At 63.7% G+C, this 56,878-nt stretch carries 53 protein-coding genes and 1 tRNA gene (1 of these 54 cut by a window edge); 26 read left to right on the top strand and 28 right to left on the bottom strand.

From position 1 onward, the window contains the following. Positions 1-526, bottom strand: partial view of a hypothetical protein gene (locus RQP55_RS00270; RefSeq protein ID WP_315608179.1) — the 5' portion only. 185 nt of this gene lie to the left of the window's left edge; only the first 526 of its 711 coding nucleotides appear in the window; its start codon is at positions 524-526; its stop codon lies beyond the left edge, outside the window. Positions 527-540: 14 nt separating this feature from the next. Between RQP55_RS00270 and RQP55_RS00265 the strand changes: the two genes are divergently transcribed. Together RQP55_RS00265 and RQP55_RS00260 are read left to right on the top strand one after the other, a co-directional pair. Then, positions 541-1,986, top strand: a complete 1,446-nt coding sequence (locus RQP55_RS00265; protein ID WP_315608178.1) for an FAD-binding oxidoreductase — start codon at positions 541-543, stop codon at positions 1,984-1,986. Positions 1,987-2,043: 57 nt separating this feature from the next. Continuing rightward, the gene (locus RQP55_RS00260) at positions 2,044-2,835 is read left to right on the top strand and encodes a SapC family protein (protein WP_315608177.1); all 792 of its coding nucleotides are present in this window, start codon (positions 2,044-2,046) and stop codon (positions 2,833-2,835) included. 176 nt (positions 2,836-3,011) lie between these two features. Here RQP55_RS00260 and RQP55_RS00255 read toward each other — a convergent pair whose 3' ends face one another. After that, positions 3,012-3,965 (bottom strand): N-formylglutamate amidohydrolase, encoded by a 954-nt coding sequence (locus RQP55_RS00255; RefSeq protein WP_315608176.1) that lies wholly within the window; start codon positions 3,963-3,965, stop codon positions 3,012-3,014. 127 nt (positions 3,966-4,092) lie between these two features. Here RQP55_RS00255 and cpdR point away from each other — a divergent pair, with 127 nt between their 5' ends. After that, positions 4,093-4,467, top strand: a complete 375-nt coding sequence (gene cpdR, locus RQP55_RS00250; RefSeq protein ID WP_315608175.1) for a cell cycle two-component system response regulator CpdR — start codon at positions 4,093-4,095, stop codon at positions 4,465-4,467. A gap of 102 nt (positions 4,468-4,569) precedes the next feature. Continuing rightward, positions 4,570-4,644: transfer RNA gene (locus RQP55_RS00245), tRNA-Val, on the top strand. A gap of 59 nt (positions 4,645-4,703) precedes the next feature. Here RQP55_RS00245 and RQP55_RS00240 read toward each other — a convergent pair. Next, positions 4,704-5,471 (bottom strand): crotonase/enoyl-CoA hydratase family protein, encoded by a 768-nt coding sequence (locus RQP55_RS00240; protein ID WP_315608174.1) that lies wholly within the window; start codon positions 5,469-5,471, stop codon positions 4,704-4,706. Between the two features lie 143 nt (positions 5,472-5,614). On the opposite strand from RQP55_RS00240, the gene RQP55_RS00235 reads away from it, so the two are divergent. From RQP55_RS00235 to RQP55_RS00225, 3 genes are all read left to right on the top strand, one after another. Continuing rightward, the gene (locus tag RQP55_RS00235; RefSeq protein WP_315608173.1) at positions 5,615-6,838 is read left to right on the top strand and encodes an NADP-dependent isocitrate dehydrogenase; all 1,224 of its coding nucleotides are present in this window, start codon (positions 5,615-5,617) and stop codon (positions 6,836-6,838) included. Positions 6,839-6,931: 93 nt separating this feature from the next. Continuing rightward, positions 6,932-8,710 carry a cation:proton antiporter gene (locus RQP55_RS00230; RefSeq protein ID WP_315608172.1) on the top strand — a complete coding sequence of 593 codons (1,779 nt, stop codon included), beginning with the start codon at positions 6,932-6,934 and terminating at the stop codon, positions 8,708-8,710. Positions 8,711-8,803: 93 nt separating this feature from the next. Then, on the top strand, positions 8,804-9,622 hold the full coding sequence (locus RQP55_RS00225) for a carbonic anhydrase (protein ID WP_315608171.1): 819 nt from the start codon (positions 8,804-8,806) through the stop codon (positions 9,620-9,622). On the opposite strand, the gene alaS is transcribed toward RQP55_RS00225, so the two are convergent. From alaS to dapA, 8 genes are all read right to left on the bottom strand, one after another. Next, positions 9,619-12,264, bottom strand: a complete 2,646-nt coding sequence (gene alaS / locus RQP55_RS00220) for an alanine--tRNA ligase (RefSeq protein ID WP_315608170.1) — start codon at positions 12,262-12,264, stop codon at positions 9,619-9,621. The genes RQP55_RS00225 and alaS overlap by 4 nt on opposite strands. 70 nt (positions 12,265-12,334) lie before the next feature. Next, a complete protein-coding gene (locus RQP55_RS00215; protein WP_315608169.1) occupies positions 12,335-13,153 on the bottom strand; it encodes a class I SAM-dependent methyltransferase in 819 nt (272 codons plus the stop codon). A 38-nt stretch (positions 13,154-13,191) separates the two neighbouring features. Further along, on the bottom strand, positions 13,192-14,001 hold the full coding sequence (locus RQP55_RS00210) for an arginase family protein (RefSeq protein WP_315608168.1): 810 nt from the start codon (positions 13,999-14,001) through the stop codon (positions 13,192-13,194). 198 nt (positions 14,002-14,199) lie between these two features. Continuing rightward, entirely contained in the window at positions 14,200-15,267 is a 1,068-nt protein-coding gene (recA, locus tag RQP55_RS00205; RefSeq protein ID WP_315608167.1) for a recombinase RecA, read from the bottom strand. Between the two features lie 149 nt (positions 15,268-15,416). Next, positions 15,417-17,837, bottom strand: a complete 2,421-nt coding sequence (locus RQP55_RS00200) for a response regulator (protein WP_315608166.1) — start codon at positions 17,835-17,837, stop codon at positions 15,417-15,419. Then, positions 17,834-18,415, bottom strand: coding sequence for a DUF2062 domain-containing protein (locus tag RQP55_RS00195; protein ID WP_410000247.1), 582 nt, complete (start codon positions 18,413-18,415; stop codon positions 17,834-17,836). The genes RQP55_RS00200 and RQP55_RS00195 overlap by 4 nt, the downstream gene beginning before the upstream one ends. Then, positions 18,412-18,894 carry an SsrA-binding protein SmpB gene (gene smpB / locus RQP55_RS00190; protein WP_315608165.1) on the bottom strand — a complete coding sequence of 161 codons (483 nt, stop codon included), beginning with the start codon at positions 18,892-18,894 and terminating at the stop codon, positions 18,412-18,414. The genes RQP55_RS00195 and smpB overlap by 4 nt, the downstream gene beginning before the upstream one ends. An 82-nt stretch (positions 18,895-18,976) precedes the next feature. Next, on the bottom strand, positions 18,977-19,858 hold the full coding sequence (gene dapA, locus RQP55_RS00185) for a 4-hydroxy-tetrahydrodipicolinate synthase (RefSeq protein WP_315608612.1): 882 nt from the start codon (positions 19,856-19,858) through the stop codon (positions 18,977-18,979). A gap of 94 nt (positions 19,859-19,952) precedes the next feature. Between dapA and RQP55_RS00180 the strand changes: the two genes are divergently transcribed. The 13 genes from RQP55_RS00180 to RQP55_RS00120 all read left to right on the top strand — a co-directional run bounded on the left by RQP55_RS00180 (position 19,953) and on the right by RQP55_RS00120 (position 29,625). After that, positions 19,953-21,917 (top strand): lytic transglycosylase domain-containing protein, encoded by a 1,965-nt coding sequence (locus RQP55_RS00180; protein ID WP_315608164.1) that lies wholly within the window; start codon positions 19,953-19,955, stop codon positions 21,915-21,917. Positions 21,918-21,921: 4 nt separating this feature from the next. Beyond that, positions 21,922-22,416, top strand: coding sequence for a GreA/GreB family elongation factor (locus RQP55_RS00175; protein WP_315608611.1), 495 nt, complete (start codon positions 21,922-21,924; stop codon positions 22,414-22,416). Positions 22,417-22,523: 107 nt separating this feature from the next. Then, the gene (locus RQP55_RS00170) at positions 22,524-22,703 is read left to right on the top strand and encodes a hypothetical protein (protein ID WP_315608163.1); all 180 of its coding nucleotides are present in this window, start codon (positions 22,524-22,526) and stop codon (positions 22,701-22,703) included. Beyond that, positions 22,700-22,924: a hypothetical protein gene (locus tag RQP55_RS00165; RefSeq protein ID WP_315608162.1), complete on the top strand. Its 225-nt coding sequence runs from the start codon at positions 22,700-22,702 to the stop codon at positions 22,922-22,924. Before RQP55_RS00170 ends, RQP55_RS00165 begins: the two co-directional genes overlap by 4 nt. A gap of 44 nt (positions 22,925-22,968) precedes the next feature. Next, positions 22,969-23,148 carry a DUF4169 family protein gene (locus RQP55_RS00160; RefSeq protein ID WP_315608161.1) on the top strand — a complete coding sequence of 60 codons (180 nt, stop codon included), beginning with the start codon at positions 22,969-22,971 and terminating at the stop codon, positions 23,146-23,148. Beyond that, positions 23,148-23,354 (top strand): hypothetical protein, encoded by a 207-nt coding sequence (locus RQP55_RS00155; protein ID WP_315608160.1) that lies wholly within the window; start codon positions 23,148-23,150, stop codon positions 23,352-23,354. Before RQP55_RS00160 ends, RQP55_RS00155 begins: the two co-directional genes overlap by 1 nt. Positions 23,355-23,497: 143 nt before the next feature. Then, positions 23,498-23,854, top strand: a complete 357-nt coding sequence (locus RQP55_RS00150; RefSeq protein ID WP_315608159.1) for a hypothetical protein — start codon at positions 23,498-23,500, stop codon at positions 23,852-23,854. 83 nt (positions 23,855-23,937) lie between these two features. After that, positions 23,938-25,182 (top strand): 23S rRNA (adenine(2503)-C(2))-methyltransferase RlmN, encoded by a 1,245-nt coding sequence (gene rlmN / locus RQP55_RS00145; RefSeq protein WP_315608158.1) that lies wholly within the window; start codon positions 23,938-23,940, stop codon positions 25,180-25,182. 111 nt (positions 25,183-25,293) lie between these two features. Beyond that, a complete protein-coding gene (locus RQP55_RS00140; protein ID WP_315608157.1) occupies positions 25,294-25,647 on the top strand; it encodes a glycine zipper 2TM domain-containing protein in 354 nt (117 codons plus the stop codon). A gap of 50 nt (positions 25,648-25,697) precedes the next feature. After that, positions 25,698-26,450 carry an SDR family oxidoreductase gene (locus RQP55_RS00135; RefSeq protein ID WP_315608156.1) on the top strand — a complete coding sequence of 251 codons (753 nt, stop codon included), beginning with the start codon at positions 25,698-25,700 and terminating at the stop codon, positions 26,448-26,450. After that, positions 26,450-27,031 carry a TMEM165/GDT1 family protein gene (locus RQP55_RS00130; protein WP_315608155.1) on the top strand — a complete coding sequence of 194 codons (582 nt, stop codon included), beginning with the start codon at positions 26,450-26,452 and terminating at the stop codon, positions 27,029-27,031. The genes RQP55_RS00135 and RQP55_RS00130 overlap by 1 nt, the downstream gene beginning before the upstream one ends. Before the next feature lie 40 nt (positions 27,032-27,071). Next, positions 27,072-28,346: a cyclopropane-fatty-acyl-phospholipid synthase family protein gene (locus RQP55_RS00125; protein ID WP_315608154.1), complete on the top strand. Its 1,275-nt coding sequence runs from the start codon at positions 27,072-27,074 to the stop codon at positions 28,344-28,346. 64 nt (positions 28,347-28,410) lie between these two features. Beyond that, positions 28,411-29,625 carry an argininosuccinate synthase gene (locus tag RQP55_RS00120; RefSeq protein ID WP_315608153.1) on the top strand — a complete coding sequence of 405 codons (1,215 nt, stop codon included), beginning with the start codon at positions 28,411-28,413 and terminating at the stop codon, positions 29,623-29,625. 782 nt (positions 29,626-30,407) lie between these two features. Here the strand turns inward: RQP55_RS00120 and RQP55_RS00115 are convergent. The 7 genes from RQP55_RS00115 to RQP55_RS00085 all read right to left on the bottom strand — a co-directional run bounded on the left by RQP55_RS00115 (position 30,408) and on the right by RQP55_RS00085 (position 38,690). After that, on the bottom strand, positions 30,408-31,661 hold the full coding sequence (locus RQP55_RS00115; RefSeq protein WP_315608152.1) for a class I SAM-dependent RNA methyltransferase: 1,254 nt from the start codon (positions 31,659-31,661) through the stop codon (positions 30,408-30,410). Between the two features lie 89 nt (positions 31,662-31,750). Further along, on the bottom strand, positions 31,751-33,151 hold the full coding sequence (locus tag RQP55_RS00110; RefSeq protein WP_315608151.1) for an NAD(P)H-hydrate epimerase: 1,401 nt from the start codon (positions 33,149-33,151) through the stop codon (positions 31,751-31,753). Next, on the bottom strand, positions 33,135-33,500 hold the full coding sequence (locus RQP55_RS00105; RefSeq protein WP_315608150.1) for a hypothetical protein: 366 nt from the start codon (positions 33,498-33,500) through the stop codon (positions 33,135-33,137). The genes RQP55_RS00110 and RQP55_RS00105 overlap by 17 nt, the downstream gene beginning before the upstream one ends. Next, positions 33,497-35,344: a dihydroxy-acid dehydratase gene (gene ilvD, locus RQP55_RS00100; RefSeq protein ID WP_315608149.1), complete on the bottom strand. Its 1,848-nt coding sequence runs from the start codon at positions 35,342-35,344 to the stop codon at positions 33,497-33,499. Before ilvD ends, RQP55_RS00105 begins: the two co-directional genes overlap by 4 nt. 60 nt (positions 35,345-35,404) lie before the next feature. Beyond that, complete coding sequence (locus tag RQP55_RS00095) at positions 35,405-36,133, bottom strand: N-formylglutamate amidohydrolase (RefSeq protein ID WP_315608148.1); 729 nt, start codon at positions 36,131-36,133, stop codon at positions 35,405-35,407. A gap of 100 nt (positions 36,134-36,233) precedes the next feature. Further along, on the bottom strand, positions 36,234-37,031 hold the full coding sequence (locus RQP55_RS00090) for a 4-(cytidine 5'-diphospho)-2-C-methyl-D-erythritol kinase (RefSeq protein WP_315608147.1): 798 nt from the start codon (positions 37,029-37,031) through the stop codon (positions 36,234-36,236). 12 nt (positions 37,032-37,043) lie between these two features. Continuing rightward, a complete protein-coding gene (locus RQP55_RS00085) occupies positions 37,044-38,690 on the bottom strand; it encodes an electron transfer flavoprotein-ubiquinone oxidoreductase (protein ID WP_315608146.1) in 1,647 nt (548 codons plus the stop codon). Between the two features lie 71 nt (positions 38,691-38,761). Here RQP55_RS00085 and RQP55_RS00080 point away from each other — a divergent pair, with 71 nt between their 5' ends. The 4 genes from RQP55_RS00080 to RQP55_RS00065 all read left to right on the top strand — a co-directional run bounded on the left by RQP55_RS00080 (position 38,762) and on the right by RQP55_RS00065 (position 43,052). Further along, a complete protein-coding gene (locus RQP55_RS00080) occupies positions 38,762-39,529 on the top strand; it encodes a hypothetical protein (protein ID WP_315608145.1) in 768 nt (255 codons plus the stop codon). Positions 39,530-39,561: 32 nt separating this feature from the next. Further along, entirely contained in the window at positions 39,562-41,322 is a 1,761-nt protein-coding gene (locus RQP55_RS00075) for a lytic transglycosylase domain-containing protein (RefSeq protein WP_315608610.1), read from the top strand. Beyond that, positions 41,312-41,839 carry a molybdenum cofactor biosynthesis protein B gene (gene moaB / locus RQP55_RS00070; RefSeq protein WP_315608144.1) on the top strand — a complete coding sequence of 176 codons (528 nt, stop codon included), beginning with the start codon at positions 41,312-41,314 and terminating at the stop codon, positions 41,837-41,839. The genes RQP55_RS00075 and moaB overlap by 11 nt, the downstream gene beginning before the upstream one ends. 133 nt (positions 41,840-41,972) lie before the next feature. Continuing rightward, positions 41,973-43,052 carry a PA0069 family radical SAM protein gene (locus tag RQP55_RS00065; RefSeq protein WP_315608143.1) on the top strand — a complete coding sequence of 360 codons (1,080 nt, stop codon included), beginning with the start codon at positions 41,973-41,975 and terminating at the stop codon, positions 43,050-43,052. Here RQP55_RS00065 and RQP55_RS00060 read toward each other — a convergent pair. The 8 genes from RQP55_RS00060 to folE all read right to left on the bottom strand — a co-directional run bounded on the left by RQP55_RS00060 (position 43,049) and on the right by folE (position 52,584). Further along, entirely contained in the window at positions 43,049-43,444 is a 396-nt protein-coding gene (locus RQP55_RS00060) for a DUF1330 domain-containing protein (protein ID WP_315608142.1), read from the bottom strand. The two genes, RQP55_RS00065 and RQP55_RS00060, sit on opposite strands and share 4 nt — an antisense overlap. Before the next feature lie 13 nt (positions 43,445-43,457). Beyond that, positions 43,458-45,047: a long-chain fatty acid--CoA ligase gene (locus tag RQP55_RS00055; RefSeq protein ID WP_315608141.1), complete on the bottom strand. Its 1,590-nt coding sequence runs from the start codon at positions 45,045-45,047 to the stop codon at positions 43,458-43,460. Between the two features lie 31 nt (positions 45,048-45,078). After that, entirely contained in the window at positions 45,079-48,648 is a 3,570-nt protein-coding gene (dnaE, locus tag RQP55_RS00050; RefSeq protein ID WP_315608140.1) for a DNA polymerase III subunit alpha, read from the bottom strand. 88 nt (positions 48,649-48,736) lie between these two features. Further along, a complete protein-coding gene (locus tag RQP55_RS00045) occupies positions 48,737-49,216 on the bottom strand; it encodes a glutathione peroxidase (RefSeq protein WP_315608139.1) in 480 nt (159 codons plus the stop codon). A 72-nt stretch (positions 49,217-49,288) separates the two neighbouring features. Next, a complete protein-coding gene (locus RQP55_RS00040; protein ID WP_315608138.1) occupies positions 49,289-49,963 on the bottom strand; it encodes an ABC transporter ATP-binding protein in 675 nt (224 codons plus the stop codon). Next, positions 49,956-51,197, bottom strand: coding sequence for a lipoprotein-releasing ABC transporter permease subunit (locus RQP55_RS00035; protein WP_315608137.1), 1,242 nt, complete (start codon positions 51,195-51,197; stop codon positions 49,956-49,958). Before RQP55_RS00035 ends, RQP55_RS00040 begins: the two co-directional genes overlap by 8 nt. 68 nt (positions 51,198-51,265) lie before the next feature. Beyond that, complete coding sequence (locus RQP55_RS00030) at positions 51,266-51,976, bottom strand: SDR family NAD(P)-dependent oxidoreductase (RefSeq protein WP_315608136.1); 711 nt, start codon at positions 51,974-51,976, stop codon at positions 51,266-51,268. After that, positions 51,973-52,584 (bottom strand): GTP cyclohydrolase I FolE, encoded by a 612-nt coding sequence (gene folE / locus RQP55_RS00025; protein ID WP_315608135.1) that lies wholly within the window; start codon positions 52,582-52,584, stop codon positions 51,973-51,975. The genes RQP55_RS00030 and folE overlap by 4 nt, the downstream gene beginning before the upstream one ends. 170 nt (positions 52,585-52,754) lie before the next feature. Here folE and purF point away from each other — a divergent pair, with 170 nt between their 5' ends. Together purF and RQP55_RS00015 are read left to right on the top strand one after the other, a co-directional pair. After that, the gene (gene purF, locus RQP55_RS00020) at positions 52,755-54,227 is read left to right on the top strand and encodes an amidophosphoribosyltransferase (RefSeq protein ID WP_315608134.1); all 1,473 of its coding nucleotides are present in this window, start codon (positions 52,755-52,757) and stop codon (positions 54,225-54,227) included. After that, entirely contained in the window at positions 54,224-54,937 is a 714-nt protein-coding gene (locus RQP55_RS00015) for an SDR family NAD(P)-dependent oxidoreductase (RefSeq protein ID WP_315608133.1), read from the top strand. Before purF ends, RQP55_RS00015 begins: the two co-directional genes overlap by 4 nt. Positions 54,938-54,988: 51 nt before the next feature. On the opposite strand, the gene RQP55_RS00010 is transcribed toward RQP55_RS00015, so the two are convergent. Together RQP55_RS00010 and RQP55_RS00005 are read right to left on the bottom strand one after the other, a co-directional pair. Beyond that, the gene (locus tag RQP55_RS00010) at positions 54,989-55,306 is read right to left on the bottom strand and encodes a PilZ domain-containing protein (RefSeq protein WP_315608132.1); all 318 of its coding nucleotides are present in this window, start codon (positions 55,304-55,306) and stop codon (positions 54,989-54,991) included. Between the two features lie 167 nt (positions 55,307-55,473). Continuing rightward, on the bottom strand, positions 55,474-56,805 hold the full coding sequence (locus tag RQP55_RS00005) for a TonB-dependent receptor domain-containing protein (RefSeq protein WP_315608131.1): 1,332 nt from the start codon (positions 56,803-56,805) through the stop codon (positions 55,474-55,476). Positions 56,806-56,878 lie beyond the last annotated feature (73 nt).

The following is a 56,878-nucleotide window of genomic DNA, read 5'->3' as shown; positions in this document are numbered from 1 at the left end:
GCAGGAACAGCATCAGCTTGTTGCCGCCGCCCGATTGTACGCCCAGCAGCGCGTTGAGCGGCACGCACTTGCCCATCTTGCGCTCGATCACCCGCGGTGCGCGGGCGTCGCGCTCTTGGCTCGATACCGAAGCCGCCAGCGGCAGCGGCGCTGGCCGCGGACTGATCCGGATCGTCACGCGCTGTTCGATCCGGACCTGTTCGGCATTGGGCAGGCGGAACTGGTCGCGGAAGATCGGCAGGATCTGCTCTCCACCCTCGCTCAGCCGCGGCAAGGGATGCGCGGGAATTGAGACCAGCGGCGCCTTGTCCTGATCCAGCGGATCGCCGTGCGCCAGGCTCGGCTTCTCCTCGGCCGCAACGGCGGCGGCCATGCCAACCATACCCGCGGTCAGCGCCAGCGCCAGATGCGCGAGGAAAAGGGTGGAACGCTGCATTGCCCCGGTGAAATAGCCCCTGTGCTTGAACACGCGCTTAACCTGCTTGGCCCGCCCGCCGCAAGGGGCTGGAAAGCCCCTCTGCCCCATGCAATAGCGCAAGCATGGCACCTGAGCATGAGACGTTCCTGGCAGAAGCGGCCGCCCTGCTGGGCCCCCGCGGCCTGACCCGCGATGCCGATCTGGTCACCCCCTGGCTGACCGACTGGCGCGGCCGCTATACCGGGGCGGCGCTGGCGCTGGCCTCGCCCGCCAGCACGGTGGAGGTAGCGGACCTGGTCAAACTCTGCGCCCGCCATGGCGTGCCGATCGTGCCGCAGGGCGGAAATTCCAGCATGTCGGGCGGTGCCACACCCGATCAAAGCGGCCGGGCTATCCTGCTGTCACTGCGGCGGATGGCGGCTATTGACCCGGTCGATGCCAGCGCCCGCCAGGTCACCTGCGAGGCCGGAGTCGTCCTCCAGAACCTGCATACGGCCGCTGAAACCGCGGGCCTGCGCTTCCCACTTACCTTGGGCGGCAAGGGATCGGCCACGATCGGCGGGCTGATCTCCACCAATGCCGGCGGCACCCAAGTGCTGCGCCACGGGGTAATGCGCGCGCTGGTGCTGGGAATTGAGGCGGTCCTGCCCGATGGCTCGATCTATTCTGCCCTCACCCCGCTCAAGAAGGACAACCGCGGGTTTGACCTGAAGCAGCTGTTTATCGGGGCCGAAGGAACACTGGGGATCGTAACCAAGGCCACCCTTAAACTGGTGCCCGCTATCACCGATCGGGCGGTGGCCTGGGTCGGGCTCCCTTCGATCCATGCCGCGCGCGCGCTGCTGCTCCATTGCGAAACTTTCGCAGGAAACCTGCTGGAAGGCTTCGAGGTTATGCCCCGCGCCTGCCTTGACGCCGTGCTGGACTACCTGCCCGAAGCCCGCAATCCGCTAAGCGGGCCGCACGCCTGGCACGCCTTGATCGAGCTGGCCGCCGATGCCGAAAGCGCGGCCAACCTGCAGGACCGGGCCGAAGCCCTGCTGACCGGGGCATTCGAACGTGGGCTTGCCGAGGATGCAGTCCTTGCCGCCAATGAGACCCAGGCCGAGGCGTTCTGGACCCTGCGCGATTCTGTCTCGCCCGCCGAGCGCGCCAAAGGGCCGGCAATGCAGCATGACATTTCAGTCCCTGTGGCGGCCATGGCCGATTTCGTCGCCACGGCCGTTCCCGCAATTGAAGCCGAGTTTCCAGGCACCGAGGCGCTTGGTTTTGGCCACCTGGGCGATGGCAACATCCACTTTCACGTCCTCGCTCCCAAAGGCGTAATCCGGGGGGAATGGGAAGAAGGCCAGGGCAAGGCGATCAGCGCGCGGGTCCACGATCTGGTTACAGCGGCAAATGGCTCGATCAGCGCGGAGCATGGCATCGGCCAGATGAAGCGCGATGAGTTGGCCCGGTTGGGAGATCCCGTCGCGCTGGCCCTGCTGCGCCAGGTCAAGACAGCGCTTGATCCAAAGGGGTTGATGAACCCGGGCAAGCTGCTTGCGCTGCGCCCACACACCCCTTAAAGGCGCGGCTTTCCGCCCGGATACATTCCGTCCCGGGTCGCCAATCGGAGAGAATGCATGGCCAGCGCGCCGAACGCCACCAACCTGCCGCTGTTCTACAAGGACCTGATGCCGCTCAACAGCCGCGATCACGTCAATTACAAGAGCCGCGGTACCGACCAGGCAACCTGGCTGGTGGGCACGCACGCCGTGCCGCTTACCGCAGAGGAATTCATCCACGCCGGTCGCTTTTATCCGATCGTTTTCGCCTCGGCCGAACAGCCGGTGCCGCTGGCGCTGATGGGCCTGAACGAAGGTGTGAACCTGTTCGTTGATGACGAAGGCAAGTTGACCAACGTCGACGTTTACATCCCGGCCTATGCCCGCCGCTATCCCTTCATGCTGGCCAAGCTTCAGCCCGATTCGGATGAACTGTCGCTTTGCTTTGACCCCACCAGCAACCTGGTGGGCGAATTCGAAGAAGGTAACCCGCTCTTCGATGGCGAAGAACCGAGCGAAGTCACCAAGGGCATGCTCGAATTCTGCAAGAACTTTGAAGAAGCCGGCATGCGCACCCAGCAGTTCGTTGACGAACTGAACAAGCATGACCTGCTGATGGACGGCGAAGTATCGATCCAGCAGCAAGGCTTCGATCAGCCTTTCATTTACCGCGGTTTCCGCATGGTTGATCAGGAAAAGCTGCGGGACCTGCGCGGTGACGTGCTGCGCACGATGAACCAGAACGGCATGCTTGCCCTGATTTTCGCCCATCTGTTCTCGCTTGACCTGATCAGCGGCCTCTTTGCCCGCCAGGTTCAGGCCGGCAAGGGTCCAATCAGCGCAGCGGACCTCGAACCCAACGCAGCCTGAAAACAGGTCTGACGGCCTATGCTTCCGGGGCTTGCATAAGCCCCGGCCTAGGCATATCTTCTTAATCGTCTTGTCGGGCTGCCCTCATGGCCTGGCAGGGCGTGGTGCACTCTGTGCACCTCCTCCCTGAACCTAGGCCACCTCGCCATTGTTGCGAGGTGGCTTTTTTCTTTTCGCTACTCGGCTGCTTGGGCCCAAGGGGCTGGTTCCGCCTGCCCAAGTTCTGCAACTTCGCTGGCTAGCCGCCGCACCAGCCCGGTCAAGATGTCAACCATGGCGGCAAACCCGCCCCCCGGTTCCGCCAGCCGCGCATCAAGATAGCGCGACCGGTCTATTTCCAGTTGTACGGCATGGATACCGCCAGTCGGGGCAGCATGGCGTTCCAGAACATACCCTCCGGCATAGGGACGATTGTGCGCGGCCGTCCGCCGCTGCTGCGCGAAATAGCCGAAGCAACTGGCCACCAGCGCCCCGTGGCAGGTGGTTCCAAAGCGGTCCCCCAGCACGAATTCCGGTGGCGGCAGACCATCGCGCAGCCCCAGCGGCGGCATTGAATGCAGGTCAATCAAGAGCGCCGCTCCCCACCGCGATCGCAGTTGCACCAGCGAGTCGGACAAGCATTGGTGATAGGGTGTGTGAATCTGGTCGATCCGATCGACCAAGTCCTTTCGGTCAAGTCGGTGCTTCCACAGCTCTCCAAGACCAGGCAAGCGGCGCGGGATCAGCCCCAGGCCACTGCGGGCCCGCAGACCGGGTGTGTAACTGCCAAGGCCACTGGGTTTGCCCTGGGCGAACATGTCCCAATCAATATCTTCGGTCGCCCGGTTCAGGTCGATCATGGCGCGCGGGGCGTGAGCCACCAGCAAGGCCGCTCCGGTGGCGCTGGCCACGGCCTCTCCCAGCAGATCGACATAGCGATCCTCCAGCCGCAATGCGGCATAGTCCGGGTTGCGCATCCGCTCGATCAGGCTGCCGGGATAGGCACGCCCGGCATGGGGGACAGCGATCAGCACCGGCACCCGCGAGGCATCGCTTTGACGAAGCGTAAAGGCCGCCTGCCCCGGGCTGCCGGGGATTGCGCCTCCAGGAATTTCCGGCGAATCACGTTGGGCGAATGGCTCGGACAGCATGACATCACGCTGGCCGCCGATAGGGTTTCTGTCAAAGCCTGCGAGACCGGTTGCAGGAAGAATCTTAACGGGTTTGCCGGTAAGGCAGACGGGGTCGTAAACTGCCTTACAACTTTCGGGACCAAGCATGATCCGCATTCTCCTTGCCGAAGACGAAGAAGCCATGCGCACTTACCTGGCGCGCGCGCTGGAGAATGCCGGGTATGACGTTGTTTCGGTCGATCGCGGCACCGCGGCTTTGCCACTGCTGGAAACCCAGCATTTCGACCTGCTGCTGTCCGATATTGTGATGCCCGAAATGGACGGGATCGAACTGGCCCAGCGTTGCGGGGAAATCAGCCCGGCAACCAAGGTTATGTTCATCACCGGGTTTGCCGCCGTTACGCTGAAGGCCAACCGCGATGCGCCGCAGGCCAAGGTGCTGTCAAAGCCGTTTCACCTGCGCGATCTGGTGCTGGAAGTAGAGCGGATTTTCGGCAATCCGTCGCAAGCACTCATCTGATCTGAATTTTGCGCCATCAAGCTGCTTGCATACCGCGTGCAGCCTCGCTAATGGCGCATCCCTGCCCGGGGCGACGGCCCCGGGTGGAACCTGAATGGTGCCGGGCGTATAGCTCAGTGGTAGAGCACTATGTTGACATCGTAGGGGTCGCAAGTTCAATCCTTGCTACGCCCACCATTCATTGAAAAGGCCCCGGTTTCCCGGGGCCTTTTTCGTTTCTGGCCAGTTGGTGGGGCTTACTTGCCCTGCCAGTTCGGCTTGCGCTTTTCAGCGAAGGCGGCAGCGCCTTCACGGGCGTCTTCGCTCGCGAAGACCGGCATAACGATCGCACCCTGCTTCTGCCACATCTCTGCATCGGTCCATTCGTGCGACTGGCGAATCACCGCCTTCGACGCGATCAGTGCCAGCGGGCCGTTTTCGGCCACACGGGCAGCCAGTTCAAGCGCGGCGGGCAGCGAGGGGCCTTCAACCACGCGGTTGACGAAGCCCAGTTCATAGGCACGGGCAGCGTCAATGAAATCGCCGGTCAGGGCCAGTTCCATCGCGATCCGCGGTGGGATCTGCCGCGGCAGCTTGATCAGGCCACCGGCTGCAGCCGCCAGGCCACGCTTGGCTTCGGGAATGCCAAACTTCGAACCGGCGCTGGCCACAATCAGATCGCACGACAGGGCCAATTCCATCCCGCCTGCCAGGGCAAATCCGTCAATCGCGGCGATCACCGGCTTGTTCGGGGTCCATTCGGTCAAACCACCAAATCCGCGGCCTTCGATGCTGGGACGCTCCCCGCGCAGGAAGCCCTTAAGGTCCATGCCCGAGCAGAAGGTTCCACCGGCGCCGGTCAGCACGGCACAGCGCAAGTCGTTCTCAGCTTCCAGTCGGTCCATCGCGGCGCTGATGCCTTCGGCCTGGGCCTTGTTCATCGCGTTCTTGGCTTCGGGGCGGTTCATCGTGACGATCAGCACGCCATCGCGGACTTCGGTAAGGACTTCGGGGGCTTCGCTCATAAGTCTTATCCTCTCGGCAGGTGTTTAACCGGACGATTAAAGCGCCAATGCTGCAAGGTCCAGCCCTTACTTGCGTGACGCGACGCCTCTGCTAAGGGAGCGCCTGAAATTCCGCTAACTCCCCAGTGAAAGACTTACGCGCGATGGCCAAGATCAAGGTAACCAACCCCGTCGTCGAAATGGACGGCGATGAGATGACCCGCATCATCTGGCAGTGGATCCGTGAACGGCTGATCCTGCCCTACCTCGACATCGACCTGAAGTATTATGACCTCTCGGTCGAAAAGCGTGACGAAACCAACGACCAGATCACCGTCGACGCCGCCAATGCCACCAAGCAATATGGCGTTGCCGTGAAGTGCGCGACGATCACCCCGGACGAAGCCCGCGTCGAGGAGTTCAAGCTCAAGAAGATGTGGAAGTCGCCCAACGGCACGATCCGCAACATCCTGGGCGGCGTCGTCTTCCGCGAACCGATCGTGATCCAGAACGTGCCGCGCCTGATCCCGGGCTGGACCGATCCGATCGTGGTTGGCCGCCACGCTTTTGGTGACCAGTACCGCGCCACCGACACCCTGATCCCGGGTCCGGGCACGCTGCGTCTGGTCTTCGACGGCGAAAACGGCGAATCGATCGACCTTGAAGTGTTCAAGTTCCCCAGCGCGGGCGTCGCCATGGCGATGTACAACCTGGACGATTCGATCCGCGACTTTGCCCGCGCCTCGCTCAACTATGGTCTCAACCTGGGCTGGCCGGTTTACCTTTCGACCAAGAACACGATCCTCAAGGCCTATGACGGCCGCTTCAAGGACCTGTTCCAGGAAGTCTACGAGAACGAAGGCTTCAAGGAAAAGTTCGCCGCTGCCGGGATCGTCTACGAACACCGCCTGATCGACGACATGGTCGCCTCGGCGCTCAAGTGGTCGGGCAAGTTCGTCTGGGCCTGCAAGAACTATGACGGCGACGTCCAGTCGGACCAGGTAGCCCAGGGCTTTGGTTCGCTCGGCCTGATGACCTCGGTGCTGATGACCCCCGATGGCAAGACCATCGAGGCCGAAGCCGCCCACGGCACCGTCACCCGTCACTATCGCCAGCACCAGCAGGGCAAGGCAACCAGCACCAACCCGATCGCCAGCATCTTCGCCTGGACCGGCGGCCTGCGTTATCGCGGCAAGTTCGACAACACCCCGGAAGTGGTGAAGTTTGCCGAAACGCTGGAACGCGTCTGCATCGAAACCGTCGAAAGCGGCAAGATGACCAAGGACCTTGCGATCCTGATCGGCCCGGAACAGCCCTGGCTGACCACCGAAGGTTTCTTCGAGGCGATCGTCGAGAACCTCGAAACGGAAATGAAGGCCTGGGCCTGATCCCAGCTGCCTGACCGGTAAAAGAGATCAAGCCCCCTGCCCGCAAGGTCAGGGGGCTTTCTTTTGCGCGGCTCCTGCCGCTAAGGTCCGTCCATGGCCGGACCAACCGAAATCACCTCTCCCGCAGTTGGCGATGCCCTGGTGATCCTGGGCGCAGCTGGGGCGATCATCCCGGTCTTCGCCCGCTTTCGCATTACCCCGATCATTGGCTTCATCCTGGTGGGCCTGCTGATCGGGCCGTTTGGGCTTGGCCGGCTGGTGCCCTTCGCGCCCTGGCTGGAGCACATCACCATTGCCGACCCCGCCACGCTTGCCCCGGCGGCCGAGATGGGGATCATCCTGCTGCTGTTCTCAATCGGGCTGGAGCTGTCATTTGCCCGGCTCTGGTCGATGCGCCGGCACGTGTTCGGGCTGGGCGCGCTGGAACTGCTGATCAGCGCGCTGCTGGTTGGCGCCGTGCTGATGGTGCTGGGAAATTCGCTGCCAACCGCGCTGGCGCTGGGCCTTGCGCTTGCCTTGTCCTCGACCGCGCTGGTGCTGCGCATCACCGATCCGCACACGCCCGTGGGCCGCGCCGCGCTGGCCATGCTGCTGTTCGAGGATATTGCCCTGATCCCGATCATCTTCCTGCTGGGGGCGATGGGGCGCGGCGGCGCGGCCCAGGGCGGGGCAGAAATGTTCGACACGCTGTGGCAGGGCGCGCTGGTGATCGTGGCCTTGCTGGCAATCGGCCGCTTTACCCTGCCGCACCTGTTCGCTCAGGCGGCCCGGACGAAAAGCCCCGAACTGTTTCTGGCCGCCAGCCTGCTAGTCGTTATCGGCGCGGCGCTGGCAACGGCGGCTGTCGGCCTCTCGCCCATCTTCGGCGCGCTGGTTGCCGGCCTGTTGATCGCCGAAACCGAATACCACACCGAGGTTGAGCGGATCACCGAACCATTCAAGGGCCTTGCGCTGGGGGTTTTCCTGATCACCGTGGGGATGAGCCTCGACCTGGCCATGGTGTTCGAGCAGTGGAGCCAGATCCTGATCGGGGTTGTGGCCGTATTGATGGCCAAGGCCCTGGTCACGGCCGTGCTGCTGCGATCGATGGGTGCCCGCTCTGGCACGGCGACCGAAACCGGAATCCTGATGGCCAGCCCGTCCGAGACTACCCTGATCGTGCTGGGCACGGCCAGCGCGGTGCAGCTGATCAATGCCGATGCCGCGCAGTTCTGGCAGACGGTAACCGCAATCGGGCTGACCATAACGCCGGGCCTGGCCTGGCTGGGCAAGCGCCTGGGCCGCCGGGTGGAAGGCCAGCGGCCGGTGGTTGACCTGCCCGAGGACGATGTCCCGCGCGCCATCGTGGTTGGCATGGGCCGCGTCGGACGGCTGGTGGCCGATATGCTGCGGGTTCACGACAAGCCCTTTGTCGGGATCGATGGCGATGCCGATACCGTTACCCGCGCGCAGGTTGATGGGTACCCGGTGGTGTTCGGTGATGCCGCGTGGGAGAGCACCCTGCACCGGCTGGGCGTGGAACGGGCCAGCGCCATCATCCTGACCATGGATGAGCCAGTCGCGGTGCAGCGGCTGGTCCGCAAGCTGCGCGTGGCCTATCCCGACCTGACCATCATCGCCCGTGCCCGCGATGTCAGCCATGCCGCCCTGCTTTACCGCGCCGGGGCGAGCCATGCCGTGCCCGAGACGCTCGAAAGCTCGCTGCAGCTATCAGAAGCCGTGCTGGTTGATCTGGGCGTGCCGATGGGGCCGGTGATCGCCTCGATCCACGAAAAGCGCGACGAGTTCCGCGCCCAGATCATGGAAGAGGGCGAACTGGACGAGAAGCCGCGCCTGAAGAGCGCCGGCCTGCGCGAACGCCCGTCAGCCTGAACGCTGCGTCCGTAGCTGTCCCTAGCCCGCGATTGGCGCAGGCTTAGGTAGCGCTGTCTATGCTGGCGGGGTTCCTGACAGGAGTTTGCCCGCTTGACCCGCCGTAATGCCCCCACCGGCGCCGCATTGGCGCTTTTGATTGCCGCTCCGGCGCTGGCCGGATCAGGCCATGCTCCCGCGTCTCACGCCGTCTCCGCACGTGTCCCTGCTTCCGCTCCACATAGCGGCGGCGCGCAGCATTGGGGCTATGCTGGCGAGACCGGGCCCGAACAGTGGGGTGAGCTGGCTGACGAATTCAAGACCTGCAAGGTCGGCCGCATGCAAAGCCCGATCGACCTGGGCGGTGCGGATATCGAAGGCCGGATCGAAGTGCGCGCCACCTATCGCCCGGGCCAGCTCAGCATCCTCAACAACGGCCATACCGTTCAGGTAAACTTCCCCGAAGGCTCAATCCTTTCCAGCGGAATTTCGCACTACAAGCTGGTTCAGGTACATTTCCATACGCCCTCCGAAGAGACGGTCTATGGCGTACCCTATCCCATGGTCGCGCACTTTGTGCACGCCGACCATTCAGGCAATCTGGCGGTGCTGGGCGTGCTGTTCGAAGAAGGCGCGCATAACCCGGAGCTCGACAAAGTGGTCAAGGCCGCCCCGCGCCAGCAGGCCGCCGCTCATGTGGTTGGCGGGGTTACGCTTGATCCGGCCAAGCTGCTGCCACCAAGTCTGGCCGTCTGGCGCTATGATGGTTCGCTGACGACCCCGCCGTGCAGCGAAGGCGTGCGATGGCATGTCGCGATCCAGCCAGTTCAGGCCAGCGCCGCCCAGATCGCCGCAATCCATGCCATCGTAGGCGACAATGCCCGCCCCACCCAGCCGCGCCACGGGCGCCTGCTGGTGGCGGGAACGAACTAGCCCGCCAGCACGGCCTTGGCCGCAGCAATCGCAGCGGCAGCCTTGTCCCCGTCCGGGCCACCGCCCTGGGCCATGTCCGGACGGCCACCGCCGCCCTTGCCGCCCAGTGCTTCGACACCCGCACGAACCAGGTCGACCGCGCTGACCTTGCCGGCCAGGTCTTCGGTCACGGCGGCCGCGATGCTGGCCTTGCCTTCGTTCACGGCAACGATCACCGCCACGCCTGAACCGAGCCGCGCCTTGGCCTGATCCAACAGGCCGCGCAGCTCCTTGGGATCGAGCCCATCGAGCACCTGGCCGGAGAACTTGACCCCGCCCACTTCCTCATCAGCGCTTTCCGCTTTGGCTCCGCCGCCGCCCAGCGCCAGCGCCTTCTTGGCTTCGGCCAGTTCGCGTTCAAGCTTGCGGCGTTCATCGAGCAGCGCGGTAACGCGGGCCTCAACGTCTTCCGGCGTGGTGCGCAGAACCGATGCGGCATTCTTCAGCGCGTCCTCACGGCTGGCGAGATAGCGGAACGCCCCCTCGCCCGTCATGGCTTCGATCCGGCGCACGCCCGAGCTGACCGCGCTTTCGCTGACGATCCGGAACAGGCCGATATCGCCGGTGGCGCGCACGTGGGTGCCGCCGCACAATTCGACCGAATAGGTCTTGTCGGTGGTGCGGCCCATCGAGAGGACGCGCACTTCCTCGCCATATTTCTCACCGAACAGCGCCATGGCCCCGGCGGCAATGGCATCATCCGGGCTCATCAGGCGGGTAACCACAGCCTCGTTGGCGCGGATTTCAGCGTTCACTTCGGCCTCGATCGCGGCAATGTCCTCAGCCGTCAGCGCGGTGGGATGCGAGAAGTCGAAACGCAGGCGGTCGGCAGCAACCAGCGAACCCTTCTGGGTGACATGGGCCCCAAGTCGGTTGCGCAGCGCGGCATGGGCCAAGTGCGTGGCCGAGTGGTTGGCGCGGATCGCATCGCGGCGCGCGACGTCGATATCGAGCTTGACCACGTCACCCACCTTGACCGTGCCGGCCTGGACCGTGCCGTTATGGGCATGGAGGCGGCCAAGCGGCTTCGCGGTATCGCTGATTGCGATGGCCAGGCCATCGGCCCCGGCAATCGTGCCGCTGTCGCCCGTCTGGCCGCCGCTTTCGCCGTAGAACGGGGTCTGGTTGACGATCACGGTCACGGCATCGCCAGCCTTGGCGCTGTCCACTTCCTTGCCGTCCTTGACCAGGGCGACGACCTGCGCCTCACCCGTGGTGGCAGTGTAGCCGGTGAACTCGGTCGCGCCGACGCGTTCGGCGATATCGAACCAGACCTCGGCATCAGCCGCCTGACCAGAGCCCTTCCAGGCGGCGCGGGCCGCAGCCTTCTGCTGGGCCATGGCGGTATCGAAACCGGCCCGGTCCACCCCGATCCCGCGGGCGCGCAGCGCGTCCTCGGTCAGGTCATAGGGGAAGCCATAGGTGTCATAGAGCTTGAATGCGGTCTCGCCCGGCAGCTCGCCACCCTGGCCCAGGCTGGCGGTGGCTTCGTCAAGCAGCTTGAGCCCGTTGGCCAGGGTGCGGCGGAATTGCACTTCCTCGCGCTGCAGGGTTTCCTCGATCAGCGGCTGGGCGCGGCCGAGCTCAGGATAGGCAGCGCCCATTTCCTGCACCAGCGAAGCGACCAGGCGGTGCATCAGGGGCTCCTTCGCGCCCAGCAGGTGGGCATGGCGCATGGCGCGGCGCATGATCCGGCGCAGCACATAGCCGCGGCCTTCGTTGCTGGGCAGGACGCCATCAGCCAGCAGGAAGCTGGTTGAGCGCAGGTGATCCGCGATCACACGGTGGCTGGCCTGCTGCTCGCCCTCAGCCTTCACGCCGGTCAGGCCTTCAGAGGCAGCGATCAGCGCCTTGAAGGTGTCGGTATCGTAGTTGTCGGTCACGCCCTGCATAACCGCAGCGATCCGTTCCAGCCCCATGCCGGTGTCGATGCTGGGCTTGGGCAGTTCGCTGACGATCTCATCCGCAGCCTGCTCATATTGCATGAACACCAGGTTCCAGACTTCGACGAAGCGGTCGCCGTCTTCGTCCGGGCTGCCCGGAGGGCCGCCGAAGATGTGGTCACCGTGATCGTAGAAGATTTCGCTGCACGGCCCGCACGGACCGTCCGAACCCATGGCCCAGAAATTGTCCTTGGTGGGGATGCGGATGATCCGCTCTTCCGGCAGGCCGGCGATCTTCTTCCACAGCGCGAACGCCTCGTCATCGGTGTGATAGACGGTGGCGGTCAGCCGGTTGGGGTTGATGCCCCATTCCTTGGTCAGCAGGGTCCAGGCGTGGATGATCGCCTGTTCCTTGAAATAGTCCCCGAAGCTGAAGTTCCCCAGCATTTCGAAGAAGGTGTGGTGGCGCGCGGTATAGCCGACATTATCGAGGTCGTTGTGCTTGCCCCCGGCGCGCACGCACTTCTGGCTGGAGGTGGCGCGCGGGGTCGCGCGGGTTTCCAGCCCGGTGAAGACGTTCTTGAACGGCACCATCCCGGCGTTGGTGAACATCAGGGTAGGATCGTTGTACGGAACCAGCGGAGCCGACTGCACCACCTCGTGCCCATTCGAGCCGAAGTATTCGAGGAAGGAGCGGCGGATGTCGTTCGTCGAGGTCATAGCGCCTCGCCCCTAGGACAGGCGCAGTTTTGCGGCAAGCGGGAAGGCACGATCACGGCAATCGATGGCGCTAATTCTTGCGTGCGCTGACGATCCAGGCTGCCGCGGCCATGGCGACCAGGTTGCCGCTGCGATGCCGCTCCAGCCATTCGCGGATTCGCGATTCGGCATCAGCCAGGGCCGCGCCTTCAAGACTGCGCAGATGCGGGGCAGCCGGACCGATCCGACGGAACAGGCTCAGGGCATCTTCCACCGGGTCTTCCCCGGTGCCGCAGACATAGGCAAAATCGACCGCTTCGAAGGCAATGCCCTGCCATCCGGCACTGCTCAGGATGCTTTCGACATGGGTGGTTTCGGCAAAGGCAAAAGGCCCGGGCGCGCGGGGATTGACCGAGGGCGGCAAGCCAAGCAATTCAGCTAGGCCGGCGGCCCAGGCATTCTCCCCGGCCGTGCGGAAGCAGCTGAACACCAAGCGCCCGCCTTCGGCCGCTGCAGCGCGAATATTCGCAAACGCGGCAACCGGATCGGCAAAGAACATGACCCCGTGGCGCGAGACGACCAGGTCCGCGGCAAATCCGGGATCGCGCCAGGCTGCGGCATCGGCCTCGATAAAGCTGGCATTGGCCAGATCCGCGGCCCGCCCCTTGGCCACTTCAACCAGATCTTGGGAGATATCGACACCCAACACTGCCGCGCCGGGATTTTGCCGGGCCAGAGCCAGTGACAGCTCCCCCGCCCCGCAACCGATATCAAGCACCGCCTTGCCAACCAGCGGCACAGTGCGATCCAAAAGGACCTGCGTCAGCCCCGCGAACGAGCGGTCAGTCAGCGCATAGTTCTGCGCCCAGCTGCGCCCGACCTGCGCGCGCCAATCCATCTCGGTGGTCATGATGAAAGGCTATGCCGGAGCGAACCTTTGCACAACAGCTATCGCAGGTTGCGCGATGCCGTGGCCGCAATCTCGCGCACCAGCTTGGCAGCAAGGATGGCCGTGCGATCATTCGCATCAAAGCGCGGGTTTAGCTCAACCACATCGGCCCCGACGATCTGCCCGGTTTGCGCGTGCAGCACGGACAGGACCTCGCGGACGCGCAGGCCGCCAGGCTCTGGGTGCGAGACACCAGGTGCTTCGGAGGGATCGAGCCCATCGAGATCGAGCGAGATGTACAGGGGGCCATCCAGCACCGGGACCATGCCCGGGGTGAAATCGGCGATGGGCACGATCTCCACCCCGAACCGGGCCGCCTGTTCGCGGCAATGGCGGTTAAGCGTGCGAATCCCGACCTGGACCAGCCGGCGGCACAACCCAGCTTCAAGAATGCGGGCAAAGGGCGAGGCATGGCTGCGCGGGTTGCCTTCAAAGTCATCGTACAGGTCCGGGTGCGCATCGAAATGGAGGATGTTCACCGGCCCGTGTTTCGCGGCGATCGCCTGGACAATCGGGAACGACACGGCATGATCACCGCCCAGCAAGATCGGCATTGCACCGGCTGAGAGACTTTCAGTCACGCCATTGCGAATGATCGCGTCATCATCAGGCGTTTCGGTGAGCGGCAAGTCGCCGCGGTCCTCCAGCAGGAAGTCATGGCCGATTTCCTGCCCATCCTCTGCCGCCAGGTTGCCGCGATCGCTCCACAGCGCTGCGCGGATCGCCGCCGGCGCTGCCGCCGGGCCGCGGGCGAAGGAGGAATTGCAGTCCGTTGGCAAGCCGATGAGATGGAAGGTCGGTGTGATCATGGTGCCTGTGCTCGTGAATCCTGGGGCGGTTTAACCCCGTGGCGGCACGCATGACGTCATGGCGCGCGCAAATGCAACCGTCGCGATGCCCCCAAACGAAAAGACCGGCGCGGAGCCTGGTAAGGCATACCGCGCCGGTCCTGTTTCGTGGAGGGCATCCTGGGTTTTGGGGGACGAGGATGCCCTCCCCTGGGGAGATTACACGTCGTCGTCCCCGTCGGGACCCGTCATCATCTCCCCGGCAAGACCTTCGGTTTGGCCGCGGATCGCAGCCTCCAGCCGGTCGCAGAGCTCGGGATTGTCCTTGAGGTATTGCTTGGCATTCTCGCGCCCCTGGCCGATCCGGATCGAATCGTAGGAGAACCAGGCGCCCGACTTTTCGACGATGCCGGCCTTCACGCCAAGGTCGAGAATTTCGCCAATCTTCGAAATGCCTTCGCCATACATGATGTCGAATTCGACCTGCTTGAACGGCGGAGCAACCTTGTTCTTGACCACCTTTACGCGGGTCGAGTTGCCGACGATATCGTCGCGATCCTTGATCTGGCCGGTGCGGCGAATGTCGAGCCGGACCGAGGCATAGAACTTCAGCGCGTTACCGCCGGTGGTGGTTTCCGGATTGCCGTACATCACGCCGATCTTCATGCGCAGCTGGTTGATGAAGATCACCATGCAGCGCGAGCGGCTGATCGAACCGGTCAGCTTGCGCAAGGACTGGCTCATCAGGCGAGCCTGGAGGCCGACGTGGCTATCGCCCATCTCGCCTTCGATTTCCGCCCGCGGTACCAGCGCAGCGACCGAGTCCACCACCAGTACGTCGATCGCGTTGGAGCGGACCAGCGTGTCGGTGATTTCGAGCGCCTGCTCACCCGTATCGGGCTGCGAGACGATCAGTTCGTCGATGTTGACGCCCAGCTTCTTGGCATAGACCGGATCGAGCGCATGCTCGGCGTCGATGAAAGCAGCCGTGCCGCCGCTCTTCTGCGCTTCGGCGATGACGTGCAGCGCCAGCGTGGTCTTGCCCGAGCTTTCCGGACCATAAACTTCAATCACGCGGCCGCGCGGCAGACCGCCGATGCCAAGCGCGATATCGAGGCCGAGCGAACCGGTGGAGATCGCTTCAACCTCCATCGTTTCCTTCGAGCCGAGCTTCATCGCGCTGCCCTTGCCAAACGCGCGATCAATCTGGGCCAGCGCCGCTTCCAGCGCCTTTTGACGGTCCATGGTGTCCTTGCCTTCCTGTATCAGCTTGAGTTGTGCACCCATTGTTCGTCCCCTTGCCTAACCAGCCGACCGAGGAGGTCAACTGCGACTCGATGTACCCGATCTGTTCCATGAGAACAAGAGGGGAACTGGAACAAATTTAGAACGCTCTAAATATATAGAAATTTTACGCTTTTTGGTAAATTGTTTTCCTAAAGCTGCGCTGCGGCCAGCACCGCCCCAACCTTGTCCGTCACTTGCTGCACGGTAAAGGGCTTGGGCAGGAAATGAACATCGGCGATGTTGATTTCCTTGCGCAGCTGCTCCTCGGCATAGCCAGACATGAACAGCACGGGCAGCGCCGGGTGGCGGGCGCGAATCTCGCGAATCATGGCCGGCCCGTCCATCCCGGGCATGACCACATCGGACAGGACCAGATCGAATTCGGCACCCTGCTCGACATAGGCGAGGCCTTCGTCGCCATCGGCTGCCGCGGTGACTGTGTAGCCCGCGCGGGTCAGTGCGCGTTCGGCCACTGCACGAACCATGTCCTCATCTTCAACCAGCAGCACTCGTCCGCCACCGGCCCATTGCGCGGTTGGCTCGGCACGAACGGTTTTGATAGCAAGCTCATCGGACGAGGCATGGTGTACCGGAAGGTAGACCGTGAACCTGGTGCCCTTGCCCACTTCGCTGTCGGCAAAGATAAAGCCGCCCGATTGCTTGACGATACCATAAACGGTGGAGAGGCCGAGACCCGTTCCTTTGCCCTGCTCCTTGGTCGTGAAGAACGGTTCAAAGATCTTGCCAAGGTAATCGGGCGAAATCCCGGTCCCGGTGTCTTCCACTACCAGCGCGGTATAATCGACCTGCGGCATGATCGCGTTCCGCATGGCTCGGACATCAGCCGCGCTAACGCCGCGAGTGGCAAGACTGATCCGCCCCCCGCCAATCTCACCCTTCGAGAGAATCGCGTCGCGGGCATTGACCACAAGATTGACGATTACCTGCTCAAGCTGGCTAGGATCGGCCCGCACGGCACCCAGATCGCGATCATGGGTGACTGTTAGCTTCACCTTCTCGCCAATCAGCCGTTTCAGCAGGGTCGAAACGTCCTGCACCACATCGGGAAGCTGCAGCACTTCCGGGCGCAAGGTCTGTTGACGGCTAAACGCGAGGAGTTGGCGAGTCAGGCTGGCTGCTCGGTTGGAGTTGGCGCGGATCTGCTGGATATCGTCATAATCGCTGTCGCCGGGGGTATGGCGCAGCAACATCAGGTCACAAGTACCAAGGATCGCAGTCAGCACGTTGTTGAAATCGTGCGCCACGCCGCCAGCAAGCTGCCCTACGGCCTGCATCTTCGTGGCCTGAGCGACCTGCCGCTTAAGCCGGGCCTCTTCCGTGCTGTCGGAAATGCTGAGCAGGACCGCGGCCTCGCCCAGGCCACGCACACCGGCGAAACTAAGCGTCACCGGATCTTCCGGTTGCGTGCGAAGTCGTATTGCCAGGTCACCCGCAGCCGAGGGTCCCTGCGCAAAACGCCGGATCGCATCGGAAATGGCGCCCTTGTCTTCCTGAACCACCAGGTCTGTTGGATAGGTCGGTGGTGCGTCGCCTTCGCGCCCCGCGGCGCGCATGAAGGCCGGGTTAGCGAAGAGCAGGCGCCCATCGCGGTCAGCCATAGCCAGCCCAAGCGGCAGATTACCAAGCAAAGCCTCAAGATGTGGCACAGCCGCCGAGCCTTCAACTGCACTGCCAGCGATGCCCACCCCGGCTTCGATCAGCAGCATCAAGGATGGGGTCGTGGCATAGTCGACCGGACCTGGCGCATCGGGATCGCGCACGGGCAGGTAATACATCGTCAAAGGATTTCCGCGCCGCCCTTCGCGCGCCCAACTGACCTGATCGCGATCGTCCTGGCGTAGAAACGACGTAAAATCCTGCCCGGTCAAAAGAGCTGCCGGATCGCCCGTCGCGCGGGCGGCAAAGCCCGGGCTGGCGGCACGGATCTTGCCATCAGGATCAACGATCGCGGCGGCCATGCCCGCCGTGGCCAGCGCCCGACCCAGCTTGCCATCAAGGTGCGGGACCAGTTCGGCGACCGGATCAGCGCTGGACAGCGCGCTGATGGTCCAGACCAGGTAATCGTCGCCCCGGCCGGCACGTTGGGCGGAGGCAGTCCAGCGCCCGGCTTCATTCTCGATCACGTCGGCCTTGCCCAAGCCATCGCGCCAGCCAGAACGGCCAGCCTTGGCCAGCCGTTCAAGCGAGGGATTGTCCATCGGCAGCCGCGGCGGCGCATGGTTGGTCGTGAACCAGTCTTCAAAGGTGCGGTTGGCGCAGACCAGGCGCCCGGCCCGGTCGGTTATCGCGATGGCGCAGTCTGGCCGGTCAATCGCGGCAATCGTGACCGACCAGTCCGGCAAGGCATATTCAGCCTCTTGCAAAACGGGCTTGGGACGAGCGAGCAACCAGGCAAGCGCACCCAGGGATGCCAGACCGCCAGCAAAGGCCGCCACAACCAGCGTTTCGCGCGTGGCGAGCCAGACCAGCCCCAGGCTGACCAAAAAGGCCGCGCCCAGTACCAGCCGCTCCCCCCCACTCGTCGTAATGCGGGAGCCGGGCGCGCTCACGACTGGACTGGTTCCTGCCGCTCGCGCCGGGCAATCAGCCGCTCTTGCGCCGCGCGGCGCTTACGCCGCACCCAGCTGTTCCAGGTGAAGGCCGAAACAAGATAGCCGATGGCAGCCGTCACCGTCGAAATGATGAACAGGCCCAGCAGCGCGGCCGGAGCCGCGTCAGAAAGCAGCCAGCGGGTCCATTCGCCAAGGCCTGCCCCGCGCTCATAAAGGCCGTAAAAGGTCTGGGGATCGGCGTGGAAGCCCAGCTGGTTGCCCAGCCAGATCGACCCGGCCAGGATCAGTGGCGTGGTCGCCGGGTTGGACAGGAAGGTCATCAGCGCCGCCAACGGGATATTGCCCCGACTGGGCACGCACATCAGCGCCGCACCGATGATCTGGATCCCGGGAATCAGCGCAAAAATTCCGACCAGCAGGCCAACAGCGACGCCGCGCGGCACCGACCGGCGGGTAAAACGCCACAGTTCGGGCCGACGCGCAAAGGGGCCAATCCAGCGGCTATGCTCAAGCTCCTCGCGCCGGGGCATATTGGCGCGGGCCCAGCGGGTAATGCGGGATGACAGGTCGGTCATTTGTGTTCCCGCATAATGCGCGCCTGGTCGCGCTTCCAGTCACGTTCCTTGATCGTGGCACGTTTGTCAGCCGCATTCTTGCCCTTGGCCAGGGCCAGTTCCACCTTGGCCCGGCCGCGGCCGTTGAAATAGATCGACAGCGGCACCAGCGTCATGCCCTTGCGCTCAACCGCTCCGGTAAAGCGGGCGATTTCCCGCTCGTGCAGCAGCAGCTTGCGCGGACGCTTGGGCACATGGTTGTGCCGGTTGCCGTGGCTGAATTCGGGCACATTGGAATTGATCAGCCAGACCTCGCCATTTTTGACCTCGGCATAGGCTTCCGCGATCGAACCCTCCCCGAACCGCAGGCTTTTCACTTCGGTTCCCGTCAGGGCGATCCCCGCCTCAACCGTATCATCGATATGATAATCGAACCGCGCCCGCCGGTTTTCGGCGACCACCTTTTTCTTGTCGAATGCTGCGTGGGTTGGACGGGCCATTATCCCGGCCATGTAGGCCCGCTTGGCACAAAAAGAAACCGGGGGTCCTTACTAAATTCACGCCCGGCTGGTGCAGCGGTTGCTAGATGACCCCGGCGTGCTTCAGCGCGGCATCGACTGCCCGGCGCGCATCGTCGCTGCACGGGACCAGCGGCAGGCGCACTTCATCATTGAGCCAGTCGCAAACCCGGCTCAGGGCGTACTTGACCGGGCCGGGCGAGGCATCGGTAAACAGGGCCTGATGCAGCGGGAACAGCCGTTCGTTCAGCTGGTGCGCCTTGGCCACATCACCCGCCCGGCTGGCGGCCTGGAATTCGGCGCAGAGCCGCGGGGCAACGTTGGCGGTGACCGAGATGCAGCCGGCCCCGCCGCCGGCATTGTATTGCAGCGCCATGTCATCGTTGCCGCACAGCTGAACAAAGCCTTCGCCCAGCGCCAGCCGGTGGGCGGTCAGCCGGGTCATGTCCCCGCTCGCGTCCTTGATGCCGATGATCCGTTCCGGAAACCGGCGGGCCAGTTCGGCCACGGTTTCGGGCTTGATGTCGGTCACGGTCCGGCCTGGCACGTTGTAAAGCACGATCGGCAGATCGACCTTTTCGGCCAGGTAGCTGAAATGGGCCAGCAGACCTGCCTGGCTGGGGCGGTTATAGTATGGCGCGACCATCAGTGCAGCATCGGCACCCAGCGCCTTGGCTTCCTGCATGTGCCACAGCGCCGTCTGGGTATCGTTGCTGCCGCAGCCGGCTATCACTGGCACCCGGCCGGCCGCCGCCTCAACCGTCACGGCAAAGAGCCGGTGCTGCTCATCGTTGCTGAGCGTGGGTGCCTCACCGGTTGTCCCGCAGGGTACGAGAGCGGCGGAACCTTCGGTAATTTGCCAGTCCACCAGCCGGCGGAATGCCCCTTCATCCACCGAACCTGTGGTGAACGGGGTAATCAGAGCCGGAATTGAGCCGGAGAACATGGACTTCACCCTTCTTCTTGGCCCATAGGACCCACGGTTGCCAAAGCCCCGGCAACCGCCTTGTTCAGCCCCTGATAAGGAGCCTTTGCCAAGAATGTCCAGCATGGTCCGCACGACATTTGCTTTGCTGCTGGCAAGCGTGGCAATGACTCCGTCGATCGCATCAGCACAGGATGCTGCCGACTGGGACCGTTCCCGCGCGACCCATGCGGCACAACCAGCCAGCCCGATGGCCCAGGCCGTGGCGCGCTGGAAACTGCTGACCGGTTCAGACCGGTTCCTGTTCGATGACTATGCCAGCTTCCTGCTGAGCTATCCGGGCTTTCCAGAAGAAACCAAGCTGCGCAGCTATGCTGAACGCGCGCTGGAGCGGGAGAGCGCCCCCGCCGCGCGCATCGCCGCGTTCTTTGATCGCTATCCGGCCATTACCAATTCAGCCCGCGCCCGCCAGGCGCTGGCGCTGTTCGAACTTGGCCGTCCCGAAGCGGTCGAACTGGGCCGGGCTGTCTGGCGCGCTGGCCCGATGAACGACCTAAGCGAGGCCGCGCTATCGGCACGCCTTGCCAAGGTTCTTACCCCTGCGGATCACGATGCCCGGATGGACGCGCTGTTGTGGAACAACAGTTCAACGCAGGCTACGCGGCAGCTGTTGCTGGTTTCGGCCCAATCACGGCCGAGCTTTCTGGCCCGGCTCGGATTGGTCAACGGCCAGGATCCGGCAGCCCAGGGGATCGATCCGGGACCAAGCGTACTGCGCGATGCGGGATACCTCTATAACCGCGTCCGCATGCTGCGGACTGCGGGTAAGACCAGTCTTGCCGCAGCCGTACTCGCCACACGCCCCCCGTTGGCGGCACCACCGCGCGATGCCCGTCGGTGGATTGGTGAACTTCTCTCGGTTGCGCGCAATAGTGATGCTGCCAACGCCGTGCGGATTGCTGCCGCGATTGATGAAACTTTCCCGGCCGGCACTGACGTAAGCTTGCAGTCGTTCCAGATCCGCGACGATTACACCTCGCTGATGTGGCTGGGCGGCACCCGGGCGCTCAATGAATTGCGCGATCCGTCTCGCGCCGCACCGCTATTCTATCGCTATGGAGCTGCAGCGCGCAGTCCTCAGACCCGGTCGAAGGGCTATTACTGGGCGGGCCGGGCAATGGCCCAGGCCGGCAAGATGGCCGAGGCCAATCGCTATTTCGAAATGGCCGCGATCTATCCTGAGCAGTACTATGGCCAGCTCTCGCTAGAACGGCTTGGCCGCCCACTTCCTGCATTCAACCAGCAACCGCGCGCCGTTCCTACCGCCGCAGAGCGCACCGCGTTCAATTCCCGGCCGCTGACCATGGCAGTGCGCGAAGTTGCCCGCGCCAGCGATTGGCCAACCGGCGTGCGGTTCTTCCGCGAGATCAGCGAGCAGGCAATCACTGAAACCGATCACGTTCTGGTGGCAGACCTTGCCCGCGAGCTGGGACGACGCGATCTAGCCGTCATCCTGGCCCAGGCTGCCCACACCGACGGGTTCGGCGAGTTTCACAAGACCGGTTATCCCCTAATCCCGGTCGTTGCCGGATCGAACTGGACCATGGTCCACGCCATTACCCGGCAGGAAAGCCAGTTTGCGATGAACGCGATGAGCCATGTTGGCGCACGCGGGCTTATGCAGCTGATGCCGGGAACCGCGCGAGAGCAGGCAGCCAAGGTTGGCCTGGAATACAATCCTGATGCCCTGATCAAGGACGCCGCCTATAACATCACCCTTGGTGACGCCTATTTCCGGCGGATGCTGGAATATTACAATGGCAGCTATCCGCTGGCCGTGGCCGCCTACAATGCCGGACCGGGTAATGTGAACAAGATGCTGCGCGCCAATGGCGACCCCCGCAACGGCACGATTGACTGGGTCGAATGGGTCGAACGTATCCCGTTCAGCGAAACCCGCAGCTATGTGCAGCACGTGCTGGAAAACGCCGTGGTCTATGAAGCGATGAACCCGGACAAGGCGCGGATGGGCGGACCCAACCCGCTCAGCCGGTTCCTTGGCAAGCGCACCCCGGGTTGATCCCGTGAAGCCGGATGGACCACCCATTACCCCGGCAGGGATGGCCGCGCTTCGCGCACGCTATGATCATCTGCTGGGCACCGAACGTCCGCAGATTGTCGAGATTGTCAGCTGGGCTGCCGGCAATGGCGACCGCAGCGAGAATGGCGACTACCTTTATGGCCGCAAGCGGATGCGCGAAATTGACCGCGAACTGGCCCACCTCGCCCGGCGCATGAAATTCTGCCGGGTGGTCGATCCGGCGCGGCAGGAAGACCGCAGCCGTGTCTGGTTCGGCGCGAAAGTCACCATCGCTGACGAAGACGATAACCAGCGCACTGTCACCTTGGTGGGCGATGACGAGCAGGATGCCGGCAAAAGCCTGATCGGCTGGTCGGCCCCCATGGCCCGCGCCCTGCGCGGGGCGGCAGTGGGCGATCTGCGCCGGGTGCACCTGCCCGGGGGCGAGAAGGAATGGGAAGTCTTGGCGATAGCCTATCCGGCAGCCTCGGCGCCTTGAAAATCGCCTGCCCAGTCCCCATCTACCAAGGATCGCGAGCAGACCGCAGGTAAGCGCTCGCGGCTGAGAGACCTCCAGCGCTCCCGCTTACGAAGTGAGGAGCGATCATGGATCTCAACGCCCAGTATACCCGCCACCAACGCGCCGTGATGCGCGCAACCGCAACAAGCTGCGCCGCGCAGCGCCACAACCTGTTGGCGAAAGCCGCAAGGATTGCCGGCTCGATCGCCACCTACCAAAACCGCCTGGGTGCTCCGGCCGCTGCCGGCTGGAGTGCGGCACTATGAGCCGAGCCATGAACCTGTCGCTGACTGAAGCCGAAGTGCAGAGCATATGCGATGCAGCGAAGATCCGGATCAGCGCAATTGAACCGCTGCCGATTGCCGGGACCCATGTTGTCTGCCGGACCTCTGAAGGTGCCGAGGAACTCCGCAAAAAGCTGAGCAAGCACTTGATTGAGGGAAAGGTGAAGCGCTTCGCCTTCTATCGCGTATCCAGCAGCTGGTAGCCTGACCGCTTTTCCCCGCGCGCAGTTTCTGCGATGGGTAAGCCATGGCTGAAGTGATTAACCTGCGACTGGCCCGCAAGGCCCGCGCCCGCACCGAAGCGGCGGCGCTTGCCGCCGAAAACCGCGTACGCCATGGGCAAAGTACCAGCGAGCGCCGCCAGCGACAGGCTGAAGACCTGCGCGCTGCGCACAACCTTGCTGGTCACTTGCGGGACAAACCCTGATGCGCACGACCTATGACAGCGCAACTGTGCGGCTTTATCACCTTGACGGTGCGAGCGAAGGGGGGGCTGCCACCACCCTGATATATGCCTCGCTGGCCGAAGCATTGCAGCTTGCCGCGCAGCAACCGGCCGAAGTGCAAGACAGCCTTTTTATCGCCACGGACAATGACGTGGTGGGCTATCTCGATCTGATCGGGGAAAGCTGACCCTAATGCTTCGCCGTTGCCTGATATTCGCCGCGCTTTTCGCCAGCCCTGCCATGGCGCGAGAATCCCTGGGCCTATTCGGAACCTGGGGCGCCTTCAGTGATCCGAAGGCGTCCGGCGGTCCGCGATGCTATGCGATTGCCATGGCCGCCCCCTCGACGCTCAAGCGGGATTACCAGCCTTATGCCACGGTCGGCACATGGCCGCGCCAGCAGCTACGCGGACAAGTTCACTTCCGGCTTTCCCGCCCAGTGATGGCAGGCGCGCCGATTACTCTGTTTCTGGGCGGGCAGCGCTACAAGCTGGTGGGCGGCGGTGGCGATGCGTGGGCGGCCGACCGGCGATTGGACGCAGCTATTGTTGCCGCCATGCGGTCTGCAGGTGAAATGACCGTGAGCGCCCGCGGCGCCGACGGCCGCGGTTTCAGCAACACCTGGTCGCTGGACGGAGCAGCCACGGCTATGGACGCAGCTGCAGTCGGCTGCGCCCGTTTGCGCTAGCGGGTTACGCGGGATCGGATTGCACCTCCGCAAGCCAGCTATCGGCTTTGCGCTTTCGGGCCGCCTTCCCTATATCGCGCGCCATGCAGATTCCCGGCCTTATCGATCCCGTCCCCGTCGCGCGCGACATAACCCCGCGTGAGGATGGCCGCGTCGACCTGATCGGCCTGCCGAAAAAGCGGATCGCCGAACTGTTCGAAACCGCCGGGCTCGATGCCAAGGCGGCCAAACTGCGCGCCAAGCAGGTGTTCCACTGGCTCTACCATCGCGGGGTAACCGATTTCGAGGCGATGACCGATATCGCCAAGACCATGCGCCCCTGGCTGGCGGAACGCTTTGTTATCGGCCGCCCGGAAATCGTGCTGAGCCAGCATTCCAGCGACGGCACCCGCAAGTGGCTGCTCAAGACGGCTGATGACCATGAATTCGAAATGGTCTTCATCCCCGATGCCGATCGCGGAACGCTGTGCGTTTCCAGCCAGGTCGGCTGCACGCTGAATTGCCGGTTCTGTCATACCGGGACGATGCGGCTGGTCCGCAACCTGACCCCGGGCGAGATTGTCGGCCAGGTCATGCTCGCCCGCGATGCGCTGGGCGAATGGCCCAAGGCGGGCCAGGCCGACCTTTCCGCCCTGGGCGATGACCTGGTCGATGAAGACGGCGGCTATTCCTCAGACGGTCGCCTGCTGACCAACATCGTGATGATGGGCATGGGCGAGCCGCTTTATAACTTCGATAACGTCCGCGATGCGCTGAAGCTGGTGATGGATGGTGATGGGCTCGCCCTGTCGAAGCGCCGGATCACCCTTTCGACCAGCGGCGTCGTGCCGATGATGGCGAAATGCGGTGAGGAGATCGGCGTCAATCTTGCCGTTTCGCTCCACGCGGTGACCAAGGACATCCGCGACGAGATCGTGCCGATCAACCGCAAGTACGGACTGGAAGAGCTGTTGCAGGCCTGCGCAGACTATCCCGGTGCCAGCAACGCCCGCCGCATCACGTTTGAATATGTGATGCTGAAGGACAAGAACGACACCGACGAGCACGCGCGCGAGCTGGTCCGGCTGATCAAGCAGTACAAGCTGCCGGCCAAGGTCAACCTGATCCCGTTCAACCCCTGGCCGGGCGCGATTTATGAATGCTCGACGCCCGAACGTATTCGGCGTTTTTCGGAAATCGTGTTTGAGGCCGGCATCAGCGCCCCGGTGCGGACGCCGCGCGGGCGCGACATTGACGCGGCTTGCGGCCAGCTCAAGACCACAGCCCAGAAGCTCAGCCGCGCCGAGCTGGACCGGCTGGCCGAAGAAAAGCAGGCCGCGCTGGGCTAAATTTCCCGGCTGGCCGCACGTTTAACACGGCTCACCAACCTCCGAAATCTGCGGTTCAGGTTCCTGGGCAGAGGCTCTCTCCATCAGTTTCGCAAGAACAGGAGATCGCCGATGTTTCGCAGGATACTGATCGCCGCCACGCTGGCGAGCGCCGCCCTGCCCTCTGCCCAGGCATTTGCCGATCCGCCGCGCTGGGCCCCAGCCCATGGCTATCGCGCCAAGCATGGCCACATCGCCTATCGCCAGACCGACAACGGCATCCGTTACTGGCAGGGTGAAGACGGACGCTATTACTGCCGCCGCGGCGACGGCACGGTCGGCCTGCTGGCCGGTGCTGCGGTTGGTGCCCTGCTTGGCAGGGCGATCGATACCCGCGGTGAACGCACCACCGGCATGATCCTTGGCGCGGCTGCCGGCGCCTTTATCGGCAATGAGCTTGCCCGCGGCCCTACCCGGTGCCGCTAAGCTGAACTAACCCTTTGCCAGAGCGGCCGGGTGTGCATAGGGGAACCGCTATGCCCCCGGCCGTTCTCATAACTGGCGCTGGCAAGCGCATCGGTGCCGTGCTGGCGCGAAGCTTTGCCGCTGCGGGCTGGCACGTGGTGATCCACGCCCACCACTCACCCGAAGCCGCCCATGCCCTTGCTGCAGAACTTCCCTCTGCCGAGGTGGTGCAATGCGATTTGCTGGACGGCGATGCTGCCTTGGCCATGGTTGCCGATGTCGCGGCGCGACTGGAAGACTGGCGGGTGCTGGTCAACTGCGCGGCCGTGTTCCGCTATGACGATGCCGCCGCAATCGATCATGCCGTTTTTGCTGAGGCGATAGCGGTCAACGCCGAAACCCCAACGCGCATGGCACAGGCCTTCCTGGCTCAGTCGCAGGCGAAAGGCGGCAAGCGGGTGATCCAGTTCCTTGACCAGAAACTGCTCAACCCCAATCCCGATTTCTTCAGTTATACGATGGCCAAGCAAGCTTTTGCCGCCAGCGTGACCATGCTGGCCATGGCTCAGGCCAATCCCGCCAACCGCGTCTATGGGCTGGCCCCCGGTGCGATGATGCCCAGCTTTGACCAGCGCGAGGACGAGCACGAAGCCAGCGGCCGGATGAACCTGCTTGAACGCCTGACCGATCCGCAGGAACTGGCCGATGCCGCGCTTTTCCTTGCCGATGGCTGGGCCACCAGCGGGCAGACACTCTATATCGATTCCGGACAGCACCTGCTCGCCCAGCCGCGGGACGTGCTGTTCATGGCCAGAGGACTTTGATGCTCGAAGCTTTCTTCGCTTCCACTGCCGTGGTGGCACTTGCCGAAATTGGCGACAAGACCATGCTGCTGGCGATCGTGCTGGCCGCGCGCCTACGTGCTCCGTGGTCGATTCTGGCGGGCATCCTGGTGGCAACCATGGCCAACCATGCGCTTGCAGCCCTGGTTGGCAGCCAGGTCGCCGGGCTGCTGGACGCCCCGTGGTTCCGCAGTGCCGTGGCGCTGGGCTTTATCGCCATGGCCGCCTGGACCCTGGTGCCCGACAAGCTGGATGATGATGAGGATAGCGTGCGCGCCCGCGGCGGCGCATTCCTGACCACGTTGGTCTCATTCTTCCTGGTCGAAATGGGCGACAAGACGCAGGTCGCAACGATTGCCCTGGGGGCGCAATACCATTCTGTTCTGGTTGTTGCCGCCGGGACCACACTGGGGATGATGCTGGCCAATGGCCCGGCGGTGTTCCTGGGTGAAAAGCTGGTCGCGAAGGTTTCGCTCAACCTCACCCGCACCATCGCCGCACTGCTGTTCCTGGTTCTGGGCTTGTGGCAGCTAGCCGAAGTTTTGGGTTGGCTGGGCGCATAAGTGGTTGCACTAGTTTGCAGGAGGGATAGTCTCCTGCAGCATGTGGCTACTCGACAAGATGCTCCGATCGCTGGTCCGGCAGGGTCAGCTGCGTGTCGTTGATCACGATGGCACCGAACATCGCTATGGCGACCTCTCGGCCGATCCCCTAACCATCCGCCTGACCGACAAAGGCGCGGCGCTGCACATCGCCCGCGATCCGCGGCTTGGCACCGGTGAAGCCTATACCGACGGACGGCTGGTGATTGAGCCGCCACATGACATTCGCGACATGGTGCTCCTGGTCATGGGCAATGCGGCCCGTTCCAGTGGGGCGCTGAACCCTCCCAGCCCGGCAAAGAAACTGCTCGATCGGCTTGGCTCGCGGCTCGACCAGATCAATTACCGCAGCCGCGCCAGCAAAAACGTGGTCCACCACTATGGCCTGACGCGCGAGTTCTATGAGCTGTTCCTCGATGAGGACCGGATGTACTCGATGGCCTATTTCACCGACCCGGCCAATTCGCTGGAGCAGGCCCAGGTTGACAAGAAGGCCCTGATCGCAGCCAAGCTGCACCTGCCGCGCGATGCCCGGCACCTGCGGGTGCTGGATATCGGCTGCGGTTGGGGCGGGTTCGCCCTGTTCCTCAACAAGCATTACGGCTGCGATGTGCTGGGTGTCAGCCTTGCGCCCGATCAGGTCAAGTTCGCCAATGAACGCGCCGAGGCAGCAGGCGTGGCGGACAAGGTGAAGTTCGAACTGATCGACTATCGCGATGTCACCGGACGGTTTGACCGGATCAGCTCGATCGGGATGATCGAACACCTCGGTAAGCCGCATTATGAGGAATACTACGCCAAGACCTTTGGCCTGCTGGCCGACGATGGCGTGATGCTGACCCACACGATCGGCAAGCCCGGCATGTCGGGATCAACCGATGCCTGGGTGCGCAAGTACATTTTCCCCGGCCACTACCTGCCCTGCGTCAGCGATCTGGCCCTGGCCCACGAGCAAACCGGCTGGAAGATCGCGGACATTGAGGAACTGCGCCAGCACTACGCCTGGACCCTGGCCGAATGGTACCGCCGAGCCATGCTGCACCGCGAGCAGATTGTGAAAATGTTCGACGAGCGCTTCTTCCGGATGTGGCAGTTCTACCTTGTCGGTGCCGAACAGGGTTTCCGCAACGGAACCATGGTCAATTTCCACGTCCAGGCTACCAAACGCGCCGGCGTGCTACCCGTGACGCGGGATTACATCACGGCAGAAGCGGCCCGACTATCTGCAGCGGAAGGCACGCCCGTCTGGCACCTTGAGCGCGAGGCTGCCGAGTAGCGGTTGCGCCCCGCCCCCCCACCTGCTAGCCGCGCCCCCGCAATTTCAGCGGGAGTCTCAGCCAATGTCGGACATCAAGCGCGTCGTCCTCGCCTATTCGGGGGGTCTCGATACCTCGGTGATCCTCAAGTGGCTGCAAGTCACCTATAACTGCGAGGTCGTCACCTTCACCGCCGATCTTGGCCAGGGCGAAGAGCTGGAACCGGCCCGCGCCAAGGCCAAGCTGATGGGCGTGCCCGATCACCACATCTACATCGACGACCTGCGCGAGGAGTTCGTCCGCGATTTCGTCTTCCCGATGATGCGCGCCAATGCCCGCTATGAAGGCGATTACCTGCTCGGCACCTCGATCGCGCGGCCGTTGATTTCCAAGCGGCTGGTCGAAATCGCGCATGAGACCGGCGCCGATGCCGTGGCCCACGGCGCCACGGGCAAGGGCAATGACCAGGTTCGCTTCGAACTTTCCGCCTATGCACTCGATCCCTCGATCAAGGTGATCGCCCCCTGGCGCGAATGGGACCTGACCAGCCGCACCGCGCTGATCGCCTGGGCTGAAAAGCACCAGATTCCGGTCCCCAAGGATAAGCGCGGCGAAAGCCCGTTCTCGACCGACGCCAACCTGCTGCACACCTCGTCCGAGGGCAAGGTGCTGGAAAATCCGTGGGAAGAGACCCCGGACTATGTCTATTCGCGCACGGTCAACCCGGAAGATGCGCCTGACCAGCCGGAATACATTACCATCGACTTTGAAAAGGGCGATGGCGTGGCGCTGAACGGCCAGGCGATGAGCCCGGCCACGCTGCTTGCCGCGCTCAACGATCTGGGCCGCAAGCATGGGATTGGCCGGCTCGACCTGGTTGAAAACCGCTTCGTCGGCATGAAGAGCCGCGGAATGTATGAAACCCCGGGCGGCGAGATCTATGCCCGTGCGCACCGCGGCATCGAATCGATCACGCTTGATCGCGGCGCAGCCCATCTCAAGGATGAGCTGATGCCCAAGTACGCGGAGCTGATCTATAACGGCTTCTGGTTCGCGCCCGAGCGCGAGATGCTGCAGGCTGCGATCGATCACAGCCAGGCCAAGGTTTCGGGCACGGTCCGGCTGAAGCTCTACAAGGGCAATGCCAGCGTGGTCGGCCGCAAGAGCCCCAACTCGCTCTACAGCGAACGCCACGTGACCTTTGAGGACGATGCCGGCGCTTATGACCAGAAGGACGCGGCGGGCTTTATCAAGCTCAACGCGCTCCGTCTGCGCCTCTTGGCGCAGAGAGATCGATAACGTCTGCGCCTGCTGGCCCAGCGCGACCGCTAAAAAATTGCGCCGCAGAAGGCGCCACGCGATTCTGTCCACCGCAGGCACCTGGTTATCCACCGCCAAACATGGCGTCTGTGGATAAGTCCGCATTTTTCCGCTTGTGCGACTCAGGATTGAGGCGCAGCCTTCAGGTGTCGGAAGGTTAAACCGAACCTGAACTTTCGGTGGGAAACCACTGAAAGGAAAGGGGAAAACGCAGCCTTCAGATGCTGGCAGCGATGCCCGCAGCAGTGTCGGAAAACACGCGGGAAAAGCTCTTCGGAGCGGCTCACGCGAACCGCAGATGCAGCGAGCGGCGCGCAGTCAGGAGGCTGCTTCCGAGCAGTTGGAACGGCAGACAGGAAGCCTGGCTTCGGCCATGCAGACGGAAGGCCGGGACAGCGGGCGGGAAGCGGCTACGGAACCGCCAGGCGATACGGGAAAGGCTTTCGGGCCAGACCCGCCGCCTGACGGGACCGGGACGCCGGAAGCGAAACCGGACGATGAACGCCGGCTCTCACGAGCCAGCCGGAATGTGCGAGACAGCGTGCAAAGTCAGACTTCGGTCAGGCAGAGCAGGCCCGATGCGACGAGCATCACGATGCTGGACCACTCACGGTGCGATGGCACGCGAGGTGATCGACAACGCATCACAGCGGCTGAGCTGTCCACGACAACCCCGGAACGGCGGTCGCCCAACTCGGCCGGAGCAGCAGAAGGCGTAGCGTGGGGCTGGTGGCAACACCGGCCCCATTTGCTTTTGCTGCTTACCTTACAAACAGGCTCGCCAGTTCGACATGGGTCGACCAGCGAAACTGACCGACGGGACGTAATTCGGCCAGGCGATAGCCGGCTTCGATCAGCGTGGCGGCATCCTTGGCCCAGCTGGCAGGGTTGCAGCTGATATAGACGACCTTCGGGACCGTGCTTTCGGCAATCTGGAGCACCTGTTCGCGCGCACCAGCCCGCGGCGGGTCAAGCAGGACCGCGGCAAAGCGGTTCAGCTCATCCGCCATCAGCGGGTTACGGAACAGGTCGCGGTGATCGCAGTGGACCGGCAGGCCGGTGCGGGCCGCCGCTGCCTTGCAGGCATAACTGGCGCCGCGCTCTGCCTCTGCGGCAAGGACCTTGGTCTCTGGCCCCGCCAGAGCATAGGCAAAGGTGCCCAGGCCGGAGAACAGGTCTGCCACGGTCGCGCAGCCCTTAAGCCATTCCTGCGCCGCAGCGACCAACGCTGCCTCGCCATCAGCCGTCGCCTGAAGGAAGGCTCCCGGCGGAAACGGTACGGCTACGCCAGACAGCGTGATCGTGACCGGTTCAGGCTCCCACACTGTGTCCGGGCCATAGCCAGCATCCAGCGTCAGCCGGGCCAGGGCATGGTCACGCGCAAAATCGAGCAGCAGCTCGGTCAACATCAAGCCATCGGCGCTCAGGCCCTTGATGCCCAGGTCCAGCCCCTGATCGGTGGCGGTAACCTCGATATCGGCAGCCAGCTTGGCATGCGCATGCTTGCCAGGTTTGCCGCGGCTCTTCTTTGGCTGCTGCCCCTGCCCCAGCCGGATCAGCAGCTTGCGCAGGTCCGGCAGGATTGTGACAATCTCGGGCCGCAGCACCGGACATTCGCCCAGCTCCACCAGCCGGTGCGAGCGCGCCTCGCGAAAGCCGATCACCACTCGGCCCTGGCTGCTCTCGGCGCGCAGCGAAGCGCGGCGCCTGCTGCCGGGCGGGGAAAGGTGTGGCGGGGCAATATGCTCCGCACCCAGTTCCTGCGACGAGGAAGCATTGCTGACCCGCGCCGCGACGAAATCGGCCAGGCTTTCTTCATCCAGCTGCTGCAACTGGCATCCGCCGCATTGGGCAAAGTGCCGGCACGGCGGCGTCACATGATGCGGGCCGGGAACCAGCGTCCCGTCGGCACGCAAGGTATCGCCCGGGGCGGCGCCCCAGGCATAGCGGCCCGAAGGCGTTACGCCATCGCCCTTGGCGGCGATGCGGATGATTGGTTCAGATAGTTCAGTCACCAAGCCTCCCTACCCGTTCGTGTCGAGCGAAGTCGAGACACCTTGCGCCAACGTGTCTCGACTTCGCTCGACACGAACGGATTAGAAGGTCAGGAAAGGACTTCAGCGAAAGCGGTCGCGATGCGCTCCGCAAGCTGTCCGGCCGTAAAGGGCACCGGCGTGCGCCGGGCTGCCTCTCCATGCAGCCATACGCCCTGGCACGCTGCTGCGAAGGGATCTGCCCCATTGGCCAGCCTGCTGGCGATCGCGCCGGCCAGAACATCGCCCGTTCCCGCGGTGGACAACCAGCTCGTTGCGCGCGGCACATAGGCCACGCGGCCGTCAGGCGCAGCAACCAGGCTGTCAGCGCCCTTGGCCACCACAACCATGCCTGCCGCACGCGCCAGCGCTTCGGCTCGCACAACCTTGCTGCCCGAACCATCGAGCCCAAAGGCCCGTTCCAGCGCGAACAGCTCTCCATCGTGCGGCGTTGCGATCAGGGAGGCCTTACGCTCTGCCAGATGCCGCGGGGCCAGCAGGACCAGCGCATCGGCATCGACCACTGCCGGAATAGGCTCTGACAGGGCAATCGCCAGCCGCTCACGCGCGGTGGCATCACGCCCCAATCCCGGCCCGATCAGCAGCGCTGCAAAGCGACTGTCAGTCAGCACTTCGGCCAGTGGTTGATTATCGATCACGAGGTCAGCCGGACCACCCTGCCCCTCGCCCAGCAGTTTGACGTAGCCTGCCCCGGCACCCTGAGCGGCACGGGCGGCCAACACGGCGGCGCCAGGCATGGCCCCGGCCACCACACCCAGCAGTCCGCGGGTGTATTTGTGCGCATCACAGGCCGGAGCAGCCAAGCGCGGACGCCCAATCATGCGGCCAGCCTCTGGTAGGACATCCACACCGATCGGTACGAGCCGCAGCGCGCCCATTGTCCGGGCCGCAGGGAGCAGGAAGTGCGCCGGTTTCCAGGCACCTAAAGCCAGTGTGAGGTGCCAGTCAGGCAGACCATCGTTTAGCGTCATCCCATTGTCGGCATGGACGCCGCTGGGCAGGTCCACTGCGACCCGGCGCGGATGCTCGGCCGCAAGCCGGTTCAGCAGCGCCAGATCATAGGCTTCGAGCGGGCGGGTCAGGCCGGTGCCGAACAGGCAATCGACCAGAACGTCACCCGTCGCGTCAGCATCGCGGCCGAGCACTTCGCCCGCATAAAGGCTCCGCGCAGTTCGCGCCGCAGCGGTCTTGGGTTCGCTGGCGGCGATCACCCGCACGCTGCCACCGCGCTGCCGGATGGCCTCGGCAATGACATAACCATCGCCACCATTGTTGCCGGGGCCGCAGAGCACCGTCACGGCACGCCCGCCGCTGATCCGCCAGATCCATTCGGCCGCTCCGCGTCCGGCGCGTTGCATCAATTCATCGACCGAGACGCCCTTGGCAATCAAGGCTTGCTCCGCATCGCGCATCTGCGCGGCGGTCAGCACTTGGTCAGGGGTGTGGGGCATCCGCCGTTACTGGCACGACATAGCGATCATCACCAAGGATAACTTCCCAACGGTCACCCTTGCGCGCCGACTGGCTGGGCTGCGCGCCATCGGCGGCGAGCAGGTTCTGCCCGTCTTCGGTGGCAATCAGGCGGCGAAACTTGCCGTCGGGATGGCGAATGACGAAGGAGGGCTTGCCCTGCTCATTCCCGCGTTCCAGCGTGCAGTCCTGCTTGAGCTCGGTCGAACCGTCCGCGGCGCACCAGATCGCATCGCTCTTGACTACGCCGCCTTCGCCAGGTGCCTGCACCGGATCCTTGCAAGCCGATAACAGGGCCAGTGGGACAAGGGCGAAAGCGGCTTTGATCATTTAGGCTCCAGTTGCGACAGGTCGCGCACGGCCCCGCGGGCGGCGCTGGTGGTCATCGCAGCATAGGCCTGAAGTGCTACTGAAACCTTGCGGGGGCGATCCTGGGCGGGTTTCCAGCCCTTGGCCTGCTGCGCCGCGCGGCGCTTGGCGAGTTCCTCATCCGAAACGGCCAGATGGATCGTGCGGTTCGGAATATCAATCTCGATCCGGTCACCCGGCTCAACCAGGCCGATTTCCCCGCCCTCGGCCGCTTCGGGCGAAACGTGACCGATTGACAGCCCCGAAGTGCCGCCAGAGAAGCGCCCGTCGGTCAGCAGCGCGCAGGCCGCGCCCAGCCCCTTGGATTTGAGATAGCTGGTGGGGTAAAGCATTTCCTGCATGCCGGGGCCGCCCTTCGGCCCTTCATAGCGGATCACCACCACGTCACCGGCCACAACCTGCCCGGTCAGGATCCCCGCAACAGCGGCATCCTGGCTTTCAAAAACCTTGGCCGGGCCAGAAAACTTCAGGATGCTTTCGTCCACCCCGGCGGTTTTCACGATGCAGCCATCGCGGGCGATGTTGCCGAACAGCACGGCCAGGCCGCCATCCTGCGAGAAGGCGTGCTCCTTGGAACGGATCACGCCCTTCTCACGGTCGGCATCCAGATCATCCCAGCGGCGCGACTGGCTAAAGGCAACCTGCGTCGGCACGCCGCCCGGCGCAGCGCGGTAGAATTCGTGCACGGCGGGATCGTCGGTGCGGGTGATGTCCCAGGTATCCAGCGCCAGGCCCAGCGTCGCACTGTGGACTGTCGGCAGATCGGTGTGGAGCAGCCCGGCGCGATCCAGTTCACCCAGGATCGACATGATGCCACCCGCGCGGTGAACGTCTTCCATGTGAACGTCGCTCTTGGCCGGGGCAACCTTGGACAGGCAGGGAACGCGGCGGCTGAGCCGGTCGATGTCGGCCATGGTGAATTCCACCCCGCCCTCTGCTGCGGCAGCAAGCAGGTGAAGCACCGTGTTGGTTGACCCGCCCATGGCAATGTCCAGGCTCATCGCGTTTTCGAAAGCGCGGAAGCTGGCGATCGAGCGCGGCAGGACCGAGGCATCGTCTTCCTCGTAATAACGGCGGCACAGGTCCACCGCGAGGCGGCCAGCACGCAGGAACAGTTGCTGGCGGTCGGCGTGGGTGGCCAGAACCGACCCATTGCCGGGGAGCGACAGCCCCAACGCCTCCGTCAGGCAGTTCATCGAGTTGGCAGTAAACATGCCCGAGCAGGACCCGCAGGTCGGACAGGCCGAGCGCTCGATCGTTGCCACTTCCTCGTCGGTGTAGCTTTCATCGGCGGCCGCAACCATCGCATCAACCAGGTCAAGCGCCACTTCCTTGCCCTTCAGCACCACCTTGCCGGCTTCCATCGGCCCGCCAGAGACGAACACGACCGGAATATTGATCCGCATCGCGGCCATCAGCATGCCGGGCGTGATCTTGTCGCAGTTGGAAATGCAGACCATAGCATCGGCGCAGTGGGCGTTGACCATGTATTCAACCGAGTCCGCGATCAGGTCGCGGCTGGGCAGCGAATAGAGCATGCCATCGTGGCCCATCGCGATGCCATCATCGACGGCGATGGTATTGAATTCCTTGGCAATTCCGCCAGCCGCCTCAATCTCGCGCGCGACCATCTGGCCCAGGTCCTTGAGATGGACATGGCCCGGGACGAACTGGGTGAAGCTGTTAACGACGGCGATGATCGGCTTGCCGAAATCGCTGTCCTTCATGCCGGTGGCCCGCCAAAGGCCCCGCGCGCCGGCCATGTTGCGGCCATGGGTGGACGTGCGCGAACGAAGGGCAGGCATGGGGCTACTCCGGCAAGAATGTTGCCCGAACCGGGCGATCGGCGCAGCCCTACACGGCAATCAGCCGAGCTTCAACGCCACTTCATTGCAGAGCCTGGCAAGGCGCGCAGCCCATTCGGCCTGCTGCTGCGGCGTTGCCACCTGATCCTGGCGCAGTTCAATGCCCAGATAGGGCCGCCCTTCGGCCTCGCAGTGCCGGTTCATCGTGTAATTGAGCAACTTGCCCGAATAGGGCAGCTGATCGCCGACACAGAGGCGCTCAGCCTCCAGCAACGGGATCGCCAGCCGGGCAGCGCGATCATCCGCATTATAGAGCACGCCCACTTGCCAGGGCCGGGCATCGGCGCTGGTTGCCAGTTGCGGGGTGAAGCTGTGGAGCGACAGGACCAGTGCCGGGGGGCTGTCATTGAGCAGGTCAGACAGCGCGGTGTGATAGGGGGTGTGGAACCGCTCAAGCCGGGCCTGATGCGCAGCATGACCCAGTGCGTTGCCGGCAATCGCATGGCCATCGCTGGCAATCGGGATGACCGCGGGGGCATGCGGCTCACGATTGAGATCGCAGACGAGCCGGCTGATATTGCCCTGGAACGCGGCGATGCCGGGACGCTCTGCCAGCAGCGCACCGACCTGCGCCACACCAAGATCAACCGCAATATGCTGGGACAGCAGCGCCTGGTCGATGCCAAGGTCGATATCCTCCGGCACCCGGTTGGAGGCATGGTCCGAGACGACCAAGATCCCGCCAAACCGCGGAGTGCCGAGCAGGCGATAGGCTTCGTGTTCGCTCACGAGACTTTCCCCTTCCACCGTTCGTGTCGAGCGTAGTCGAGACACATTGCGCCCGGTGTCTCGACTACGCTCGACACGAACGGGGTTGGGAAATGAGCTTTCACCGCAGCGCCCCGGCAAGGGTCCACCAGTCCGCCGGCATCGCCGCCTGTGCCGCGTCGCGCTGCGCGGCATCGTCATAAAGCGCAAAGCAGGTCGCACCCGAGCCCGACATCCGCGCCAGAACGGGGCCAGTTGCCTCAAGCGCACCAAGGACGTCACCGATTACCGGGCACAAGCTGAGTGCAGGTGCTTCCAGATCATTCCGGCCAGCAAGCATGATCGTCCGCAGGTCGCCCTCTGGCAGGCCCCCTCGATCCACCCCGTCCCAAGCCTTGAACACCGGCCCCGTGCTGAGCGGCTGGCGCGGGTTGACCAGCAAGCAGGCCATGCCGGCGAGGTCGTTTGTCACTTCGGTCAGTTCGGTCCCCGTCCCGCGGCCGATGCAGGCGCGAGACAGGACACAGGCGGGCACATCGGCACCCAGCCTGGCAGCCCGCGCCTGCCAGTCATCGGGCAGCCCCTGGCTGCGCCCAACCAGTCGGAACAGCGCCCCGGCATCAGCCGAACCCCCGCCCAACCCCGCCGCGACCGGCAGGTTCTTTTCCAGCGTCACCGCCCAGCCCTGCTGGCGCGGCAGCGCGGAAAGCGCCTGCATGACGATATTGTCGAACGGATTGTCGAGCGTCCCGGCGAATTCGCCCAACACCCGCAGGCTGTCCCGCTCGGCAAGCGAAACGCTCAGTCGGTCGCCCGCGTCAACAAAGGCGAAAGCGGTTTCAAGTTCATGGTAGCCATCCTCGCGCCGCCGCCGGACGTGCAGCGCGAGGTTGATCTTGGCAAAGGCTGTTTCGATCACCGGTTGGGGAGATCACATATTGGGATAGTTGGGCCCACCGCCACCCTCAGGCGTGACCCAGTTGATGTTCTGGGTCTTGTCCTTGATGTCGCAGGTCTTGCAGTGGACGCAGTTCTGGGCGTTGATCTGCAGGCGGGGGTTGCCGTCCTCGATGCCAAGGAATTCGTACACGCCCGCCGGGCAATACCGCGCCTCGGGACCGGCATAGAGCTTGAGGTTGACCTCAACCGGCACCGCCGGATCCTTCAACTGCAGGTGGCAGGGCTGGTCTTCCTCATGGTTGGTGAAGGACAGCGCCACGCTGGACAGGCGATCGAAGCTGATCACGCCATCGGGCTTGGGATAGTCGATCGGCTTGTAAAGATCGGCCCGCTCGGTCGCCTCGCAATCGCGGTGATGGCCCATGACCGGCAGGATCGGCATCTTCAGGTAGCGCAGCCACATGTCGAGGCCTGCCAAGACCGTGCCAATATCACCGCCGAACTTGGCGACCATCGGTTCGGCATTCTGGACCAGCTTCAGTTCCTTGGCGATCCAGCTTTCGCGTACGGCGGCATCGTATTCGGCCATCGAGTCATGCTCGCGACCCGCGGCAATCGCGGCAGCGGCTGCTTCGGCGGCGAGCATTCCGCTCTTCATCGCGGTGTGGCTGCCCTTGATGCGCGGCACGTTGACGAAGCCGGCCGAGCAGCCAATCAGCGCACCGCCCGGAAAATCAAGCTTGGGCACCGACTGCCACCCGCCTTCGTTGATCGCGCGGGCGCCATAGGAAACACGGCGGCCACCTTCGAGGATCGCGCGGATTTCCGGATGCTGCTTCCAGCGCTGGAATTCCTCAAACGGGTAGACATAAGGGTTCTTGTAGTCGAGCGCGGTGACAAAGCCGATCGCCACCTGGTTGTTCGCCTGGTGGTAAAGGAATCCACCGCCCCAGCTGTCGCTTTCGCTCAGCGGCCAGCCCTGGGTGTGGAGCACGCGGCCCGGCACATGCTTGGCCGGATCGATATCCCACAGCTCCTTGATGCCGATACCATAGACCTGCGGTTCGCAGTTTGCTTCGAGATCGAACTGCGCCTTCAGCGTCTTGGTCAGGTGGCCGCGCGCGCCTTCAGCAAAGAAGGTGTACTTGGCATGGAGTTCCATGCCGGGCTGGTAATCACCCTTGTGGCTGCCATCCTTGGCCACGCCCATGTCCTGGGTGGCAACACCCTTGACCGAGCCATCTTCGTTATAAAGGACCTCAGAAGCAGGGAAGCCGGGGAAGATTTCCACGCCCAGCTCTTCCGCCTTGCCAGCCAGCCAGCGGCACAGATTGCCCAGCGAACCCGTGTAGTTCCCATCGTTGGACATGAACGGGGGCATCGGCCAGTGCGGGATCGAGGTCTTGCCGGTCTTGCTCATCACCCAGTGCCAGTTGTCAGTCACCGGGGTTTCAGCCATCGGGCAGCCATCGTCGCGCCAGTTGGGCAGCAATTCATCCAGCGCCTTGGGATCGACCACCGCGCCCGACAAAATGTGTGCGCCGACTTCGGAACCCTTTTCCAGGATACAGACCGAAAGCTCAGGATTTACCTGTTTCAGCCGGATCGCCGCCCCGAGGCCGGCCGGGCCGCCGCCAACGATGACGACATCATAGGGCATGGATTCGCGTTCGCTCATGGTCCACCTGTTCGGGTTAATCGATGGGTTAAGCCTTGAAAGCTGGCTTGCGGCAGGTCAAGACCGCAATTGTGAGCAATCCCGCACAAACTGATCCGGCCCTCGACCCTGCTGCCGCCCTCGCCGCCGTGCTTGACTGGTGGCGCGAAGCCGGCGTCGACCACGCCTTTTCCGATGACCCACGCGTCTGGCTGACCGAGCCCGCAGCACGGGAGCCCGAGCAACGCGCCCCCGCCGCCCCGCAACCTGTGCCAGCTCGGGCAGTAGCCCCAGCGCCGGTAGTCGAGCGTCTTGCCGGGCTAGACGCCTTGCCAGCAGCACTCCCCGAATTCCAGCAGTGGTGGCTAAGCGAACCGTCACTGGATGGTGGCCATGTTGCCGGGCGCGTGGCCCCACGCGGGGTAGAGGGCGCGGCGCTGATGGTGCTGGTCGACCACCCGGAGGTCGAGGACGCACAGTTACTGCTCTCCGGCCCGCAAGGACGGCTGCTCCTGGCCATGTTCACCGCCATGGGAATAGATCAGGACAGCGCCTATATCGCCGCCTGCCTGCCCCGACACATGCCCCTGCCGGACTGGGCTGGGCTGGACGCCGCGGGGCTGGGCCAAGTCGTGCGCCACCACATTGGCCTGGTCCGGCCACGCCGCCTTTTGGTGTTCGGGCGGCACATCTCGCCGCTGCTTGGCCACGATCCGACGAAAACTGCTGAACCTTTGCGTCATTTTAACCATGAGGGCCTCACCATTCCGCTGTTGATAGCGCCGAGCTTGGCCAATCTGGCTGGTCGGCTGCGGAGCAAGGCCGGGCTGTGGCAAGCCTGGTTGGACTGGACGGGATAAGAACTGGCGTGACGCGCTTTACTGCGAAGACAATGCTGGCGATCGGCCTGACGAGTAGCCTTGCTGCCTTGGCGACGCCTGCCCAGGCCAATAGCGCTGCGGTCGACTATTTTCGCAACCGGGCAGATCGCAGCAACGTCCCCAGCTTGCTGAGCCAGGATGACCGGGCCTATTACCGCGACCTGTTTGGCGCGATCGCCCGGGCTGATTGGGCCAAGGTCCAGGAAATGTTCACCCAGCGCCAGGACGGCCCGCTGCATCAGGTTGCAATGGCCGAGTATTACCTCGCCCCGACCTCGCCAAAGATCGAACTCGATGCGCTCAATGCCTGGCTCGCCAAGGGTTCGAAGCTGCCCCAAGCCGAACAAATCACCCTGCTGGCGCAAAAGCGCGGTGCAACGATGCTGCCGCCATTGCCGCAGGCGGGCGCGCTGGTCAGCCTGCCAACCCGTGCCAAACGCATCCGCCCGCGTGATACCAACGATGGAACCATGCCTGCTGCCGTCGCAGCCGCGATCAATTCCAACATCAAGGCCGATAACCCTGCTGGGGCTAAGGCATTGCTCGACGGGATAGACACTCAGCTTTCGCCCGGCGCGCGCGCCGAGTGGCGGGCCAAGATCGCCTGGTCATTCTACATCGAGAATGACGATGCCTCGGCCTATGCCCTGGCCCAGACCGTGCAGGATGGCGCAGGCCCATGGGTGGCGGAAGGCTGGTGGACCGCTGGCCTTGCCGCGTGGCGGATCGGCGATTGCATGGGGGCCAGCGATGCCTTTGCCCGCACTGTTGGCGCATCGCAGAACAGCGAGCTGACCGCGGCCGCGCATTACTGGAATAGCCGCGCAGCCGTGCGCTGCCGTCAGCCGGAAAAGGCCTCTGTCGCGCTCAAGGCGGCGGCGCGGATGGACGAAACGCTGTACGGCATGCTCGCGGCCGAGCAGCTCGGCCTGGCCCTGCCGCAGACCCACACGACGCCTGACTTCACCCCCGCCGACTGGCAAAAGCTGCGCGATGAAGCCAATATCCGCACGGCTGTCGGCCTGGCCGAGATCGGCCGCGATGACCTGGCCGATGAAGTGCTGCGCTATCAGGCCCGACTTGGCCCGGCGAGTGCGTATCAGCCGCTGAACCGCCTGGCGCGGGATCTTGGCCTGCCCGCAACCCAATTGTGGATGGCTTACAACGCCCCGGTCGGCGGCCGCCCTGAACCGGCGGCGCGTTTCCCCACTCCCAAGTGGACCCCGGCCAACAATTGGCAGGTCGATCCGGCGCTGGTCTATGCCCATGCCCTGCAGGAATCGGTGTTCCGCACCAAGGCCGTCAGCCCGGCGGGTGCGCGCGGGCTGATGCAGATCATGCCCGCGGCGGCGCGTGACCATGCCGGTGCACTGGGCGTGCCGGGCACGGCGGCTGACCTCCACAAGCCCGAAGTAAACCTGGCCTTCGGGCAGCGCCATTTGCAAATGCTGCGCGATGCACCTGGCACGCAAGGCCTGCTGCCCAAGGTGATGGCTGCTTATAACGCGGGACTTACGCCGATCGCTCGCTGGCAAAGCGAAATTCGCGATCAGGGCGATCCGCTGCTGTGGATCGAAAGCGTCCCCTATTGGGAGACGCGCGGTTACGTGAACATCGTGATGCGCAATTACTGGATGTATGAGCGCCAGGCTGGCGGGCCATCGGAGAGCCAGATCGCCCTTACCCAGGGGCTTTGGCCGACCTTCCCGGGCATCTCTGGTACCAGCGCGGTGCGGATGACCGCCAATGGAACGATCATTCGTGGCCGTTGACCCCAGCCGCATTTTCAAGCCGATCAATATTGCGGTGCTCACCGTGTCCGACACGCGCACCGCGGCCGATGATACCTCGGGCGATATCCTGGCCGAGCGGGTGCAGGCTGCCGGCCACCGCCTGGCTGCCAGAACCATCGTGCGCGACGATCCGGACCTGATCGCCAGCCAGCTTAACGCCTGGATCGATGATGCCGCGATCGATGCCGTGATCTCAACCGGCGGCACCGGCCTGACGGGCCGCGACGTGACGCCAGAGGCGCTTGACCGTGTGAAGACGCGCGACATCCCCGGCTTTGGCGAGCTGTTCCGCTGGTTAAGCTTCCAGTCCATCGGCACCAGCACGATCCAGAGCCGCGCCTGCGCCGTGGTTGCGCGCGGGACCTATATCTTCGCCTTGCCCGGCTCCAACGGCGCGGTGAAAGACGGCTGGGACGGGATCCTGGCTGAGCAGCTCGACAGCCGCAACCGGCCCTGCAATTTCATTGAACTGATGCCGCGGTTGCGCGAGGCGTAAAGCCGGCGCGGGCTTCGACAAGCTCAGCCTGAGCGGGTTTCTCGATCGTACCATCCCGGCCCGCTCAGCCTGAGCCTGCCGAAGCCCACGCGCAACACTTGCGCATTTGTTCTTTTTATGTTCCAATTCATCCATGCCAAATCCCTTCCCTGTCCACGGCCGCGGTGCGCAGTCTGCGGCCGTACCCCAGCGCTTCGGGCTGGCGGCGCGTGAGGCAGACGGGGACTGGCTTGATGCCCGTGCGGAAATTGACGGGCCGGGTCCAAAGCTGCGGACGATGGTGACCGAGGAGAAGGCCAAGCGGATCATCAGCCGCAACAGTTCACCCGACATCCCGTTTGACCGCTCGATCAATGCCTATCGCGGCTGCGAGCATGGCTGCATCTATTGCTATGCCCGGCCGACCCACGCTTTTCACGATCTTTCACCGGGGCTCGATTTCGAGACGAAACTGTTTGCCAAGCCCGATGCCGCCGCCCTGCTGCGCGCCGAACTGGGCAAGCGAGGTTACAGCCCTGCAGTGATTGCGATGGGGACCAACACCGACCCGTACCAGCCGATCGAAGCGACCTATCGCTTGACCCGGCAAGTTCTGGAAGTTTGCCTGGAAACGCGCCATCCGGTGACGATCACGACCAAGTCTGCGCGGGTGGTGCGCGATCTGGACCTGCTAGCAGAGCTGGCCAAGCTGAACCTGACCGCAGTGTCACTTTCGGTCACCAGCCTTGATCCGAAGCTTTCCGGCCTGCTGGAACCACGCGCCTCCTCGCCTGCGAAACGCCTCGATGCGCTGGAGAAGCTAGCCGCCGCCGGGGTGCCGGCCCATGTCTCGGTCGCGCCGGTCGTTCCGGCGATCACCGACGAATTCATTGAGCGCATCCTGGAAGCAGCCGCGGCGCGCGGCGTGAAGACCGCCAGCTGGATCATGCTGCGCCTGCCGCACGAGGTCGCCCCGCTGATGCGCGAATGGCTGGATGTTCACTACCCCGACCGCGCGGGCAAGGTGATGGGTATCGTCCAGGCGGTGCGCGGCGGCAAGGATTACGACAGCCGGTTCTTTGAGCGGATGAAGCCCCAGGGCGTTTGGGCCGACGTTTTCCGCACCCGCTTCCGGATTGCCTGCCAGCGGCTGGGGCTTAACCGCGAAATGCCTGCGCTGGATTGCAGCCAGTTTGTGCCGCCAAGCGCCGACGAGCAGTTGGCCTTGTTCTAGCCCCTGAACCGGATCAGGCGGCTGTCTGCCACGGCCGCTGTCCGGTGGGGCACTACGTCGCGGACGTATTCCTCGTTCTTGACCATGGCCATGAACACCGCGCTGTTGGGATAGCCCATGACGAAGGCTTCGTCCCACTCGTCCGCCGGGCCGGTCACGACGCATTCGATCGGGGCCTCCCAGACCATCGCCGCGCCATCCTGGGCGACAACGCGCTGGAAGCCTTCGTAATAGATCGCATAGGCTTCCCGACCGGTCAGACCCTTGCCGTGGTTCGGGTGGCCTTCGGGATAGTCCGCCAGATCGCGGAACTTGATCAGGTTGAGCATGTGGATCGGCCGGTCGCGCGGCAGGTCCTTGAATGCCTGCCAGTTCTCCCGGCTCGGATCCACATACCCGGCCATCTCAGGCGTCTGCCAATTTGTAGTCACGGAACTGATCGCGCAGGTCTTTCTTGCTGACCTTGCCGGTACCGCCATGCGGGATCGAATCGACGAATTCGACCGCGTCGGGCAGCCACCACTTGGCGACACTCTTGGCGAGATGCGCCTTGATCTCGTCTCCCGAGACGTCCGCCCCGGCCTTCTTGACCACGACCAGGATCGGACGTTCGTCCCACTTCGGATGATAGATGCCGATTGCCGCAGCTTCAGCCACCGCCGGATGGCTCATCGCCGCGTTTTCCAGCTCGACCGAGCTGATCCATTCGCCACCAGACTTGATCACATCCTTGGTGCGATCGGTCAGTTGCAGCGTGCCGTCCGGGTGGAGGATCGCCACGTCGCCGGTATCGAACCACTGTTCGGCATCGGTCGCGTCAGCCTCGGCCTTGAAGTAGCGTTTGATGATCCAGGGCCCGCGCACCTGCAACGCCCCGCTGGTCTGGCCATCGCGTGGCAGGACCTTGGTGGGATCGCCCAGATCGACCGTGCGCAGTTCGACGCCAAAGGGCACCCGGCCCTGCATCTGCTTGATCGAAACCTGTTCATCGAACGAGAGATCGTCCCAATCCCAGGTCTTGGCCCCGGTCGTGCCGATCGGGCTGGTTTCAGTCATCCCCCAGGCGTGGGCAACGTTGACCCCGGCCTTCATCAGCCGCTCGATCATGAAGCGCGGCGCGGCCGAACCGCCGATGATTGCGTGGCGCAGGGTCGGCAGTTCAGTGCCGGTTGCATCCATGTGCTGGAACGTGGCGAGCCAGACCGTCGGCACGCCGGCCGAATGGGTCACCTTCTCACGGTTCATCAGGTCGCAGAGAACGGCAGCATCGTTGACTGCCGAGAAGACGAACTTGATCCCCGCCGCGGCCCCGGCCCAAGGCAGGCCCCAGCTGGCAGCGTGGAACATCGGCACGACCGGCAGCATGGCCGAGCGCGCATCGAAATCGAAGATCGCCGGCTGCAGACCGGTGATCGCGTGGAGAAAGGTAGAGCGATGCTCATAAAGCACGCCCTTGGGGTTCCCGGTCGTACCGCTGGTGTAGCAAAGCATGCACGGATCGCGCTCATCCCCGGTGGCCCAGGTGGTGTTCCCATCCTCGGCGCCGATCCAGGCCTCAAACTCACCATTATCAAAGCAGATGTAATGTTTGATGCTTGTCCACTTGGGCTTCATCCGCTCAATAATCGGAGCGAAGGCAGCGTCATAAAGCAGGACAATGTCCTCGGCATGGTTGGCGATATATTCCAGCTGATCATCGAACAACCGGGGATTGATCGTGTGCAGCACCCCGCCAACGCCCACTGCGCCATACCATGAAACGAGGTGGCGGCTGTGGTTCATCGCGAGCGTCGCGATCCGGTCACCCGGCTGCGCGCCCAGCTTGCGCAGCGCCTGGGTCATCCGCAGGGCATCGTGGCGAATTCCGGCCCAGTTGGTGCGGGTTTCGCTGCCATCGGCCCAGCGGGTAACGATTTCACGCCCGGCATGTTCGCGCGCGGCGTGGTCGATCAGGTGTGTGACCCGCAGGTCAAAGTCTTGCATTGCTCCCAGCATCAGGCTCTCCAAATCCCCCACCCGATTATTATTATGCGACGAGGCGAAGGTGCCCCGCACTTCGCCGCGCGGTTAAGGCCACATTGGCAAGACCTTCGACACTTGCCAAGCGTTCTGCGACATCGCTGTCGAGATGGAATTGGCGGCCAAGCCGCAGCAGCGGCTCTTGCCCCGTGCCAGTGCGCAGCCGGACCAGAACCTCGCCCGTCCCCGCTCCATCAGCTCCCAGCAGGGTCGCAAGGTCTTGCATTGCCTCGGGCACCAGCACGTCCAGTTGCAATTGCATCTGCGCCGAACCCTTGACCTCTTCCAGCGGCCGCGCCCCGCGCACGGTAACCCGCGGCGGCTCGTCCGGACTGGGTGCGTCCAGCTCTACGGTCAGCAGCAAGCAGGTGCCGTCCTTGGCCCAACCCTGCATCGGCTCGACCAGCGATTCCTCGAAACAAGCGGCGCTGAATTGACCCGAACTGTCCGAGAAATCGGCGCGAACGAACTCACCACCGCGGCGCGTGCGCCCCTTGCTGACGCTTTCGACCATCGCGGCCATCATCGCCTGCATTCGGCCGCCGCCGGGCACACCGGTTTCCATCAGTGCTGCATAGGTGCGCGCACCATTGGCGCTGGCAACCGCGCGCCATTGTTCGACCGGATGGGCGGCGAAGTAAAAGCCGAAATTCTCGCGCTCCTTGGCCATCTGCTCAGCGCGCGGCCAGGCAGTGGTTTCGGCCAGGCGCAGAGAAGGCGCGGCATGATCCTCGCCCCCAAACAGCCCGGCCTGGCCGCTGGACCGCGTGCGCTCGGCCTCATCCGCCACAGCCAGCAGCATATCGGCATTGGCCAGCACCTTGGCCCGGTTGGGCTCAAGGCTATCGAAGGCACCGGCACCGGCCAGCCCTTCAAGCTGGCGGCGGTTCATCGAACCCTGCGGTACACGGCGGAACAGCTCCTCCAGGCTGGCAAAGCGGCCTTTCGCCTCTCGCTCTGCCACAATTGCGTCCATCGCCTTTTCGCCAACATTGCGGATGCCGGCCAGGGCATAGCGCACGGCATGACCCTCATCGGTCCGCTCAACCGTGAACTCGGCTTCGGAGCGGTTAATGTCCGGCCCGGCCAGCGCGATGCCATTACGGCGCATGTCATCGACAAAGATCGCCAACTTTTCCGACTGGTGCATATCGAAGCACATCGAAGCGGCATAGAATTCGTGCGGGTAATGCGTCTTCAGCCAGGCGGTCTGGTAAGCCAGCAGGGCATAAGCGGCGGCGTGGCTCTTATTGAAGCCATAGCCCGCGAACTTGTCGATCAAGTCGAACAGTTCGTTGGCCTTGGCCGCTTCGATTTCGGAATGCTCCTTGCAGCCCGAAACGAAGCGCGATCGCTGCGCGTCCATCTCGGCCTGGACCTTCTTGCCCATCGCGCGGCGCAGCAAGTCTGCATCGCCCAGCGAATAACCGGCCAGGATCTGAGCGGCCTGCATGACCTGTTCCTGGTAAACGAAGATCCCGTAAGTTTCGCTCAGGATCCCTTCCAGCTTGGGATGCGGGTATTCGATGCTTTCGCTGCCGTTCTTGCGGCGGCCGAACAGCGGAATGTTGTCCATCGGGCCCGGACGGTAGAGCGAGACGAGCGCGATGATATCGCCGAAATTGGTGGGCTTCACCGCCGCCAGCGTGCGGCGCATGCCTTCGGATTCCAGCTGGAACACGCCAACCGTATCACCGCGCTGGAGCAGCTCATATACCTCGGCATCGTCCCACGGCAGGGCTTCAAGATCGATCGTGATTTCGCGCTTCTTGAGCAGCTCAATCGCCTTCTTGAGCACTGACAGCGTCTTCAGGCCGAGGAAGTCAAACTTGATCAGGCCGGTATCTTCGACATATTTCATGTCGAATTGGGTCACCGGCATGTCCGAGCGCGGATCGCGATAGAGCGGCACCAGCTGATCCAGCGGGCGATCACCGATGACGACGCCTGCCGCATGGGTGGAACTGTTGCGCGGCTGCCCTTCCAGCTGGACCGCCAGATCGATCAGCCGCTTCACTTCGGGATCGTTATCGTATTCGCGCTTCAGCTCGGCCACGCCGTTGAGCGCGCGCGGCAGGCTCCACGGGTCGGTCGGATGGTTGGGCACCATCTTGCAGAGCCTGTCGACCTGGCCATAGCTCATCTGCAGGATCCGGCCGCAATCGCGCAGCACGGCGCGGGCCTTCAGCTTACCAAAGGTAATGATCTGAGCGACGTGATCGGCGCCGTACTTCGCCTGGACATAGCGGATCACCTCGCCGCGGCGGGTTTCGCAGAAGTCGATATCGAAGTCCGGCATCGAGACGCGTTCCGGGTTGAGGAAGCGTTCGAACAGCAGGCCCAGCCGCAGCGGATCAAGGTCGGTAATGGTCAGCGCCCAGGCCACCACCGATCCGGCGCCCGAACCACGGCCCGGCCCCACGGGGATGTCGTTGGCCTTGGCCCACTGAATGAAGTCGGCCACGATCAGGAAGTAACCGGCAAAGCCCATCCGGTTGATCACGTCGGTCTCGAAATCGAGCCGCTGGGCGTAATCGAGGAATTCCTCACCCACCCCGCTCGGCCTGAGCCTGTCGAAGGCCTCTGCGCGGGCGGCTCCTTCGGCGCCGAGGGCTTCGACAAGCTCAGCCGGAGTGGCGCCCGGGTAATAGGGCTGCAGCCGGCGGGCAAGTCCGGCGCGGGCGTGCTCAATCAGCATCCGCGCTTCGCCTTCCTTGTCACCGGCAAGGCTGGGCAGCAGCGGCTTGCGCTTGGGCGGGGAAAAAGCGCAGCGCTGCGCGATAACCAGGGTGTTCGCCAGAGCCTCGGGCAGATCGGCGAACAGTTCGCGCATCATTGGGCCCGACTTGATCCAGGATTCGCGCGGACTGCGCTGCCGCTCAGGCGCATCGACATGGGTGGAATTGGCGATGCAAAGCATGGCATCGTGCGCCGCATGGCCGCCCGGATCGGCAAAATTTGCCGGGTTGGTCGCAACCAGCGGCAGGTTGCGGGAATAGGCCAGCTCGATCAATGCATCCTCGGCCGCTTCTTCCGCCGGATCGTTGCGGCGGGCCACTTCCAGGTAGAGCCGCCCCGGGAATAGTTCCTCCAGCCGCGCGCAAAGCTCTACCGCAGCCTCACCCTTGCCGGCCGCAAGCAGGCGCACCAGCGTACCTTCACCCGCCCCGGTCAGTGCGATCAGGCCGTCGGTGTGGCCATCAAGGTCCGCCATGGTGACATGGGGTTCAAATTCGATCGGCCGGCCAAGATGCGCGCGGCTGACCAGATGGCAAAGGTTGTTCCAGCCGGTCTCGTTCTGGGCGATCAGGCCAAGCCAGTCGACCACCGGATCCTTGCCCGCCGCCACGCCATCGCGAGCAACAGCCAGGAAAGTGCCGATCAGCGGCTGGATGCCGGCGTCCTTGCAGGCCCCGGCAAACGACATGGCGCCATAAAGCCCGTTGCGATCGGTGATCGCAATCGCCGGAAAGGCCCGGTCTTTGGCGAGTTTGGCCGCCGCCTTGGGATCGATCGTCCCATCGAGCATGGTAAAGCTCGAAAAGACGCGCATCGGGACGAAACGTTCAAAGGCCATGCAGGTTAGATGCGGTGTGCGGGACCGATTCGGAAGGGGGTGCGGCGCGCTTTACCCAGAATGCCGAACCCGCCTTCATTCCATCAGCTCACAGCAGCGCCTTGATATCCTTTTCGAGCGCCCCTGGCTTGTCGGTCGGCGCGTAGCGGCGCACCACTTTGCCATCCCGATCGATCAGGAACTTGGTGAAGTTCCATTTGACCGACTTGGTCCCCATCAGCCCAGGTGCCTCGCTCTTCAGCCAATCATACAGCGGATCAGCATTGTCGCCGTTGACATCGATCTTGGCCATCAGTGGGAAGGTCACATCGTATTTCAGGCTGCAGAAGTTGGCGATCTCTTCCGCATTGCCGGGTTCCTGCGCACCGAACTGGTTGCAGGGAAAGGCGATCACTTCGAAGCCCTCGTCGACATACTTTTTGTAGAGTGCTTCCAGCCCTTCGTATTGCGGGGTGAACCCGCACTTGCTGGCAGTGTTGACGATCAGCAGCACCTTACCAGCCTTGTCAGCCAGGTTGAGCTCGCCCCCACCGGGCAGCTTGGCCGTGAAATCGGCGATGGTCTTCATGTTGCATTCCCCAAGCAATGATTTTGCGGGGAGACTAAGGACTGCTTTGCGCGCGTCAACCGGCCGAAAGGCCTATTCGACGCGGCCGTCGTGCAGCCGCAACACGCGGTCCATCCGCGCCGCCAGCCGCTCATTATGTGTGGCGACCAGCGCCGCGCTGCTCTGGCCGCGAACCAGTTGCAGAAACTCTTCAAACACCCGATCGGCGGTCGCTTCGTCCAGGTTGCCGGTCGGCTCATCGGCCAGCACCAGCGCGGGGCGATTGGCCAGGGCACGGGCCACGGCGACTCGTTGCTGCTCCCCGCCGGAAAGCTGACTGGGCCGGTGGTCCAGCCGCGCGCCAAGGCCCAGCGCAGTCAACAGTTCGATTGCGCGGGCAGCAGCCGCGGCTTCGCTTGTCCCGGCCACCAGCTGCGGCAGCACGACATTCTCCTGCGCTGTGAAGTCCGGCAGCAGGTGGTGGAACTGATAGACGAAGCCAATCCTGTCTCGGCGCAGGTCGGTGCGATCGTCGGCAGAAAGCGCCGAAGCCTCTACCCCGGCGATCCGCAGCGATCCGCCAAAGCCGCCTTCCAGCAGGCCTACGGCTTGCAGCAGGGTGGACTTGCCTGAACCCGACGGACCGAGCAGCGCAACGATCTCGCCCGGCTGGATCGCCAGGTCGATCCCGCGCAAAACGTCAATCCGCACCCCGCCCTGCTCAAAGCTGCGGGTCAGGCCGGTGGTCTGGACTACAGCCTCACTCATAGCGCAGCACCTGTACCGGATCGGTGCTCGCCGCCTTGAAGGCCGGGTAGAGCGTGGCGAGGAAGCTGAAGACCAGCGCCATGATCACGATCAGGGCGATTTCCACCGGATCGGCCCGGGCGGGTAGTTCGGTCAGGAAGCGGATCTTGGGGTCCCACAGGTTCTGCCCGGTCAGCATCTCAATCACCCGCACGATCGGCTGGCGGAAGAACAGGAAGGCCGCGCCCAGGATCAGGCCCACGACTGTACCCAATGCACCAACCACGAAGCCGACCGTTACGAAGACTTTGAGCAGGCTTTTGCGCCCTGCCCCCATGGTTCGCAGGATCGCGATGTCACGCGTCTTGGCGCGGACCAGCATGATCAGCGAGGAAAGGATATTGAACACGGCGACCAGCACGATGATCGACAGCACCACGAACATCGCAACGCGCTCCACCGCCAGTGCCTCAAACAGGCTGGCGTTCATGGTTCGCCAGTCGGTCACCACGGCCTGCCCGGCCAGCCGCTGGGTGACCGGTTTAAGGATTTCTGTCACGGCATCGGGATCGGCCACCTGCACCTCGATCATTCCGATCGAATCCCCGGCAAGCAGCAGCGTTTGCGCATCCTCGATCGGCATGACGACAAACCGCTCGTCAAAATCGAACACCCCGATCTCGAAGATCGCGGCAACATGATAGGCAATCTCACGCGGGACTGTGCCAAACGGGGTGGAGCGGCCCTGCGGATTGATGATCGTCAGCGTATCGCCCACCCGGATGCCCAGGTTGGAGGCGAGCTGCGAACCGATCGCCACTTCGCCCGCCCCCGGCTTCAACGCATCGAGCGAACCGGCGACCAGCTTGGGCTTCAGCCGCTGGATATCCTCGGCCGTGTTGCCGCGGGCGAAAACCAGATCGACCCGGCCGTTGAAGCTGCCCATCTGCGGCTGCTCGATCAGCGGGGAGGCACGGGTGACGCCCGGCGTCTGGCGCACATCCTGCAACACGCCCTGCCAATTCTCGATCCGCCCGCCATAGGCCTGGACGATGGCATGGCCGTTTAGCCCGACGATCTTGTCAAACAGCTCGGCACGAAAGCCGTTCATCACGCTCATCACGATGACCAGCGCGGCCACGCCCAGTGCAACCGCAACCAGGCTGATCCCCGCCACCAGCGCAATAAACGCCTCGCTCCGCCCCGGCAGGAGGTAGCGCTTAACCAGCACTTTTTCGAACGGAGACAGCAACAAGGATAGCCTCGGATGGGGAGAAATCGCGTGGGCCGGACTTAGGGGGCGCGGGCGATCAGGGCAAGCTCTCAGAACGGTATGGATTGTCCATCCCAGGCAAAGGCCTGCCCGCTGTCGACCGGGTTCAACCCGGCGATCACATTCAGCAGATACCCCGCCGCCTCGTCCGGCGTGAACAGGCGCTGCCCTTCGCGCATGCCGGTGAATGGGGCGGAAAGCTCTGTCGCAACGGTGCCGGGATGGAGCGCGGCGACCACGGCCTGCGGATGGGTGCGGCCCAGTTCGATCGCGAAGTTGCGCAGGATCATGTTGAGCGCGGCCTTGCTGGCGCGATAGGCGTGCCAGCCGCCGAGGCGATTGTCACTGATCGAGCCGACCCGCGCCGAAAGCGCGGCAAACACGGCCCGCTCACGCCGGGGTAGCAAGGGCAGGAAGTGCTTGCCGATCAGCGCAGGGCCGGTGGCGTTGACCGCAAAGGCGCGGGCATAGGCGGCCGGGTCCTGCGCCTTGAAGGTCTTTTCGGGCTGGAAATCGGTGCCATCGGACAGAATGCCAGTTGCCACGATTACCAGCGTTACCTCCGGCCCGATCGCGCTGGCAGCCTTGGCAATGCTGGCCTCGTCGGTCAGGTCAAAGGCGAAGGGTGTCGTGCCAGCCGGAGCGCCAGAGCCTGTGCGCGATCCGGCCCAGACCCGCTGATAACGCCCGCTGGTGGCCACGGCTGCAGCCAGCGCCGCGCCGATCCCGCCGCTGGCCCCGAAGATGACCGCCTGGCTCAATAGCCCATCAGGCTGAGCACTTCCTTGCGGCTGCGCTCGTCATCCAGAAAGCAGCCGAGCATGCGGCTGGTGACCATGCCGACGCCGGGGGTGCGGACCCCGCGCCCGGTCATGCAGCCGTGCTGCGCCTCGATCACCACGGCCACGCCCTGCGGCTGAAGGTGGTGCCAGATGCATTCGGCCACCTCGGCAGTCAGGCGTTCCTGGATCTGCAGGCGGCGGGCATAGCCATGGAGCACGCGCGCAAGCTTGGAAATGCCAACCACCCGGTTCTTGGGTAGATAGGCGATCGACGCCTTGCCGGTGATCGGCGCCATGTGATGTTCGCAGTGAGACTGGAACGGGATGTCCTTCAGCAGCACGACCTCATCATAGCCGCCCACTTCCTCGAAGGTGCGGGAAAGGTGCAGCGCCGGGTCTTCTTCGTTTCCTTGGCAGTATTCGCGCCATGCCCGCGCGACGCGCGCCGGGGTATCAAGCAGGCCTTCGCGGGCGGGATCCTCACCCACCCAGTGCAGCAGGGTGCGCAGGGCATCCTGGACTTCGTCCGGCACGAACAGCTTGGTCTCGCCCTCGTCGTGGTCGATGTGGCTCGAGATATAGTTCATGGTGCGATCCTTCCTGCCCAGAGCGGCGGGAATTGGGCCTCCGCCGGCCGGCTTGCAACCCGGCCTTTGGACCGCCTCTGGGGACGGATACGAACCCATGCTTGCCTTGGAGCGCGAGTCCGGCCAAAGGCGCTGGCGAAGCGCGAGCGCACTTGGCAGGCGATTCCATCATGAACATTACTCACCCGTTCCTGGACAGCGACGGCGACAAGCTGCGCGAGGAATGTGGCATCTTCGGCGTTATCGGTAGTCCCGAAGCCGCCGCCATTACCGCCCTGGGCCTCCATGCCCTGCAACACCGCGGGCAGGAAGCCTGCGGCATTGTCAGCTGGGACGGCAAGGAATTCTTCGCCCGGCGCGGGCTGGGCCACGTGGCCCAGGTCTTTGCCGATCAGACGATCATCAATGAATTGCCGGGCCACATGGCCTCTGGCCACGTGCGCTATTCGACGACTGGCGGACAGGGCCTGCGCAACGTCCAGCCGCTTCATGCGGATTTGGCGCGCGGTGGCTTCTCGATCGCCCACAACGGCAATATTTCGAACGCCATGCGCCTGAAGCAGGAGCTGGTCGACAAGGGTGCGATCTTCCAATCGACATCCGATACCGAAGTGATCATCCACCTGATCGCGACCAGCCGCTATCCCACGCTGCTCGATCGCTTTGTCGATGCACTGCGGATGGTGGAAGGCGCCTATTCGCTGATCTGCCAGACTCCGAAACGGATGATCGCTTGCCGCGATCCGCTGGGCATCCGCCCGCTGGTTATGGGCAAGATTGGTGATGCCACGGTCTTTGCCAGCGAAACGGTTGCGCTCGATGTCGTCGGCGCGCAGTTCGTGCGCGAGATCGAGCCCGGCGAGATTGTCGAAGTGCGTCAGGATGGCCGGGTTTCCAGCCACCGCCCCTTCGGCAGCCACCCGCCCCGCCCCTGCATCTTCGAACACGTCTATTTCAGCCGGCCGGATTCGGTTTCAGGCGGGCAATCGGTGTACGAAGTGCGCCGCAAGATCGGGATTGAGCTGGCGCGCGAAGCCCCGGTTGAGGCCGATCTGGTCGTGCCCGTGCCGGATAGTGGCGTTCCCGCCGCCATCGGCTATGCCCAGGAAAGCGGCATTCCCTTTGGTCTGGGCATCATCCGTTCGCACTACGTCGGGCGGACCTTTATCCAACCGTCGGATGGTGCGCGTCACGCCGATGTTAAGCGCAAGCACAACGCCAACCGCGCGCTGGTCGAAGGCAAGCGGATCGTGCTGATCGACGATTCAATCGTACGCGGCACCACCTCGATGAAAATCGTGCAAATGATGCGCGATGCCGGGGCCAAGGAAGTCCACTTCCGCGTAGCCAGCCCGCCGACCAACAATTCCTGCTTCTATGGCGTCGACACGCCTGAGCGGCACAAGCTGCTGGCGGCACGGATGAACCTGGATGAAATGACCAAGTTCATCGTCGCTGACAGCCTGGCCTTCGTTTCGATTGACGGGCTTTACCGTGCCGTGGGCGAGAAGAGCCGCAATTCTGCTTGCCCTCAGCACTGCGATGCCTGCTTCACCGGCGACTATCCGACCAAACTGACTGACTTGGCGGACCGCGCGGCGGAAACCGATCAGCTCGATCTCCCGGTCGGTAAGGTCGCATGACTGACCTTACCGGGCAGATTGCGCTCGTAACGGGCGCCAGCCGCGGCATTGGCGCGGCGACGGCGCAGGCGCTGGCAGCAGCAGGCGCGCACGTGATCCTGACGGGCCGTGACACCAAGGCGCTTGAGGCGGTTGAGGAAGCCATCTTCGAGGCCGGCGGCGCCGCCACGATCGCGCCGGTAGACCTTGCCGAAGGCGATGGCATTGCCCGGCTCGCGCAGGCCGTCACCAGTCGCTGGGGGGCGCTTGACGTATTGGTCCATGCCGCTGCCGTCCTCCCCCAGTTGACCGGCGTGACGGATATCGAAGCGAAAAGCCTGGCCAATGCCCTGACGATCAACGCCTCGGCCACCCAGGCGCTAATCGCCCGGTTCGATCCGCTGCTGCGCCAAGGCAAGAACCCGCGATTCATTCACCTTACGACCTCGGTTGCCACGTCGCCCCGTGCCTGGTGGGGTGCCTATGCGGCCAGCAAGGCCGCTGCGGAGGTGCTGGTCGATTGCTACGCGCAGGAAGTGCGCAATATCACCCCGATCCGTGTGGCAATCGTCGATCCGGGTGCAACGCGCACGTCAATGCGCGCAAAAGCCTATCCGGGCGAGGATCCGCTAAGGAACAAGGAGCCTTCGGTCGTCGGTGAACGTATTGTTTCCTTGCTTGGCGAAGAGTTCGCCAGCCCTCACCGCGAGCGCATTAACCAGCCTTCCTAAGTTCCGGGCAATCGGGCCGGCGGCGAACCAAGCTTGTTAAGCCAAAACGGCTCAGCTGCGGTTGATAATGGCTTCAAGGATGACCGGGCTAAGCGGCTGCATAAATTCGCAGCCAAACTCGAATTGCGCGACCCAGGCAACGCGCGCCTCGATTGGCGCCAGGCCCGGCAATGTCACGTAAAAGTGGTCATGCTCATGAACCAGAAACACGCCTGATATCCGTGCTCCAAACTGCGAGATATCCCGCAGCTTCACCACTGCCCGCTTCATGCCCTTCCGGAATTGGATCTGCGCGTCATAGATCCGCCGATCCGCCCGGCGCCCACCTATCGCTTTCAATTGGGGCTGGCTGGCTGGGCTCATGTCCATTGGCGTTGCTCGATGATGCAGTTTACGCGCCTTTTGGCGCAATTGAGTAAAGCGACGGTTAACGATACCCCCTAATTTTGCCTATGATACAGACGTTTGGCCGCCAAAATGGCAAGGGGCGCGACCATCGGTCGCGCCCCCAAATTTTCCGGTTTTGATCGAAACGATCAGAACTTCACTTCGACTGCCACAGTGAAGGAACGACCGCGTGGATCAGCCACGCGCGGTTCCCACGAACTGCCGGCCCCGGTGTTGCCATCGTATGTGATGGCGAACGGCGGATCCTTGTCGAGCAGGTTCTTGACCCCCAAGGTTACCTTGTAGTTGGGGCCAAAGCCCAGATAGCTGACGGCCAGATGATAGATCGAATAGGGATCAACCTTTTCATTGAATCCAGCGCGAACCACCGTGCCAGCCGCGATGCCAGGCAGCTTTTGGTTGGCATAGGTGCCACGGAACACCTGGGTCAGCGTGGCCGACCAATCGTCATTCGACCAGTTAACCCAAGCGTTATGCTTCCACTTCAGCCCCAGGTCACCGGCATAGCTGAACACGCCGAGTTGGCTGGTGAAGGCCAGCGATGGCGCCACCTTCTCCAGCTTGCGCAGCAGCAGAGTGCCATCAAAGCCCATATTCACCGCTGAGCTTCCCCCCAAATCGAAACCGCCACGCAGGGCGAATTCAATACCGCGGGTCTGGCGCGCACCGGCGTTGATCCAACGCTGGTCAATCTGGGTTACATTACCACTCGCATCACGGATGAACTTTTCCGGGAAGGTAGAAGCATTGTCGATCAACTGGCGCAGGGTCAGCGTCTGGATGGTATCCTCAACGTTGATCACCCAGAAATCGGCCGAAGCGCTCCACTTCGGGGCCGGACGCAGCACGGCGCCAAGGCTCCACTGCTTCGCAGTTTCGGGCCGCAGAACGAGGTTACCGCCTGTTGCAATGTCAGGGCGGATCTGGGCGCAAGGCTGACCCGAACCAAAAGCGCTGGTCGGCACGCCGCCCGGGCACTTGGTAGGGTCGGCAAGATCGCTACCTGAGTATGGCGAGATCGTCACACCATTGAAGATCTGGTTGAAGCTCGGCACGCGGAAGCTGGTGTTGTAGCTACCCCGCAGCATAAGCCAGTCAACCGGTTGGTACTTAGCGGTAAGCTTCGGATTGGTGGTGGTGCCAAAGCCGGTGTAATCATCGATACGCAGCGCGCCGGTCAGCTCGAAACCATCGAACACAGGCAGCAAAACTTCGGCATAGGCCGCCTTGATCGTCCGGTTCTTCGGGGTCAGCGCGTTCACGTTATCGAACGCGGCGTTGAAGATGTTTGGCGAGCTGGCAGCTGCAGCGGCCGAGCCGTTGAACTCATAGGTTTCACGGCGGTAGTCGACGCCAACGGCAAGCTGGGCGTCACCGGCCGGCAGGCCAAACAGCGGACCCGAAGCCGAGGTGATCTGCCCCCTTCTGAGTGGCCCAATTTCTATTTTAGGAATGGCCACGAAGGAGGAATGGAATGGCAAGAAAGCACAAGCCGGAAGACATCATTGGCAAGCTGCGTGAAGCGGAGATCGT

It is taken from the genome of Novosphingobium sp. APW14, from assembly GCF_032337075.1.
In the GTDB taxonomy this organism is placed as follows: domain Bacteria; phylum Pseudomonadota; class Alphaproteobacteria; order Sphingomonadales; family Sphingomonadaceae; genus Novosphingobium.
The sequence above is the reverse complement of the archived record's forward strand: the minus strand, read 5'-3'. Positions and strand labels throughout refer to the sequence as shown.

Bases quoted from the DNA above. Each gene is read 5' to 3' on its own strand.
- RQP55_RS00265 (WP_315608178.1), top strand. From the start codon at position 541: ATGGCACCTGAGCATGAGACGTTCCTGGCAGAAGCGGCCGCCCTGCTG.
- RQP55_RS00260 (WP_315608177.1), top strand. From the start codon at position 2,044: ATGGCCAGCGCGCCGAACGCCACCAACCTGCCGCTGTTCTACAAGGAC.
- RQP55_RS00255 (WP_315608176.1), bottom strand. From the start codon at position 3,965: ATGCTGTCCGAGCCATTCGCCCAACGTGATTCGCCGGAAATTCCTGGA.
- cpdR (WP_315608175.1), top strand. From the start codon at position 4,093: ATGATCCGCATTCTCCTTGCCGAAGACGAAGAAGCCATGCGCACTTAC.
- RQP55_RS00240 (WP_315608174.1), bottom strand. From the start codon at position 5,471: ATGAGCGAAGCCCCCGAAGTCCTTACCGAAGTCCGCGATGGCGTGCTG.
- RQP55_RS00235 (WP_315608173.1), top strand. From the start codon at position 5,615: ATGGCCAAGATCAAGGTAACCAACCCCGTCGTCGAAATGGACGGCGAT.
- RQP55_RS00230 (WP_315608172.1), top strand. From the start codon at position 6,932: ATGGCCGGACCAACCGAAATCACCTCTCCCGCAGTTGGCGATGCCCTG.
- alaS (WP_315608170.1), bottom strand. From the start codon at position 12,264: ATGACCTCGACGAACGACATCCGCCGCTCCTTCCTCGAATACTTCGGC.
- RQP55_RS00215 (WP_315608169.1), bottom strand. From the start codon at position 13,153: ATGACCACCGAGATGGATTGGCGCGCGCAGGTCGGGCGCAGCTGGGCG.
- RQP55_RS00210 (WP_315608168.1), bottom strand. From the start codon at position 14,001: ATGATCACACCGACCTTCCATCTCATCGGCTTGCCAACGGACTGCAAT.
- recA (WP_315608167.1), bottom strand. From the start codon at position 15,267: ATGGGTGCACAACTCAAGCTGATACAGGAAGGCAAGGACACCATGGAC.
- RQP55_RS00195 (WP_410000247.1), bottom strand. From the start codon at position 18,415: ATGACCGACCTGTCATCCCGCATTACCCGCTGGGCCCGCGCCAATATG.
- smpB (WP_315608165.1), bottom strand. From the start codon at position 18,894: ATGGCCCGTCCAACCCACGCAGCATTCGACAAGAAAAAGGTGGTCGCC.
- dapA (WP_315608612.1), bottom strand. From the start codon at position 19,858: ATGTTCTCCGGCTCAATTCCGGCTCTGATTACCCCGTTCACCACAGGT.
- RQP55_RS00180 (WP_315608164.1), top strand. From the start codon at position 19,953: ATGTCCAGCATGGTCCGCACGACATTTGCTTTGCTGCTGGCAAGCGTG.
- RQP55_RS00170 (WP_315608163.1), top strand. From the start codon at position 22,524: ATGGATCTCAACGCCCAGTATACCCGCCACCAACGCGCCGTGATGCGC.
- RQP55_RS00165 (WP_315608162.1), top strand. From the start codon at position 22,700: ATGAGCCGAGCCATGAACCTGTCGCTGACTGAAGCCGAAGTGCAGAGC.
- RQP55_RS00160 (WP_315608161.1), top strand. From the start codon at position 22,969: ATGGCTGAAGTGATTAACCTGCGACTGGCCCGCAAGGCCCGCGCCCGC.
- RQP55_RS00155 (WP_315608160.1), top strand. From the start codon at position 23,148: ATGCGCACGACCTATGACAGCGCAACTGTGCGGCTTTATCACCTTGAC.
- RQP55_RS00150 (WP_315608159.1), top strand. From the start codon at position 23,498: ATGGCCGCCCCCTCGACGCTCAAGCGGGATTACCAGCCTTATGCCACG.
- rlmN (WP_315608158.1), top strand. From the start codon at position 23,938: ATGCAGATTCCCGGCCTTATCGATCCCGTCCCCGTCGCGCGCGACATA.
- RQP55_RS00140 (WP_315608157.1), top strand. From the start codon at position 25,294: ATGTTTCGCAGGATACTGATCGCCGCCACGCTGGCGAGCGCCGCCCTG.
- RQP55_RS00135 (WP_315608156.1), top strand. From the start codon at position 25,698: ATGCCCCCGGCCGTTCTCATAACTGGCGCTGGCAAGCGCATCGGTGCC.
- RQP55_RS00130 (WP_315608155.1), top strand. From the start codon at position 26,450: ATGCTCGAAGCTTTCTTCGCTTCCACTGCCGTGGTGGCACTTGCCGAA.
- RQP55_RS00125 (WP_315608154.1), top strand. From the start codon at position 27,072: ATGTGGCTACTCGACAAGATGCTCCGATCGCTGGTCCGGCAGGGTCAG.
- RQP55_RS00120 (WP_315608153.1), top strand. From the start codon at position 28,411: ATGTCGGACATCAAGCGCGTCGTCCTCGCCTATTCGGGGGGTCTCGAT.
- RQP55_RS00110 (WP_315608151.1), bottom strand. From the start codon at position 33,151: ATGCCCCACACCCCTGACCAAGTGCTGACCGCCGCGCAGATGCGCGAT.
- RQP55_RS00105 (WP_315608150.1), bottom strand. From the start codon at position 33,500: ATGATCAAAGCCGCTTTCGCCCTTGTCCCACTGGCCCTGTTATCGGCT.
- ilvD (WP_315608149.1), bottom strand. From the start codon at position 35,344: ATGCCTGCCCTTCGTTCGCGCACGTCCACCCATGGCCGCAACATGGCC.
- RQP55_RS00085 (WP_315608146.1), bottom strand. From the start codon at position 38,690: ATGAGCGAACGCGAATCCATGCCCTATGATGTCGTCATCGTTGGCGGC.
- RQP55_RS00075 (WP_315608610.1), top strand. From the start codon at position 39,562: ATGCTGGCGATCGGCCTGACGAGTAGCCTTGCTGCCTTGGCGACGCCT.
- RQP55_RS00065 (WP_315608143.1), top strand. From the start codon at position 41,973: ATGCCAAATCCCTTCCCTGTCCACGGCCGCGGTGCGCAGTCTGCGGCC.
- RQP55_RS00055 (WP_315608141.1), bottom strand. From the start codon at position 45,047: ATGCTGGGAGCAATGCAAGACTTTGACCTGCGGGTCACACACCTGATC.
- dnaE (WP_315608140.1), bottom strand. From the start codon at position 48,648: ATGGCCTTTGAACGTTTCGTCCCGATGCGCGTCTTTTCGAGCTTTACC.
- RQP55_RS00045 (WP_315608139.1), bottom strand. From the start codon at position 49,216: ATGAAGACCATCGCCGATTTCACGGCCAAGCTGCCCGGTGGGGGCGAG.
- RQP55_RS00040 (WP_315608138.1), bottom strand. From the start codon at position 49,963: ATGAGTGAGGCTGTAGTCCAGACCACCGGCCTGACCCGCAGCTTTGAG.
- folE (WP_315608135.1), bottom strand. From the start codon at position 52,584: ATGAACTATATCTCGAGCCACATCGACCACGACGAGGGCGAGACCAAG.
- purF (WP_315608134.1), top strand. From the start codon at position 52,755: ATGAACATTACTCACCCGTTCCTGGACAGCGACGGCGACAAGCTGCGC.
- RQP55_RS00015 (WP_315608133.1), top strand. From the start codon at position 54,224: ATGACTGACCTTACCGGGCAGATTGCGCTCGTAACGGGCGCCAGCCGC.
- RQP55_RS00010 (WP_315608132.1), bottom strand. From the start codon at position 55,306: ATGGACATGAGCCCAGCCAGCCAGCCCCAATTGAAAGCGATAGGTGGG.